The sequence below is a fragment of the Streptococcus sp. CCUG 71758 genome, assembly GCF_011714815.1.
Lineage (GTDB): Bacteria > Bacillota > Bacilli > Lactobacillales > Streptococcaceae > Streptococcus > Streptococcus halitosis.
The window spans coordinates 115,344-173,014 of sequence record NZ_RXXO01000002.1 but is presented as its reverse complement, the minus strand read 5'-3'; the positions used below and the strand labels follow the sequence as shown (position 1 = coordinate 173,014).

Genomic DNA, 57,671 nt, shown 5'->3' with positions numbered 1-57,671 from the left:
ATCTTGACCAAAAAGAAACAATCAAAGGTAAGATTGATGATCAGGTCTATCTAGTTGAAATTGGCAAGATTCAGCGCTTCTATATCGAGAATCGAAAGGTTCTAGCAGAAACTGCATCTCAGACCTACAGCATTGATTTGCGGCTCTATCAGGTTCTTGAAATTCTGCCGACCACTTTTATCCAAATTTCCCAATCTGAAATCGTCAATATCGACTCCATCTCTCATCTCAGGCTCACGCCCAACGGTCTGGTTGAAATTTTCTTGAAAAACGAAAGTTTCACCTACTCTTCACGCCGCTACCTAAAAACCATCAAGGAGAAATTAGAACTATGAAAAAACAAATCTTTCACGACGCAGCTGCTGGTGTCCTCATCGGCCTCATCCTCTCTATCATCTTTTCACTCATTTATGCACCAAGTACCTACGCCCCACTGAGTTCCGATTCTCTAATCGGCCAAGTGATGGTTCAACATCAGATTCACGGCGGCCTGGTCTTGCTCTACTGTATGGTCATCTGGTCAGCTATCGGAGTTCTCTTTAGCTTTGGCGGTCGCTTATTCAGCCGTGACTGGAGCTTGCTCCGTGCCACACTTTCCCATTTCTTCCTCATGCTGGCAGGCTTTGTCCCACTGGCAACTCTGGCTGGTTGGTTCCCTTTCCACTGGACCTTCTATCTCCAGCTCATTCCAGAGTTTGCGATCGTCTACCTCATCATCTGGACTATCCTCTATAAAAGAGAAGCTAAAAAAGTAGACCGCATCAATCAACTCTTGGCCCATAAAAAGTAATAGAGAGAAATCCCACTCACAAATGCATGAGTGGGATTCTTTTTATAATTTCTGTTTGAACTCGACTAAAACATTCATAGCCTGCATAGGTGTCATGTTGTAAACATCCAGTTCTGCTAATTCTGCTAGGATAGGATGCTCTTCAGGCGCGTCAAAGAGTGACACCTGCTCTATGACAGCACTTGTTTCTCTCATCGGAGCAGGACTTTCCGTCCCTTGATTCTCCAGTTGAGTCAATATCTTATCCGCCCTTGCTAAAAGTTCTGCTGGTAAACCAGCAATCTTAGCAACGTGGATACCATAGGATTTGTCAGCTGGGCCTGGTTCGATCTTGTGAAGGAAGGTAACTTGTCCATCCTGTTCTAAGGTTGCCACGTGGACATTGACCAAGTGTTCCAAACTGGACTCCAGACTAGTCAACTCATGGTAGTGGGTCGCAAAGAGGGTCTTGGCTCCGATATGTTCATGAATGTATTCGATGATGGACTGGGCCAGAGCCATTCCGTCATACGTTGCAGTTCCGCGTCCCAATTCATCAAAGAGAATCAAGGAGTCCTTGGTCGCATGCGAAATGGCATTGTTGGCCTCCATCATCTCCACCATAAAGGTTGATTGACCTGAAACCAAGTCATCTGCTGCTCCGATACGGGTAAAGATAGCATCGAAGATAGGCAAATGGGCGCTTTCTGCCGGCACATACGAGCCTAGTTGGGCCATAACCGCTGTTATGGCTAGCTGACGCATGTAGGTAGACTTCCCACTCATGTTTGGCCCTGTGATTAGCTGAATACTCGTATCTTCTGCCATCTGAATAGTGTTAGGAATATAGGTCTGAGCTCCCATGACCTTTTCAACGACAGCATGGCGTCCCTTTTGGATATCGATTTGTGAATCGTCTCTAAACTCAGGTCGAATCAAATGCTGGGTTTCAGCTACAACCGCCAGACTTTGCAAGACATCAACTGTCGCAATTCCTTGAGCTAGAGCCTGCAAGCGCTGGATATACTTACTGACTTCCTCACGGATACGCATAAAGATTTCATACTCTAGGTTGGCTGACTTCTCACGCGCCTCCAACATATCCCCCTCGATACGGGCCAATTCCTCAGTCCCAAAGCGTTCCGAGTTTTTCAGCGTTGCCTTGCGGAAAAAGTGGGCTGGTACATTTCCCAGTTGTGAATTGGTCACATGGAAATAGTAGCCATCCTTTTTATTGTAGTCAATCTTGAGCGTGCTGATACCAGAGTTTTCTCTCTCCTTAGCCTCAATCTCTGCAATCCAGCTGGTCCCTTCTCTGAGCACTCGACGGTATTTATCCAAGGTCTCATCAAATCCCGTACGGATAATGCCACCTTCCGTAATCACATGAGGAGCTTCAGGAGCAATGGCTGCGCTAATCAAGCTCTCCAACTCAGGGATTCCATCCAACTGTGTGATGAGATAGGCGAGAGCAGGCTGCTCCATTCCCTCTAAAATCGCTCGAATCCGTGGCACACTAGATAAAGTAGTCGCCAGTTGCAAGAGATCCTTGGGATTGGTCTTACCAAAAGAAACCCGACTAGCCAAGCGTTCGATATCATAAACACCCTTGAGACTGTCTGTCAAATCACTACGCTCAAAGAAGTGGTCAAGAAAGACCTGCACCACCTCTTGACGCTGGACGATTCGCTCCTTATCAATCAAGGGACGATGAATCCAAGACCGCAAGAGCCGCATACCCATAGCCGTTTTGGTTTCGTCCAAAAGCCAGAAAAGACTCCCTTGCTTCTTGCCTGAACGGGCATTTTCAACCAAATCCAGACTGGCCTTGGTCGCATAATCCATCTGCAAGAAATCTTTGATTTCATAGCGGATAACTGGTTTGAGATGGTTCAATTCCCGCATCTGGGTCCTGTGAACATACTGGAGGAGCTTACTAGCTGCCGCTTGCTCCACAGCTGCCAGTCGTGTATCCAGTAAATGGACATCCTCAAAGCCTTCCTTCTCATAGGAAAGTACCAGATTCATCTGACGGCTGAGGATTTGCTCCTCTTCTTCAGATAAGTCATAACCCAGCACCACTTCTCGCGCCTTGAGGTTACGGATTTCCCCACAAACCAACGTGAAATCCAATAGACCTGTCACATAGAAATCACCCGTCACCAAATCCATATAAGCCAGACCAAACTGATTGCCATCACGATCTAAGGCAACCAAGAAATTATTCTGACTATCAGGCTTACTGCTATCGACGACCGTTCCAGGTGTGATGACCTGGACCACCTCTCGCTTGACAACTCCGACCGCTTGTTTGGGATCTTCCATCTGCTCGGCTATGGCTACCTTATAGCCCTGCTCAATCAGAACATCGATATACTGTTGGGCAGAATGATAGGGGACACCCGCCATGGGTATCGGATTTTCTGCATTTTTATTCCGACTCGTTAAGGAAATTTCTAAAATTTGCGCTGCATTAATTGCATCTTCATAGAACAACTCGTAAAAATCACCCATTCGAAAAAGCAAAAAAGCATCTGGGTATTGTTTCTTAATATCCACATACTGTTGCATGCCGGGTGATAGCTTTTCTGTTGCCATTTTCCGTCTCTCCTTGCTAAAAATAAGTCTTGAGAGCAACTCCCAAGACCTTATTTATCTTTCATCAAATCTAGCAAACGATCTTCCATCAGCTTGGCAACGTGCTGGTCTCGACAAATAACCAATAAGGTATTAGCACCAGCAACCGTTCCTAAAATCCATTCATCCTTGTTTGCATCTACAATGTTTGCTAAGACTGCAGCTTCTCCAAGTTTGGTATGAAGTACCAAGGTGAACTCTGCTCTTGCAACTCCTTCTAAATGATGAGACAAAAACTCAACTAAATCAATCTTATCTGTCTCATTTGCTAGTACATAATACACCATATCATTTTTCTTAACCTTGGTCAAGCCGATTTCACGCAAATCACGTGACAAAGTCGTTTGTGTCACATAAACATTACGAGATTCTAAACGATCTTGAATCTCTTTTTGTGTCCCAAGTTTTTCTTCGGTGATCATCTTTTTAATCAATTGATGCCGTTCTCTTTTTCTCATATTATCCTCTTAAGTGAATATTTATAACAAGTTTTACATTTATTTTATAACTACATTATACCAAAAAAACTAGATAATTCAAAAAAATTCTTTTCTTTCTCAAAAAATGTAGTAAATTGTGTTAAAATAGTAAAAAAGCCCAAAAGGAGCCCTTATGAATACAAAAGAATTGATTGCTAGCGAGTTGGCTAGCGTCATTGATAGCCTGGACCAAGAGGCTATTTTAAATTTACTGGAAACACCTAAAAACTCAGAAATGGGAGACATCGCCTTCCCTGCCTTTTCTCTAGCAAAGGTCGAGCGTAAAGCTCCGCAAATGATTGCAGCAGATATTGCTGAAAAAATCAATAGTCAAGCCTTTGAAAAGGTTGTTGCTACAGGACCTTACGTCAACTTTTTCCTTGATAAAAGTGCTATTTCGGCTCAAGTATTACAGGATGTTATCACTGAAAAAGAGCACTATGCTGACCAAACCATTGGCAAGCAAGAAAATGTCGTTATCGATATGTCTAGTCCCAACATCGCTAAACCATTTTCTATTGGTCACCTGCGCTCAACGGTTATCGGAGATAGCTTATCACATATTTTCCAAAAAATCGGCTATCAAACGGTCAAGGTCAACCACCTAGGAGACTGGGGAAAACAGTTTGGAATGTTGATTGTTGCCTACAAGAAATGGGGAAATGAGGAAGCCGTTAAAGCGCATCCAATCGATGAACTTCTTAAACTCTACGTTCGCATCAATGCTGAGGCTGAAAAAGACCCTAGCTTGGATGAAGAAGCACGTGAATGGTTCCGTAAACTGGAAAATGGAGATGAGGAAGCCCTCGCTCTCTGGCAATGGTTCCGTGATGAAAGTTTAGTGGAATTCAACCGTCTCTACAATGAATTGCAAGTCGAATTTGACAGCTACAACGGAGAAGCCTTCTACAATGATAAGATGGATGCCGTTGTAGACATTCTCGCTGAAAAAGGGCTTCTTGTTGAGTCAGAAGGAGCTCAAGTTGTCAATCTTGAGAAATATGGAATTGAACATCCAGCCCTTATCAAAAAATCTGATGGTGCAACTCTCTATATCACACGTGACTTGGCTGCAGCTCTTTACCGTAAAAACGAATACCAATTTGCCAAATCCATCTATGTTGTTGGTCAAGAGCAATCTGCCCACTTCAAGCAACTCAAGGCAGTACTACAAGAGATGGGCTATGATTGGAGCCAAGACATTGTCCATGTTCCGTTTGGATTGGTAACAAAAGAAGGGAAAAAACTCTCTACTCGTAAAGGAAATGTCATCTTGCTAGAACCGACCATCGCTGAGGCTGTTAGTCGTGCCAAGGCCCAAATCGAAGCGAAAAATCCTGAGTTAGAAAATAAAGACCAAGTTGCCCACGCTGTTGGAGTTGGGGCTATCAAGTTCTATGATCTTAAGACCGACCGTACAAATGGATACGACTTCGACCTTGAAGCTATGGTATCCTTTGAAGGAGAAACTGGACCTTACGTTCAATACGCCTACGCTCGTATCCAATCTATCTTGCGCAAAGCCGATTTCAAACCAGATACAGCCGGCAACTACAGCCTGAATGATGCTGAAAGCTGGGAAATCATTAAACTACTCCAAGACTTCCCACGTATTATCAATCGTGCAGCAGATAATTTTGAACCTTCTATCATTGCGAAATTTGCGATTAGTTTGGCTCAAGCATTTAACAAATATTATGCACATACACGTATCCTAGATGAAAGTCCTGAGCGCGACAGTCGTCTGGCCCTCAGCTACGCAACCGCAGTCGTCCTCAAAGAAGCTCTTCGTTTGCTCGGGGTAGAAGCGCCAGAGAAGATGTAAATCGCCAAAGTTACTTGATTGCAAAGCAATCTAAGTAACTAACACCAAATCCTATCAGGGATTTGGCTTGGCGCTTCGCTAGTAAAGAAACATAAATATTCTCGATTTATGTTTCTTTACGTCGTAACCAGAGACACTTGCCTAAACACCTCACTAAATTGGTCAATCAAATCTATTAATTAGTTTAAGGGCTGGTCGTAATCTTCAAGTCACTTGAATGCAAGTCAATCTAAGCAACGAATGTCAAAGCCTATCATAGATTTGGTTAGGCGCTTCACTAATTCGATCTATTCACTACTATTTCTTTATCATACATGGAGATTTCCTATGAGCCAATATGCTTATATCCTCGTTATAATTAGCTTGGTTTTCCTTTTTCTGCTCAATAAGTACGAGAAAGAAAGACTGCAAAAGCTCTACCAAGAGCAACTCTTGAAGGATGAAATATTTAAGGCTGACATCAAAGAGAAAATTCACACGACTGATAACATCAATGATGTCATTGCACATATCAATAAAACTTACCATCTGGGAATGTTGCTATCAAAAGACATCACAGATCAATTAAAATGACCAAAGTCCGAGAAGAAAACTTCTCGGACTTTTATTCGCTCTGGTAAACATCATCCCCTTGAAACAGTCACAGTTATTCTTATATGATTTTTGTGAATTTTTTCAGGATTTTCCAACTTTTTTCAAAATATCCTTGCATTTCTTTTAAGTTTTTTGTAAAATAGAAGCTATCTATTCAGATTATTCTGAAAATTCAAAAATAGGAGCGTTTATTATGTCACAAGTTACGTTATCAAACCAGTCAACCTGGGCAAGCAAACTAAAGGCAATGGGACCAGGAATCCTAATGGCTTCTGCCGCCGTTGGAGGTTCTCACATTGTATCCTCTACTCAAGCTGGTGGTTCTTATGGTTGGTCACTACTCCTCTTAGTTATCTTGGCCAATGTCTTTAAATATCCATTTTTCCGTTTTGGTGCCGAATATACTGCTGACACTGGTAAAACCTTGGTCGAAGGCTACGCCGAAAAAGGGAAACTCTATCTCTGGATTTTCTTTGTCCTCAATGTTTTCTCTGCCATGGTCAACACAGCTGGAGTCGCTATCCTTTGCTCAGCCATCATCGCTAGCGCCTTCCCAATGATTGGCCTTAGCATCACTCAGTGGTCCCTTATCCTTGTTGCAGTCATTTGGGCCATGCTACTCTTTGGTGGCTACAAACTATTGGATGGTATGGCAAAATGGATCATGTCTGCTTTGACCATTGCAACTGTTCTTGCAGTTATCATTGCGGCAATTAAGCATCCAGAATACAGCTCTGATTTTGTCGAAAAGACACCCTGGCAAATGGCGGCCCTCCCTTTTATCGTTTCCCTCCTAGGATGGATGCCTGCCCCTATTGAAATTTCAGCCATCAACTCACTCTGGTCTGCTGAAAAGAAAAAGACTGTCAACTTTAATACAGAGGACGCCCTTTTCGACTTTAACGTTGGTTACATTGGAACTGCTATCCTCGCTGTATTCTTTGTAGCACTCGGAGCACTCATTCAGTATCCTACAGGACAAGCAGTTGAAGCCGCTTCAGCCAAATACATCTCTCAATTCGTGGGTATGTATGCCTCTGTTCTTGGAGAATGGTCCCGTTACTTGATCACCTTCATCGCCTTTCTCTGTATCTTTGGAACAGTCATTACTGTTATCGATGGCTATTCCCGCGTTAATCAGGTTTCCCTACGACTCTTGTTAAGTCAAAAAGAGGATGATAGCAAATCTTTGAACATCTGGATGACCCTCACAGCTGTTATCGGTATCATCATCATCAAGTTCTTTGCTGGTCAGGTATCAACCATGCTTCGCTTCGCCATGATTGGTTCTTTCCTGACAACACCATTCTTCGCTCTTTTGAACTATGTATTGGTGACACGTGAAAATAAAAATCTTCCTTCTTGGCTAAAACTCCTCGCTATCGCAGGATTGATTTTCCTCTTTGGCTTCGCTATCTTCTTTATCTATGCACTTGCTATCGGAAAAGCAGGATAGTTTATAAATGGCACCCTTACGGGGTGCTTTTTGTATACACAAAAAGCAGTGGAAAATCTCAACTGCCCCTCAGTACTACTTTATTTTTCTGTTTCTAACTCATACAAATCTGCAATGATTGCTGCGACTTTTTTAATATCTCCCAGCATACCACGCATTTCAAAGTCTGCTAGGACTGGGAAGCCAAAGCGCTGGCTATACTGCTTGGCTGTCAGGCAGTATTGATTGTTAAAATTACGATTACCAGAACCGACTACCCCAAAACACTTACTAGCATTGTCCCCATAGGCGATAAAGTCGCCCAGTGGAGTTGTTAAAATCTCGACATCGCCGTTATCGACACCATTTCCACCTTCCAGATAGGTCGGCAAGAAAGCGATATAGGGATGTTCCATTTCAAAGAATTCTTGACCTTCCTTGACTAGGTCCTTGATATGGATTTTTTGGACCTCAATCCCTTCGTACTGGGACAAGAGATAGTCCTTGAGTCGGGTTACAAAACTTTCTGTATTCCCACTCAGACTGATATACACTAAGGATATTTTTTTCATGTTGACCTCTATTTTTTGTTTACGATTTAAAAAGAACTACCAAGATTGTAACTTGATAGTTCTTTTTTGTCAATACTTAGGCAACTTCTTCTGCTTCGACTTCTTCGGCCAAATCTTTTTGTTGGCGCCACATCTTGTAAAAGACTAAGGCTAAAAAGAGAACATTTATAATGATGAACAAAATATTCGTTCCTTTTGCTAATGCTCCCATTCCTAAGCCAAGGGCACTATCTTTGATTAATTGAACCGCATCTTGAACGTTCATATAGCTATAAACCAAACCAACAATAGCTAGTAAAACATAGCCAACATAAGTATAGTTTGCGAATTGTACGTTTTTACGTACGAGAAATACAAAGGCTACTACAACTAAAATTGCAGATAAAATAATCAACGACATATTAAAAATAGAGTGAGAGGATTCTGACACTTTGTAAGTATAGTTGACCGTGTCTTCTAATTGCTGGGTAGTGAGCGTCCCACTATTCGCCAGGCTAGCACGAAGAGCATCTTTACTTGGCAATGGACTCAAGATTCCAAATAATGACATAGCCGAAATGAGGGCTGATAGGACTAACAAAACCCAAAGATAAATAGGATTCTTTTTCATGTTTTCCTCCATAAGATATTTTGAACATTATAGCATTTTTTGTACAGGAATACAACTTTTACAAGCTGGTTTCAACTTGTTTTCGATAAGCTTTCGGTGATTTTCCGCACAATTTACGGAAAACCTTGTAGAAATATCCAACATTACTGTAGCCAACTGCATAGCAAATATCTTCGATGCTATCACTGGTCGAAAGTAAGAGTTGCTGCGCTGCCTTAATTCGCTGTTTATTGAGCAATTCCGCAAAGGTTGAGTTGGTTTCTCTTTTGATCAGCTGCCCGAGATAGACAGGATTGATAAAGAGATCCTTGCTAATATCCTTAAGTGAGAGCTCTTTCTGATAATCACGCCCAATCACCTCCAGAACGCTCACCACATTTTCATTCATGCGGTACTGGCCAAAAAACTTGGTCAAAGTTTCTTTGATATAGGCAACCAATTCTTCAAAGGTGTTAATGGCATGGATGGCTTTGACAATCTCGGTCATATCATCTGCTTTTAGGTGTTCAAACAAATGAAAGACGTCCATGACAAACTGAGTGAAAAGTTGCTTCGTGATGGCCACTCGCGGAGTATTCTCCAAAACAACCTTCTCTAGCAGGGTTAATTCTTCGATGATTTGATTGATATTCCCTTGGATAATCACCCGATAAATCGGCTCGTAATAAGCAAACAAACTCTCGGATTTTTCTAGATTGACTGAACCGTAGAAAAGGGCTTTTTCAGCGTTGATCTTCCAATTCTCAAAGGACTGCTGGTAGGGTGCTTCAAATGGTGTCACGACGATGCCATCGAGCGGTTGATCAGAGATGAAAATCTGCCAGTCTTGTCCCAAAACATAGTAAGGAATGGTAAAAGAACCTTGCTTTCCCTTGGATAGACCAATCCACCAGCTGTCTTTACCTGACAGGTAATTCGTAAATCCTGTCTCATCCAATTCTTGACTGAGGGTCTGACTTTGCTCCACCTTTTCCTGAAGCTGTTGCGCAATTTTTTCTAATAAATGGCCCAACTCCACCTTGTCTACTGGCTTAACCAGATAATCCACGACACTAAGGTTCATGGCTTTTTTGACGTACTCAAACTCCTGATAACCAGACAGCAAGATATAATAGGTATCTGGAAGTAGCTCTTTCATTTCCCTAATCATCTCAAGTCCGGTCTTATCTGGCATGTTGACATCGGAAATGACCACATCTACTGGATTTCCCTTGACGTAGTCCAAAGCATCATCTGCGTGATTAGCAGTTGCGACGACTTGCATATCCCATTTTTCAAAGGGGATTAATCGCTTGAGCCCCTCTGTCACCATGTACTCATCGTCTACTAATAAAACTTTATACATTTCTACCCTTTCTATTCATCCTGGATAGTGATATGGTAACGAACACCTTCTTGTTCAGCTGACTCTACACTGATTTGGTAGCGATCCCCAAAGTAGAGAACAAAGCGTTCGTGTACATTTACTATTCCAATTGATTGCCGCTCCCCACTATAGCTTGCCTCGTGTTCAAAACTTCGTTGAGCTAATTTTTCTTGCAAGCTAGCTAGTTTCTCAGCGGGCATTCCTCGACCATTGTCTTCCACTAGGATTTCAACGAAGCCTGGGCCCTTCAAGGCTTTGATACTGATGACATTATCCGTTCTGCGATGGTCAACACCATGGGCAAAGTAGTTTTCTACTAATGGTTGGAGTGTAAATTTTGGAATCCTCATTTCTTCCAATTCTGGTGCAATCTTGAAACCATAGGCAATGGATTTAGGATAACGCACCATACAGAGATAGCTATATTTTCGGCAAAATTCCAACTCTTGCTTTAACGTCGTTTCCCGCTCGTCGGAGATATTGTTGCGTAACAAGCTACTAAATTCATAGATAATATCTGCCAGTTCATCCTGACTTTGCATGACGGCATACATCCGTAAAAACTCCAGAGTATTGTACATAAAGTGAGGATTGATTTGAGCCTGCAGGGCTCGCATATTGGCATCTTTTTGGCTGAGCTCTAGCTGATAGATATCATGGATATTTTTTTCCAGGCGATCCAACATATCATTGGTTGTTTCTGCAATGAGAAGCAACTCTTGGTCTTTTTCAGAGGTATCGATTCGAAGGCCTTCTTCTCCTTGAGCAATCACCTCGATCGAATCTACTAGGTCTACGACCTGCTTTTGGTAATTTGAAAAAGTCTGTCTAAGGGTCACGTACAAAATGATGATAAAGAGAATACTTAGCCCAATAATGACAGCTGAACTCGTCAAAGTTCCTGTAAGAACAAAATTTTTAGGAACAGCAACTCGAACCTGATAACCATGAGAGGTGACACCTACAAACCAGTTTTCTCGCTCGGCTGAGACCTTCTCCCCAATATGGAACATCTCGGTCTCAAAAGGCGAAGTTACTGTTACAGCCATTGGGATATGACCCCTTGTATTGTCAATAGCGCCATGTAAAACATCCGGGGATAGTGAGATATAGATTACTCCTAAATCCTTGTCAGACACAGGATCGGAAACAGGAATGGCAAAACTATTGGCTGTTGGCTTAAAATCCTCCGCAGGAATTTTCTCTCCACTGCGTTTTTCTCTAGTCGAAACATAGACTTCCTTGTAGTCCTGAAGAACAATAGCCACTCCAGTCACAAAATCATTCCGAACATAGAGATCATCAATATTTTCATACAGAGAAACAGAGATATAAGGCGAAGTTTTACGCTCTAATTGCCAATAGAAATAGTCTGGTGTGCTGAGACTAAAATACTTGTAAATTCCTTCGATGCGGGCCTGATTTTCAACCAAAGACTGAGCAAGTCGGGTTGACTCTCTGTGATAATATTCCACTTCACTCACTGTCCGAGTGGTCACACGTTCTGCAACCCGTTGGGCTTCTTTCTCACGTGAATCCCAGTCAGCATACGATAGCATAATCGCAAAACTGGCAATGACCACGATCATAACCAAACTATAAATCCGTAAAAGAGAGTGAAGCCAAAACTGCTTCATTCTATTTTGTCGCCAATTTTTCATGGATACTTTCATAAATAGGTTCCAACATATCACTGATAAAGAAATGCCACATTCCAATTCCTACAAAAAAGAGCAAGGCAGGCATATAATAACCAACTCCTACAAGGAGAGCGGATCCGAGTAAAACCTTGGCAATCGCAGGTAGGCTCATAAAAATCCCGATAAGGGACAGTTTCAAAGTAATTTGGTAGGATAAATCAAAGTACACCTGAAGTTTCAAGGACACAGTATAGGCTAGAAAGACAAGAGCAACTACAAGGACATTGAGAAAGGTTGCCAAGAGATGGAAAATCGTCTGGTGGGGCAATTGAACTAGAAGATACAAACCATAAACTAGGACAAAATCCACAAACACAAAACTATAGAAAGCCAGATTACTCTTGACAAAATTGCTCTTATACAATTCCCAAGCTTCCTTCAAATGGTAGGCTCGATAGGTATACCCATGCTCCGCATACAAACTCATAAGAGTTGCACTAGCTGGTGCCAAACCAAATACCACTCCTCCTGCTAGTGTTAATAGCCAGAAATAGGCCGTCGCTATCATTCCCAAAAAGATTCGATTAAAGACGAATTCTAGAAATTTTCCCATGCCACTCTCCTTAAACTAACGATGTAACTATTATATCATATTTCAAACGTTTTCAAAAATATAGAACTCCCATTTACAATCCTCAAAAAGCGTGATACAATTGATTTTGTTAGTTTATATCAAGGAGAAACTCATGAAGAAAAATATCTTAACCACCCTCTTAGCTGTCGTCCTTTATTTCCTCTGTCTAGGGATTGGAGTAGTACTTGGTCACTTGGTTGACTCAACGGGCAATATGTTCTATGCTCCGGCTTTTTCAGCCCTTGTTGGGGGTAGCGTCTACATGTTTCTTCTGGTAAAAGTTCCTCGTTTTGGTGCCATTAGCACTCTCGGGCTCTTTATGGCTCTCTTTTTCCTAGCTAGCAAACACGGCGCTGGAGCCTTTCTCCCAGGACTCGCCTGTGGTCTTGCAGCAGATGCCATTGCTCGTCTCGGAAACTACAGAGATCGAATCAAAAACACCCTCTCCTTCCTCGTCTTTGCTTTCAGCACAAGTGGGCCTATCTTCCTCATGTGGATCCGTCCCAAAGCTTACATGGCCACCTTACTTGCGCGTGGGAAGTCACAAGAATACATCGACCGTATCATGGTCGCTCCCGAGTTGGACAAAATCCTTCTCTTTGTTTCAAGCATCCTCCTAGGTGCCTTGATGGGGGCTGTGATGGGGCAGTTTCTAAGTCAAAAAATAGCCGATAAAATGTAACGTAAAAGCCCTGAAGACTAGTAACACCTAGCTCCAGGGCCTTTTTGTATACAATCTTAAAATTCACTATAGATAAATTCTTGGATGTTGGAAAAATCGGTCACAAAACAATAAATCACGATACTTAAGATAACTGTATAGAAAAATAGTGTCCACAAGATTAAACGATGTGTGTTAGTTAGCTTGGTTTGCAAATTTGTAAAGTTCTTTTTCAACTTCCATCCATCCTTTCACTCCAACGTGCATCACGTCAAATAAAAAGTAATCATCATACTCTCTATTTCCATAGTTTAGTACCGTTGCACCATTGCTTTTTGCGATATCTTCTATTTTTTTATAAGTTTTTTCTCGCATCTCTCTTGAGACACCTGTGTAGTCATTCCATTTCCCGTTTACTGGGAAAATAATAACCTCAACTTCAATGCCCAATTCCTTAGCAACTGTCAAGAAAAGTTCCATATCTGAATACTCCGGTGACTCCAGATAACTCAAATCTTTATTAGAATCTTTCAGTGATGCATAGCGATCTTTTAAGTAAGTATTGTAGTAGTTATTATCAACAGCATAGTCATTATTATCTGTTTTCTTTTTGACCTCTTCCACAAACTGATCCGTCATCTTCTGCCAATCATAGTCTGGGGTTTTGTCTCCTAGTGAAGGATATTCTGATTTGGCATGTTTTTGATAAAAAGTCTGTTTGAGCTTAAAGGAATACATCGCGTTATCTAACTCTAATAGTTTTTTATCAACAATAGTTCCTTTTCCATCTATGAAATAACTTTTGTATTTTTTGTAGATGTCATTTTGTTGCTTGTTCCCCTTGGTAATCTCGATAATGCGATTGATCAGTTTTTCTTTCGTTTCCTTACTAATCTTGTCATTATCTAGCATGTGGAAAATATGTTCCTGAGAAGCCTTGTTCAAAAAGGCATCTTGATGAGTCCCATCTTTTTCAAACCACTGAACAGACTCTACTATAGCTACTTTTCGCTTACTCATAGATCCTTCAATAGAGCCCAAGGTCGTAGCCTGAATGATGTTTTGAGAATAACTTGTCCCAATCTGCATGATATTAAAATCGTTGTAGTTAAAAATTTTATTTGGATGATAGTCTTCATTTATCGTCGCAACCAACTCGGATGACCCCAATAAAACCAGTGTATTGGGAGTAATATTGCTTGTTAAAATATCTCTACTTTTATACTTTTCATACGAGGTGCTATAACGAATACTGTTATCCTTGACTTTATAATAATCATCAATCTTCTTGACATACGTCACATTTAAAAGGGCAAGCGTCGCAATTACGAGCACAAGCGATAGTAAAAATGCTTTTAATTTAATCATCTCGTTTTATCCTATCCCTTCGGTCTGGAAGACTTCTTTTCAATCTCTTATCTCTTTAAAATCGTCAGTAAGATTTTATAGGGTTCACCTGAAAAGATAAAGAAACCAATCATAACCAAATGCATGGTCACAAACCAACTTAGTAGCTTATACCAGTTTTTGTTTTTATTTTTCTTATAAAAATTGCTTTTCTTTTGATACACTTCAAATCCAGCCATCAAGACACCATGGTAAAAACCATAAACAATGTAGCTAACACTAAGACCATGCCAAAAACCCATGACCAACATATTGACCATATAGGCATAGGTTGCATTGTGTAGTCTATTTTTAAACCATTTTTTCCTGATAACCTGCATCAATACTCTTGAAAATACAAAATCTCTCAGCCAGGTCGACAAGGTGATATGCCATCTGGTCCAGAAATCCTTGATATCAACACTCAAGAAAGGTTTGTTAAAGTTCATCGGTGTCTGAATACCTAGAATGTTGCTACTTCCAACGGCCATTAGACTATAGCCTGCAAAGTCAAAGAACAGATACAAGGTATAGAGATACATATACTTGATTGAATAAACGACTGTGCCAGTATTATTTAGAGCGAGTAACATCTGGTAAACATAGGTTGATAAAACAACCTTGTAAAGAAGGCCTAGAACGATACGATACACACCGTCCCCTGCTAACTCTAGATACTCTTTTCGGGGCATGACCTCGTTTATCTCTTTTAAAAATCTCCTACTCCGGTCAATCGGACCAGCACTAACTGTTGGAAAAAAGAGCAAAAACTGTAGGTAATCTTTTACACTGATTTTTTCTTTGATCAAGCCATCCGATATTTCTAGCATGATCTGAATGGTCTTAAAGGACATGTAAGAAATTCCAATAAAGGCCAACAAATGCAGAGAAGTCAGAGCAAAGACTTTATTGATTATCAAAGGAAGAATGGAAAGGAAAACCAGTGGTTTCAGCCGCTTTGCCTCTATCCTCTGTGCTAGAAAAACCAGAAAATACTGGTAAACGACAAAGGCGAGCAAATAGACCATCATCGCTCGACTCTTACCATAGATAGCTCCTGCAAATAAGAGGGAGAGCGTCAAAATATAGTAGTCCTTACGTTTTTCAAAAAAATTTACCACAAAACCAATCAGTAAAACTACAAACAAGAGAAGGAAGAAATCATTCCCCTCGAAATAATTCATACCAGCCAAACTCCTTTACATTATCATCCCTTCGACAGCAAACTTTCTGATTTGCTAATTGAGGGACCTTTCTTTATTATAGCATATTTCTAAAAAGAAGCTTTACTCTTCTTGCATTTCAGTGAGAAAACAAAAAGGAGTCCTGTTGAACTCCTCCCATTATTTATGACTTAATTTCTTGGTCAAGAAATCTCCCAAGAACTGGATTGTAAAGATAATCAAGATGATAATGATGGTTGCCAAGATGGTCACATCGTGATTGTAACGGTTAAATCCATAAGCAATGGCTACGTTACCGATACCACCAGCACCAACTGCTCCCGCCATAGCCGTTTCCCCAACAAGGGAAATCAAGGTCACTGTCGTCACACGAATCAAATCTGGAAGACCTTCTGATAGATAAACACCCACGATGTCCCAGAAGGTCGCTCCACTAGCCTGCGCCGCCTCAATGACACCACCATCTAGCTCAGCCAAGACCACCTGCACCTGACGGGCAAAGAAGGCAAAGACCGCAAAAGAAAGTGGGACAAGGGCTGCATTTGGCCCGATACTCGTCTTCACAATCAAGTGAGAAAGTGGCGACATGATTGCCAAGAGGATGATGAAAGGAACCGCACGGAAAATGGAGGTGATCTTGTCTAAAATCCAAAAGATAACCTTATTTTCCAAGACACCGCCTGGCGCTGTCAAGACAAGGAAGAGACCTGCCACCAGCCCCAAGAACCCTCCGATGATGAAGGAAAGAACTGTCATATAAAGAGTTAGGTAGATAGCCGTTCCCCAGCCTGCCTGACCAGCCCAGCCCATCTTATAGACATTTGGTAGATAAGTTTGAATCAACTCTGTCATCTTACTGTCCTCCCTTCAATACTTTTAACTGGACACCCGCTTGACGAATGGCTTCTTGAGCACCTGCTAGCGCTGCTTTTTCACCTGACAAGACCACCACCAATTCTCCAACGGGAGTGCCATCGAGAATTTCGATATTTCCATAGAGGATATTAGCCGTTACTTGGTAACGCTTGTACAATTCATTCAAAAGTGGTTCGTCTGTCGAAGCACCTGCATACTTGAGCTGCACTAAGATACTGTTCTCAGATAAATGCTCTACGATTTCTTGCTTCTCAATCTTGACCATGGCTTCATCAATACCTGTCGCAGTTGAGATAAAGTCCTGGGTCAAAGGCTGTTTAGGATCTGAGAAGATTTCAAGGACACTGCCCTCTTCAATCAAACGACCATCCTGCATAACTGCCACACGGTTGGCAATGTCTTTGACAATCTGCATTTCGTGCGTAATCAAAACAACCGTCAAGCCTAATTTTTGGTTCAAATCTTGCAACAAGGCCAAAATCTGCTTGGTTGTCTTAGGATCAAGGGCAGACGTTGACTCGTCTGAAATCAAGATTTTTGGATCATTGGCCAAGGCACGCGCAATGGCCACACGCTGTTTTTGCCCTCCGGATAGTTGTGAAGGGTAGTTTTCAGCACGATCCGCCAAGCCAACCAAGTCCAACAACTTAGCTACTTTGGCTTTCTTTTCTTCCTTGCTGAGTCCAGAGTGTTTGAGGGCAAAGGCCACATTCTCCTCTGCTGTCTTCTGACTCATGAGGTTAAAATGCTGGAAAATCATCCCAATGTCTTGACGCTTACGACGCAACTGCTCTGCTGTCAAGGTCACTCTGCCATCAAAGATTACATCGTCGTCAATGGTAATTTCCCCAGCAGATGGCTTTTGCAAGAGGTTAATCACCCGTACAAGGGTTGATTTCCCTGCTCCAGAATATCCAACGATTCCGTAGATATCCCCTTCTTGGATGTGAATGGTCACATCCTTAACCGCTGTGATGGTTCTCTTCTTTTGGTGAAAAGTCACATCGATCTGATCTAACTTGATAATATCTCTACTCATAGCTTCTAATCAGCTCCTCTACTAATTCAATATGGGTGTAGTAATCGGCGATTCGCACATTTTCATCTCCACCGTGGTCTCGGCTATTGGCATTTCCTAAACCAAAGGCCACCATTGGTACCTCTAGGGCATCAAAGACCGTATGCATAGGCCCTGTTCCTGCTGTGGTCGGCAAGACTGATACGCCCTGTGGATAGAATTTCTTGGCCAACTCGATCACATTGAGAATGGCTGGTGCGCTCATATCGCTTCGATAGCTCATCTCTCCCAAGGTATAGTATAATTCTACCTTATCAAAGCCATTTTTGTCTAGCTGTTTCCGAATTTTTTCCAGAACATCATGCGGTTCTAGGCCAGGAACCAAACGAACCTCTAGCTTGGCACTAACCTCTGCTGGCAAAATCGTTTTAACCCCTTGTCCTTGATAACCTGACTGAATCCCTTCGATATTAAGGGCCGGCTCGAAAAAGAACCGTTTTAGAAAGGCTGCACGATCCTCTTGTAAGAGAGGCAATTCCAAACCATAAATGCGACTAATTTCCTCAGGATTGCGTTGGGCGTAGGTATCTACCAAGGCTAGTTCTCGTTCATTTGGCTCTTGAACATCCTCGTACAAGCCTTCTACCAAGATACGTCCATCTGCTGCGCGTAGACTACTTAGAGCCTGGACAAGATACCATGGAGCTGATTCCACAACCCCACCATAACTAGAGTGAATATCCACATCGGCACTTTTTACCTTGGCATCAAAGGTCACAATTCCCTTGTTTCCACCAGAAATTTCTAACTGCTCCAAGGCATTCTTAGTCCCTTGTTCCCAGACCAACAAATCAGCCCCACGGAGTTTGTCCGCATGTTTTTCCAGATACTTATCTAGGTCTGTTGAAGCCGATTCCTCCGCTCCTTCCATGATAAAACTGATATTGACAGGTAGGTCATCGTGGTGCTGCATATACTTTCTCAGAGCACTCAAACGAGCCGTGATATGGCCCTTGTCGTCGTCAACCCCACGCCCATACATAAAGCCATTGCGGACCGAAAGCGTAAAAGGATCCTCTGTCCAAACCTGGTCACCATCCGCCGGCACAGTGTCATAGTGGTTATAGAAGATCAAGGTCTTGGCATCCGGACGCGAACTCTTGAAGTGCGCCATGACAAAGGGCGCCGTATAAGTCTCATCAATCTCCACTTCAGCCCCTACACGCTTGCAAATCTCACCCAGATAGTTTGCAACCTCCTTGAGTCCAACCTGTTGGGCAAAGACTGATTTCTTGGAAATCAAGGTACGCAAAACCTCAAAATAATGCTGGGCTATATGATCCCTTTCAAATTTTTCAATCTGTTCTTGTTCGCTAGGAAAAACCATATTCTCTCTACCTTTCTATGAACCTATAGTCTTCTTTACAATCCATGCTCTATACAAAAGCAAGAGGTGGAAACTCTCTCCCACCTCCCTGTGTCTTATTACCAAACTGGTTGGTCCAAACCGTCTGATGTTTCTTCGATAACTTTTTTCACTTCATCAGTGTGGTAAGCTGCGATCACTTTCTTGATGGCATCAGCCTTAGGTGATGATTCCCAATCTTTTTTCGCAACGATGATGTTGTACCATTGTTTTGAGTTTTCATCAGCTTGTTCTTTGAAGAGCGCTTTCTTGTAGTCCAATTTTGCTTCTGTAACGAAGGTATTGTTTACAACAGCAGCATCAACTGATGACAATGAACGTGCTGTTTGGCTAGCATCCAATTCAGTAATCTTCAAGTTCTTTGGATTTTCTGTAATGTTCGCAACTGTTGCAAGTGCAGTTCCAGAAACATCCAATTTGATCAAACCAGCTGATTGAAGCAAGTAAAGCGCACGGCTTTCGTTTGTTGCATCGTTTGGTACGGCGATTTCACCGTTATCTGGGATTTCTTCCACTTTGGTATACTTGTTTTCTTCCCCATTTTTACCTGAGTAAAGGCGGATTGGTGAGATATATGTATCTGCAATCGCTACAAGGTCTTTCCCGTTTTCTTTGTTCCAGTTGTTCAAGAAGTTGTAGTGTTGGAAAGCATTCAAGTCTACTTCGCCATCAGCAGTTGCCTTGTTTGGTTGTGAATAGTCTGTGAACTCTGTGAATTCCAATTTAATTCCATCTTTTTCAACCAATTCTTGGATTTTATCCCAACGCGCTTCTTCAGAACCGCTACGGTTAACTGTTGCAATTTTGACAACTGTTTCGTTGTCTGCTTTCTTTTCTGAATTTCCGCAAGCTGCAAGAGCCAAACCTGCGACTGTAGCAAGAGCCGCTACACCGAGCCATTTTTTAATTTTCATGATTCTATCTCCTTTAAAAATAATACCGTAATAGTATCTCATACTTTATTTGATTTAGCAAATTGTTATTAGATAGGCAGACATATAGTTTGAAACTATATACCTAAAAATTGAGAAATCATCCGCCTTTCTCAGACTGGATGATTTCATACCACTATTTAATATCAGCTTCTGCTGGGAGATAAGTGTCTCCGAAGAACTGTTTAGACAACTTTTCAAGAGTTCCGTCTTTGTAGAGTTCTTGGATACGTTTGTCTACAAATGTTTTCAACTCATCTTGACCTTTAGCAAGAAGTGGGTAAACGTAAGGTTGTTGGTCGCTTGGAAGTTCAATGACTTTCAAGTTGTCCAAACCTTGGTCCTTGATGACTGTTTCAACACCGATTTTATCAAAAATCTTGTAGTCAAACTGGCCATCGCTCAAGCGTCCCATGATTTGTTGGAAGTCCGCTTTAGTATACTTTAGGACAGTTGGATTATCTGAATGTTGTTTGTTGTAGTCTTCTAACTGTTTAGCAGAAGTTGTCCCTTGAACAACTTCTGTTGATTTTCCACCGATATCATCAAGCGATTTGATGCTAGGGTCATCTTTTTTCACTACAAGAACGTTAGGGTTTTTAGCAGTTGGAGCTGCATAAAGGTATTTTTCAGCACGTTCTTTAGTGTAGCTGATGTTGCTAACAGCCATATTGTAACGGTCAGCATCAAGTCCTGCAAAGACTCCTGACCACTCTGTCTTCTCAAACTTGACATCATACTTGTCAGAGTCTTTAAAGATAGCGCGAACCACTTCAATTTCGTAACCAGTCAATTCGCCATTTTCTTCATAGTTGAATGGTTTTGGTGTAGCATTAGTTGCAACGATAATTTCTTTCTTGCTAGCTGCTTCTCCCTCTTTTTTCGCACCACCTGAGCAAGCTGCTAACACACCTACAGCCACAAGTCCTAGAGCAGCAAGAGATGAGTATTTAACGATTTTTTTCATGTCATTTCCTCCAAAATAGAATACTTTACTATCTTAACAGAAAATATTTTTTTTTGCCATTATATGATATCTATCTCGGTGATAGGTTTTTTTTATGGCTGATTTAAAAGACCAGACGCAAGACTGCAATCAAGACTACCCCAAAAAGAACCGTACCTACTAGATTGCGGTAGCGAAAGGCTACCCAAGCCGTTGGAAAGACTGCTAAAAAGTCCAGCCATTTGATTTGAGGGAGACTGCCAACTTTGCCAGTCACTACGCTTGAAAGGATCAAGGCAAAGATAATGGAAACAGGCAAAAACTTCAAAAACCGCTCGACGATAGCTGGCAAGCCCTTGTACTTAACCAAGATGAAGGGAATCATACGGGGAATCCAAGTCACTAGGCCTGAAAAGATAACGGCTAACAAAAGATATTTACTGACCATCTAAGACCACCCCCATGGTACAACCTAGCAAGGTCGCAAACAAAACAGCTAGCGACTGAGACACTACTGTCAAGAGCAAAAAGAAGGACACCGCAACAACGGCTAGGATTAGTAGCAGATTCCGTACAGGAACCCGTCTTTGCATAATCTGAAATTGTGAAGTAAAAATCCCGATAAACATCCCAACAAGGGCAAAGTCCAAGCCAAAGACTTCAGGATTTGGAAGAAGGCCACCTAAAGCCGTCCCCGCCACTGTCCCAATAAACCAGGCTACATAACTATTGAGATTGTTCCCGTGCATCCACATAGGATGGACTTTATCTGTATGGGCTAATTCTCCCATCAAAACGCCATAGGTCTCATCTGTCAGGAGACTAGACATGCCGATATTTTGCCAGAGACTAGTATGACGGAAATAGGTCGATGCATGCAAGCTCAGCAAAAAGAGTCGCAAGTTGATCAAAAAGACCGTCATAGCAATAGCTGCCACAGGCGCTTGTACCGCAATCAGTGCCAACATGGCAAACTGGGCGCTCCCGGCATAAACAAAGAGGCTCATCAAGCCCATCTCAACAGGTGTCACATAGGGCGCACCGATAATCCCACAAGCCAGACCGATACTAACATAGCCGAGGGCAGTCGGCATGGCCGCATGTACACCTTCCCAAAATCCTTTTTCTTTCATCCTTCTCCTCATATTTTCTCCAGTTGAGGCTGTTCATCATCACAGCCACAGCACGGACTATTATAACATATTCAAAGAAGAGAAAAAAGTCTGCTGATTTTGGCCGTCATAAAAAGACTGGCGATCCAGTCTCAAACACCTATTATACAAATTCTCCTCTAAATGCTCTCACGAATATTCAAGAGCATGACAAATGCGGTTAGGAGTAATAGCAATAGAATAAAGCTGACCGCTAGGGTCCCAAAACTTGTAGCAATTGTTACGAAAACAATTGTGAATAGACTTGGTAAAACAACAGTAATAGCACCAATAGAGGATTGAACTGCTCCCATTGACTCCTCAGGTATTTGTTTAAAGACGAGTTCTTGCAATCTAGGAGAGAGTAACCCTGCGATGAAGGCATCCAAGGAGCTGAAAAGCAGAATCAAGCCAAAATGAACCGTGGCAAATCCTACTAGAAGGAGTAACTGGATAACGACCGAAGCGTATAGAGCTGTTTTTATAGAAATCATATTTTTCAGATAGCCACTTACAAGGCTTCCGACAATAAGTGCTAACAATTCTAGTGTTGATAACAAAGCGAGTGATTGACCAGTTTGTAAATTCAAAAACGGTTGGTTTCTTAAAAAAAGAGTCGAAATAGGAACAGTGACATTGATCACAGCTTGGCTGATAGAGACGATAAATAAAATGAAGATTACTCTATCCATATTCCAGATCAATTTCGATGATTGGAACAAATGCTGGCAAAACGATTTTATAGAAAGACCTTCTTGATAGCTAATTGTTTTTTCAACCTTCAAAAGATCATTTTTTATGAGAAGAATACCTACAAATGCTATCAGAAACGTCAGAGCGTTTAGCAAGGAAATGAACTGAATGGAAAGAATTCCTAGTAAAACCCCTCCTAGAATATTACTGATTGTCCGAACTAAACTAACTGTTGATTGTTTAAAGCCAATAGCTTCTGTCAGATGTTCTTTCCCAATGATTCTTATAAAAATAGGAGTTAGCATGGCTCCTGAAAAGTAACTCAATGTATCCGATAAGAGGTTCATTAAACAAATAAAGAATACGAGCGACAAGGAAAAGGACTGCCCTGAAAGCAAAAGTGCCACTATAGCATAGAGTACAAATTTGACAAAACTAATAACCGTATACTTTAGAACACGATGATGTTGAAAGTCAGCCAAAACTCCCATAAAGATTTGCAGAACTTGAGGAACAGTCTCTGAAATCGTAATGAGTAAAATCGCCAAGGGGGCAAACGAAGCATCTGCCACATAATTCAAAAAAGCAAGATAAAAAATCGTATCCCCAACCGTTGAAATCCACTGGTTGATGGTTAATTGCCTAAAATCTCTATTTTGAATAAATACTTTCATCGCAACTCCTTTTTGAATTCAAATGGGAACTTCTCCCCAAGGATAGACCGATATTGCTGAGCACCTAAAATTACAGCAACGGTAAAATTTGACCAATGCCATTGTAGACTATGTGCAGTCCAATAGGCCAATAAATGGACTTTGTCACTCTAAATAAGACTGCAAATATGAGACCGCCACCCATATATACGAAAAAGTCTGTCAAGACCCAACCATGATTACTAATATGCAAGACCCCGAATAAAACAGCAGAACCGATCACATCCAGTCCCCATTTCTTTCCTTTTTCCAGAGCGGTCATCACCAATCCACGATAAATTATCTCTTCAAAAGTGGGACCTGCAATCACAGGATAGAAAAAATACATCAAAAATGCTGTAGCTCCTGTAAAAGTAGGGACATCCCGTTGATAAGCAATTTCATTTTTGGTAGATGGGAAAAGATAAAATGTGACGAAATTCCAAATAACAAAAGCAAGAAGAGCTAAAAAGGAATAAAAAAGATAGGAACCTCTAAATTTTCGACTGTTAATTTTCTGCCATTTACCTGACCAAACCATAACAATAAAAGCAAGCAGAACCACAATAAAATTCAACATCATATCCGACAAATAATAGGCAAAGTCAGATAGACCAGCAGCAAGGTCGCTATGTAAAAGCAAACGAATGAAGAACTGGTCAGCAACAACAAGTAAAATAGCTACAAACAAGTAGTAGCGTGAGATTATCTTTTTCATTCTATTTTCTCCTATACTATGAAATAAAGACAGTATAACACGAAAACTGCCCTATCTTAGAAAATCGCATATTTGATATTTTTTCTCATGAAAATTTCACATTTGCGATTTCTAACTAATCGATAAGTTCTTTATATTGCTGTAATCGTAGTTCAAAAAGGGCTGTTAATTGTGGATTTTCTAATATTTGCAGAGATTGGATAAAGTGTTCAATCTCTTTTTGATTGCTCCTCTTAGTTTGAAGGAAAATGCTCATCTTCTTTAAAAACTGCCACAATAATTTCTCAAAAACATCGTATGGCCGGAGCATACTCTCCAACTCGGCTTCAAAGATTGGGATATAAGAAAAAAGTTTGCGCTCCATGAGCTCTGATATGATATTCAGAAAGCCACTTTTCATATACAGTCTATTGTGTGCCAATTCTTTAAATTCCTTGGATTTTTCAAGTAAAGAGGTTGATAAAAAAATCAGGTCTTGGTTGCTCAAGAAGGGCATGGTATTGCAAAAAAGATAGAGTTCAGACCAGGTCCAAGACTCGATAGCATAGAGATAGCTAGTCAAAAACTCGCTATCCTCCTCTTCTAGCGGATAGTTTTTATCTAAGGAATGGATGGCATCTTTGATCACTATAGCATTCAAACGACGATAAGTCTGCGCCATCTGTTCTTGTTCGACTTCCTTCAACAGTTGCTCTAAGCCATCTATATCTTGATGGGCAAAGCGAGCCACAATCTTTCGACCAATTCGCATGTGTGGGGATTCTTGATAGTTGTTGAGCTTGTGCCCAAATTCATCAAAGGTCACATTTATACCTTGGATTGCTAGAATCAACTTATCCGCAGACAGCATAGACTGTCCTAGTTCAAACTTGGATAGCTGGGATGATGTCAGTCCAGTACAAGCTACATCTGACTGCTTGAGTTTTCGCGCCAGACGCAATTCCTTGTAAAATTCTCCCAATTCTTGTTTTTCAATCATCTCCTTACTCCTTTATCAACTCACTTTACTTTTCTATTCGTAAAAATTTTTACTTTTTTAACATATTATAAAATATTTTACCAAAAAAGCCAGCCTTAAGCTGACTCTTTATTCTATGGTATCAAAGGCAAGGCTTGGTTTGGCATTTAACTCCAAACCTGCAAAGTTTTCTTTGTTCCACTCGCTAACACTAGCATAGGCAATCATACCTGCATTGTCTCCGCAAAGTCGTAGAGGTGGGATGATGACCTTGACATCTGTTATTTCGGCTGCTAGGCGTTCTCTGAGGCCTTTATTAGCTGCTACACCACCTGCCACGACCAGAGTTTTAACAGGATATTTCTCCAAGGCTTTCTTGGTTTTAGCCATGAGAATGTCCATAACAGCTGCTTGGAAGGAAGCACACAAATCCTCTGTAGACAGGCTTTCTCCCTTTTGCTCAGCATTGTGGTGAAGATTGATAAAGGCAGATTTCAAACCTGAGAATGAAAACTCCAGATTGTCCTCCTTAATCATGGCACGAGGGAAGTCATAAATATCCTGACCTTGATGGGCCAACTCGTCAATCTCACGACCTGCTGGATAGGTCAAGCCCATGACACGACCGACCTTGTCATAAGCCTCACCAACCGCATCATCTCGCGTTTCCCCAACAATCTTGTAATCGCCAGCCTCTGACACATAGACCAACTCTGTGTGTCCTCCGCTGACCAAAAGAGCTAGCAATGGGAAGTCCAAAGGCTCCACACTCTGAGCTGCCATGAGGTGGCCAGCCATGTGGTTGACAGGGATAAGCGGAAGGCCGTGAGCCCAAGCAAAGGCCTTGGCAGCTGACAAACCAACTAGTAAGGCTCCAACTAATCCTGGTCCGTAGGTAACGGCAACGGCTGTCACATCTTCTTCTGTAATTCCTGCTTCTGCCAGTGCCTCCTCGATACAGGCTGTAATGACCTCGACATGGTGACGGCTAGCCACTTCTGGCACTACGCCCCCAAAACGTTTGTGACTCTCAATTTGACTCGCAATGACATTGGACAAGAGCTGGTCGTCGTTTTTTAAGACAGCGACACTAGTTTCATCACAGGATGTCTCAAATGCTAAAATATATCTATCCTTCATCTATTTCTCTCTTCATGATAATGGCGTCCTCGACTGGGTCATGGTAGTAGGCCTTTCGCTCAGCGATGACCGCCATCTTTTCTTTCTTGTAAAATGCCTGCGCTCGTTGGTTTGACTTTCTAACTTCGAGGAAAATTTCCTTATCTGTCGGCAATTGAGCAAACAAGGCTGACGCAATTCCCTGACCCCGATAGGCTCCTTTGACAGCGATTTGCAGGACTTCTGCTTCAAAGAGATTCTCCTGAACGGCTAGAAATCCAATCACTTCTACCCCATCATAAGCCAGAGCATACCAAGTCTGATCTTGGGACAGGTCTGCTTGGATTTGTTCCAGCGTCCAAGGGCTGACTGGGTAAACAGCTGCCATGACAGCGTAGATAGATTGAGCCAGGTCAGGCTGTCTTTGGATTCGTTTGATTTCTATCATAAGCGTTTAATGTAAGACTCGCCAGACTCGGTGTGGTTCTTGAGCCAGTTTTCCTCGGCTTCAACACGTTTGAGGTAATTTGGCACAAAGTCGTGCAAGGAGTCTGCTTCCTTATCCCAGGCCCAAAGAGCTAGATTGGCTGCATTTGGCAAGGTTTCTTGGTAGCTAGCTTGTGGTAGTTGTTCTTGAATTTGTTCCACAAAGGCTCCAACTTCTCCGACAAAGGTTACCTGTTCAGCATCCTTGACCTGCTCTAGCACTTCCGCAAAGGACAGGTGCGCTTCTGGAAAGACTGGTTTGGCATTTTCATAAAATCCTGCATAGACATTGTTACGACGCGCATCCATGATAGGAACCACCAAGCCTTCTTGTTGGCGCGGTACCAGAGCCAAGAGGCTGGACATCCCCACTAACTCGATGTTCAGGGTATGGGCTAGAGTCTTGGCAGTTGCTACCGCGATTCGCAAACCTGTGTAGCTACCTGGTCCTTCAGCTACCACGATTCGATCCAAATCCTTGGGTGTCCAATCCAGACTCGACATCAAAAAATCGATGGCAGGCATGAGGGTAATACTGTGATTTTTCTTGATATTAATCGTCGTCTCGGCAAGAACCTGCTTGTCCTCTAAAATGGCTAGAGAAAGAGCCTTGCTGGACGTATCAAAAGCTAATACTTTCATAACACATTCCTATCTTTTTGTCTGTTTACTATTATACTACAAAAGCTGACGCATGGGAATTTTCTTTGCCCCAAACAAAAAAACCTGCCACTTAGACAAAGAGGATGGCAAAAAAATCAAAAAAGTTCTAGCTTTTTTCTATCTTTTCCGAATATATAAGTGAACAAGAAAAAAGGAGGAAAGTTCAATGACAAATTTTGACGTTCTTGACAATCAATTTTTATCGTTATCTGAAAATGAATTATCAGATATTGATGGTGGTCTCGCTCCCTTAGTTATCTTTGGAGTAGCAGTATCTTGGAAAGCTATTGCAGGCGGGACAGCACTTGTTGGGTCTGGTTTGGCAGCTGGTTATTTTTTAGGAGGTTAGTATGATGAAAGGTTTGGATCAGTATTGTTCAATTTCTAATAAAGAATTGCAAGGAATCAAGGGTGGTTTTGGTGTAGGTGTTGGTATAGCTTTATTTATGGCTGCTTACACTATCGGGAAAGATCTTCGTAAGAAATTTGGATAAGTCATGTTAGATAAAAGACACATTTTTAGAAGGGTAAATTTTATTCTCTTCATCTCTTACAGTTTTCTCAGCATTTTCAATGATTTAAACATAACCAGAATCCCCTTACCAATTGATTTATCTGTTTGCATTATTTTCTTTTTATGTTTCAACTCGATTTTCGATGCGAGAAATCATGATCGTAAGAATTAAGATATCATCTGAAAATAGAAAAGTCCGCCCCCTCTATCAAGACGGGGTGGATTTTCTGTATGCTTAGATGAATAACTGGAGCTTAAGCATTTAAACCAAAGTAAAAAACAAACCAGACAACATAGGTTACAAGGAGGAGAAAAATTGAATAGAGCGTCACAAAAGCAAGCTTCCAAAGGAATTTTGTTTTGCGGTGTTCCAGATGCACAAACAGGGCATTCCCCCCATAGACACAGGCTACAAAGACTACAAACATCAAGAGGCGAACCCCTACTGCAAATTCAAACAAACTAAACATTCTTAATCCTCCTTGTTTTAAAAGCTATAGGGAATATTCCCATCCATAAACTTCCCTTTCTCTTTCCATTATAACACCTAAGCGCTCTCCGACCAAATCCTACCTGTCTTTTTGCTCCTTCTTCCCCTCCAGACTTTCTCCATTTCCGTCTTTTACTAATTTTTCATTTTGTGGTATAATTGAAATAATTGTAACGAATCAAGGTCAATCTAGACACAAAATGGAATGAAATCAAGCAAATCTATGCTAAAAGTTTGGAATAAGCTGACCTGTAAATAGAAAGGAACTATATGATTTACAAAGTTTTTTATCAGGAAACAAAAGAGCGCAGTCCGCGCCGTGAAACAACACGCTCACTCTACCTAGACATCGATGCTAGCTCAGAACTTGAGGGCCGTATCGCTGCTCGCCAACTTGTCGAAGAAAACCGCCCAGAGTACAACATCGAGTATATCGAACTCTTGTCTGACAAATTGCTAGATTACGAAAAAGAAACTGGCGTCTTCGAAATCACGGAGTTCTAATATGGCCTATACTCTTAAACCTGAAGAAGTCGGCGTTTTTGCCATCGGTGGTCTGGGAGAAATCGGGAAAAACACTTACGGAATTGAATACCAAGACGAGATTATCATCGTCGATGCTGGGATTAAATTCCCAGAAGATGACTTGCTGGGTATCGACTATGTCATTCCTGATTATTCTTACATCGTAGACAATATTGACCGCGTCAAGGCTGTTTTGATCACACACGGACACGAGGACCACATTGGTGGGATTCCTTTCCTGCTCAAACAAGCAAATGTCCCTATCTACGCTGGACCGCTTGCCCTGGCTTTGATCCGTGGAAAACTCGAAGAACACGGCCTCTTGCGCAACGCCAAACTTTACGAAATCAACCACAACACTGAGTTGACCTTTAAAAATCTCAAGGCAACTTTCTTTAGAACCACTCACTCCATTCCAGAGCCTTTAGGGATTGTCATTCATACCCCTCAAGGAAAAATCGTCTGTACGGGTGACTTCAAGTTCGACTTCACTCCAGTTGGTGAACCTGCAGACTTGCACCGTATGGCTGCCCTTGGTGAAGAGGGTGTTCTCTGTCTCCTCTCTGACTCGACAAATGCAGAAGTGCCAACCTTTACCAACTCTGAAAAAGTCGTTGGCCAGTCCATCATGAAGATCATTCAAGGCATTGAAGGACGTATCATCTTTGCATCCTTTGCCTCAAATATCTTCCGTCTCCAGCAAGCAACAGATGCTGCTGTTAAGACTGGACGCAAGATTGCGGTCTTTGGTCGTTCTATGGAAAAGGCCATTGTCAACGGGATCGAGCTTGGCTACATCAAAGCTCCTAAGGGAACCTTTATCGAGCCAAATGAAATCAAAGACTACCCTGCTGGCGAGGTTCTTATCCTCTGTACAGGTAGTCAGGGTGAGCCGATGGCAGCCCTCTCTCGTATCGCTAACGGAACCCACCGTCAGGTGCAACTCCAACCCGGCGATACTGTTATCTTCTCTTCTAGCCCAATCCCTGGAAATACCACTAGCGTCAACAAATTGATTAACACTATTTCTGAAGCTGGTGTCGAAGTTATCCACGGTAAAGTGAACAATATCCATACATCTGGACACGGTGGTCAGCAAGAGCAAAAACTCATGCTCCGCTTGATTAAGCCAAAATACTTCATGCCTGTCCATGGTGAATATCGTATGCAGAAAGTCCACGCTGGACTAGCGGTGGATACGGGTATCGAGAAGGACAACATCTTTATCATGAGTAATGGTGATGTGCTTGCTCTTACTGCTAACTCAGCTCGTATCGCAGGCCATTTCAATGCCCAAGACATCTATGTCGATGGAAATCGTATCGGTGAAATCGGCGCTGCTGTCCTCAAAGACCGTCGTGATCTATCTGAAGACGGTGTCGTTCTAGCAGTCGCAACTGTTGACTTCAAATCGCAGATGATTCTGTCTGGCCCAGACATCCTCAGCCGAGGCTTTGTCTACATGAGAGAGTCTGGTGACTTGATTCGCCAAAGCCAGCGCATCCTCTTCAATGCTATTCGTATCGCACTAAAAAATAAGGATGCTAGCGTACAATCTGTCAATGGTGCCATTGTCAACGCCATTCGCCCCTTCCTCTATGAAAATACAGAACGTGAACCGATCATCATCCCGATGATCCTCACACCAGATGAAGAATAAATTATAAAACAGCCCCGTCTTCGGAGCTGTTTTTCTCTATGCTTTCTTTTGAGATTGAAACTCAATAAAAATCGAAATCAGACTAGAAGGCTAGGCGAAAGAATAACTTAAGTTAGGTGAGCCGAAGCCGACGACGTATCATTTTGATTTTTGAAGAGTTTTAGAAATACTACGATTTTTACCTTCCAGATACACCATCAAAATAGAAATATCTGCTGGATTTACTCCCGAAATACGGCTGGCTTGGCCGATAGTTTCTGGATTGATGAGTTTGAACTTCTGACGAGCTTCTGTCGCGATAGAATCAATATCATCCCAATCAATATTGGCTGGAATGCGTTTTTCTTCCATGCGCTTCATCTTGGCAACCTGATCCATGGCCTTGGAAATATAGCCTTCATACTTGATTTCTGTTTCAATCAATTCGATAGTCTTGTCATCCAAGTCCTCAGCAGCTGGCCCGATGAAAGCCACCACATCTTGGTAAGAAACTTCTGGACGGCGAAGGAATTCCTTGGCTGTCACGGCATCAGTCAACGGCTTGAAGCCCATCTTCTCAACCCTGGCATTGGTTTCCTTGACTGGCTTGAGTTTGATGCTGTCTAGTCGCTTCATCTCATTGTCAAATTGATTTTTCTTGATTTCAAAGCGAGCCCAGCGTTCATCATCCACAAGTCCAATCTCGCGTCCCATCTCTGTCAAACGCATATCGGCATTGTCATGGCGAAGAATGAGACGGTATTCAGCACGGCTGGTCAAAAGACGGTAGGGTTCAATGGTTCCCTTGGTCACCAAGTCATCAATCATCACTCCGATATAACCGTCACTGCGCTTCAAAATCAACTCAGGCTTGCCTTGGATTTTCAGAGCCGCATTGATACCAGCGATAATCCCTTGGCCAGCCGCTTCTTCGTAACCTGACGTTCCATTTGTCTGACCAGCAGTGAAAAGACCTGAGATTTTCTTAGTTTCCAGAGTCGCACGCAACTGATGAGGCAAGACCATGTCGTACTCGATGGCATAACCTGTTCGCATCATCTCTGCATTTTCCAACCCTTTGATGGAATGCACCAAGTCACGTTGGACATCCTCAGGAAGGCTAGTTGAAAGTCCTTGGACATAGACTTCCTCTGTATTACGCCCTTCTGGCTCAAGAAAGAGTTGATGACGTTCCTTGTCCGCAAAGCGTACAATCTTATCCTCAATCGATGGACAGTAACGAGGTCCCACTCCCTTGACCACACCTGTAAACATAGGTGCACGATGGAGATTGTTTTGGATAATCTCATGACTGGTACCATTGGTGTAGGTCAACCAGCATGGAACTTGGTCTTTGACATAGTCCTCATCACGTGAAGTATAAGAGAAGTGATTTGGTGCCTCGTCTCCTGGCTGAATCTCTGTCACGTCGTAGTTGATAGAGGAAGCCTTGACACGTGGAGGCGTTCCTGTCTTGAACCGACCGATTTCGAGTCCCAGTTCCTTGAGATTGTCAGCAAGGTTAATAGAAGCTAGGCTGTGGTTTGGTCCTGATGAGTACTTGAGATCTCCGATGATGATTTCCCCACGAAGGGCAGTCCCTGTGGTTACAATAACCGCTTTTGCTCCATACTCTTGATGAGTTGCTGTACGAACACCGACGACCTTACCATCTTCCACCAAAATCTCATCAATCATGGTTTGACGAAGGGTCAGATTCTCTTGATTTTCAACTGTCTTGCGCATTTCCTTAGAGTAAAGTTCCTTGTCAGCCTGCGCACGAAGGGCACGGACAGCTGGCCCCTTCCCTGTGTTGAGCATCTTCATCTGGATGTAAGTCTTGTCAATATTCTTGGCCATTTCACCACCAAGGGCATCGACTTCACGCACGACAATCCCCTTGGCAGAACCACCGATCGAAGGGTTACAAGGCATGAAAGCCAGCATTTCGATGTTGATGGTTGCAAGCAAGACCTTACAGCCCATACGGCTGGCAGCCAAGGAAGCCTCAACCCCCGCGTGTCCCGCACCGATTACAATAATATCGTATTCTTCCGTAAAATTATAAGTCATTTTCTCTCCTATTCCTCAAGATGAATGTGTCTTAGTTGGCCGTCCCAATCCGGCAGGGCTGTTTTTAAAAAAGCTGGAACGAGCTGGATATTCTGGAGCTGATCCAAATCAATCCACTCACAAGGCTGCCTTTTTTCATCTTCCTGCATGGTCAATGGGGCATCCTCAAGCAAGTTCACCAGATAATGAAACTCGATGTTGTGATAGGAAACACCGTCCTGTTCAAAACGATTTTCAACCACGAAAGCTAGCTGACCAGCTTGAGCTTTGACACCCAGTTCTTCCCTCACTTCGCGGACTACCGCGTCTTCCGTGCTTTCATTGACTTGAATCGCACCGCCAATAGTGTAATACTTGCCCTTGTCTTTGGTAACTAGGAGCTTGCGATTTTGGACAATCAAAGCTGTCGCCCGAACACCAAAAACAGTATTTCCCACTTTTGTCCGAAAGTCTTGTTGAGTCATTTTTATCCTTTCCCTTAAACGACACAAAAACAGTCAAAACTCGTAAGAAGTGCAGGACAAAAAAGCCTGCAACATCCATGAGCTTTGACCATCATTTCTATTGCTTTTATTATTGTAGCAAATTGAGAAAATTTGTCAATCTAAATGTACTGACAAACTTGTCCATTACGGTAGGCATTGTCAATCAAGCCACCACCGAGACACTCTTCGCCATCGTAAAAGACAACGGCCTGTCCTGGTGTGATGGCGCGTTGCGGTTCCGCAAAGATGACCTCTGCCTTGTCTCCTTTGACATGAACAGTCACCTTTGAATCCGGCTGACGGTAGCGGAATTTAGCCGTGCATTCGAGCGTGAATTCCTCTGGCATGTCACGAGTAAAGTGAACTTGACTCGCCTCTAGGCTTGTTGACATGAGCGAATCATGATAGAAGCCTTGGCCGACATAGAGGATATTCTTGCTCAGGTCTTTTCCGACAACGAACCAAGGGGCATTGTCACCACCGTGTTGCCCACCGATACCCAGTCCGCCACGCTGACCGATTGTATAGTACATCAGACCTGCATGCTCGCCCATATCACGGCCATCCACAGTCATCATGCGACCAGGCTGGGCTGGCAGGTAGTTGCTGAGAAAGTTTTTAAAGTTCTTTTCTCCGATAAAACAAATCCCTGTCGAGTCTTTCTTCTTAGCAGTCGCAAGTCCTGCTTCTTCTGCGAGTCTGCGAACTTCAGGCTTTTCCAAATGTCCCAAGGGGAACATGGTTTTTTGGAGTTGTTCTTGCGAAAGTTGGCTGAGGAAATAGGTCTGATCCTTGCCATTGTCCACGCCACGAAGCATATGAACGATGCCATCCTCATCACGCGCCACTCGGGCATAATGCCCAGTCGCTACATAGTCTGCTCCCAAGGTCATGGCATAGTCCAGAAAGGCCTTGAACTTGATTTCCTTGTTGCACATAACATCTGGATTTGGCGTGCGCCCTGCACGGTATTCCGCTAGGAAATACTCAAAGACACGATCCCAGTACTCTTTTTCAAAATTAACAGAGTAGTAGGGAATGCCGATCTGGTCTGCCACCGCAGCCACATCCTTGTAATCTTCGGTCGCCGTACAGACGCCGTTTTCATCTGTGTCATCCCAGTTCTTCATGAAGATGCCGATCACATCGTAGCCCTGCTCCTTGAGCAAGAGAGCCGTCACCGACGAATCAACACCACCACTCATCCCCACAACAACACGTGTTTTAGAGTTATCACTCATGGTAAGTCTCCCATCTATTCGTTTTTTCACGATTGAAGGTCGTGTGTGCTTCACGATTGAAGGTCGCTTGAGCAGTATTCATTATAACATGCTTGGTTGGAGAAGACAAGAAAGAGGCTGATAAATCATCTCAGCCTCTCTTTCATACTTTGCAAACGAATCAATTTTCCCCTTTAAGTTCTTTTTTCGCTTGTTCTATCTGGTATTTCACTTGCTCAAAGCCGGTTCCTCCTAAGGAATTCCGTCTCTGAACAGCAGTTTCTGGACGCAAGTAGATATAGATATCCGCTTCAATCAAGGGATGGTAGACTTGCAACTCCTCCAAATCCCAATCTTGAATATTTTTACCATGCTTGATAGAGTCTAGAACCAATTTCCCTACTATTTCATGCGCTTCTCTAAAGGGGAGGCCTTTTTCTGCCAAATAATCTGCCAGTTCAGTCGCATTCGAAAAGTCATTCTCTGTGGATTGCTGCATTTTGGCCTTATTAACCTGCATGCTCGATAGCATACCTGCCAGCACATCCAGAGAATTTAAAATCGTTTCTACTGTATCAAACATGCCTTCCTTGTCCTCTTGCAAATCCTTATTGTAAGCCAGAGGCAAAGACTTCATGACGGTCAATAGTCCAAGCAAGTGCCCATAAACCCGTCCTGTCTTCCCTCGAATCAATTCCGCCATATCAGGATTTTTCTTCTGAGGCATGATAGACGAACCCGTTGAAAAGCTATCAGACAAGCTAACGTACTGATACTCAAAGCTACACCAATTAATGATTTCTTCGCAAAAACGACTCATATGCATCATCAAAATGCTGGCGTTTGACAGAAATTCCAAGATAAAATCACGGTCACTCACTGCATCCAAGGAATTGGTATAGGGTTGTTGGAAGCCCAATAAATCACTCGATAATTGACGATCGATTGGAAAAGTTGTCCCCGCCAATGCAGCCGCACCCAGGGGAGATAGGTCCGTATGTTTCAAGTTAAATGCAAAGCGCTCGCTATCCCTTTGAAACATATTGTAATAAGCCATGAGATGGTGGGCAAAACTAATCGGTTGGGCGTGCTGCAAATGAGTATAGCCTGGCATGATGGTTTCCACATGTTTTTCAGCCAAATTCAGCAAAACACTGTTCAAATTCGCCAACTTATCCAAGACATGGCCAAGCTGCTCCTTTAGATATAAGTGCATATCTGTTGCGACTTGGTCATTCCGAGAACGAGCCGTGTGCAGTTTCCCAGCCAGAGGACCGATTTTCTCTGTCAGCAACACTTCCATATTCATATGAATATCTTCATTTGCAATATCAAAATGAAGCTCCCCTGCCTCTAAATCTCGCAACAAAGCTTTCAGACCATCTTGGATCTGCTCTCCCTCTTCCAAGCTTAAAATGCCAGTCTGTCCTAGCATTTGAACATGAGCTAGGGAACCCATCAAATCAAATTTTGCCAGCTGGTGGTCAAAGGAAATACTCGCACCGAACTGTTCTACCCAATCTTCCACAGCACCTTCAAATCGACCACCCCATAATTTTGTATTTTTCGACATATCCTGTCGTCCCTTTCTATCGCGTCACTACTCAACATTTTTCTGAACTTCTGAATAAACCTTAGTCGGAAGCCCCCAAAGCTTGATAAATCCCACAGCAGCATCTTGGTCAAAGGTATCCGCACTAGTATAAGTCGCCAAATTTTCATCGTAAAGAGAATTTGGAGATTTCCGAGCCACTACCTGGGCGTTCCCCTTATAGAGTTTAACTTTTGCAGTTCCATTGACAACTTTCTGTGTCTCCTTGATATAGGCAATCAAAGCCTGAGTTGCTGGGCTAAACCACAAGGCATTATAGATGAGATTGGACAACTCATTTTCGATAATGGGTTTGAAATGCGCTACCTCTCTCACAAGAGTCAAGTCTTCAATTTCCTTATGAGCTGCCAATAAAGTCATAGCACCTGGGCACTCATAAATCTCTCTTGACTTAATACCGACTAGGCGATTTTCCACATGGTCAATACGACCGACACCGTGTTTACCAGCTATTTCATTGAGCTTTTGAATCAAATCCGCCACTTTCATCTTCTCACCATTGAGAGAGATGGGCACCCCGCAGCTAAACTCAATGTCAATAAATTCTGGACTGTCTGGCGCCTCTTCTGGTGAAGATGTGATTCCAAATGCTTCTTCTGGTGCTTGGTTCCAAGGATTTTCCAAAACACCACATTCATTTGCACGTCCCCAAAGATTTTGGTCGACAGAGTAAGGATTGTCAAGGTCAGCTGGAACTGGAACGCCGTTTTCTTTGGCATATTGGATTTCTTCTTCACGAGACCATTTCCACTCACGAACAGGCGCAACTACTTTTAAATTGGGGTCCAAAGCCGCAATAGAGACTTCAAACCGAACTTGGTCGTTTCCCTTACCTGTACAACCATGGGCAATTGTGGTTGCCCCCGTCTGATGAGCTATTTCAACGAGTTTTTTTGAAATAAGAGGGCGACTCAGAGCAGATACCAAGGGATACTTCTGTTCATAGTAGGCATGAGCCTGAAGGGCCACTAAAACATAGTCATTAGCAAATTCTTCCTTAACATCAATGACATAAGACTCAACAGCCCCAACCTTGAGAGCTTTATCGTGGACGAACTCCAAATCTTTTCCTTCACCCACATCCATACAAACAGCAATCACATCATAGTCTTTTTTTAACCATGTAATAGCAACTGATGTATCCAATCCACCTGAATAGGCTAAAATGACTTTTTCCTTACTCATTTCTCTTCCTTCTTTCTATTTTTCGATAGAGGCTTTAAAAGCATCGTCAATCAATTTGTCCAACTCCCCAGAATCCTTCAATTTCTGGATGGTTTTGTCAACCGCCTCTTTTAATTCTTTACTGTCTTTTTTCATCGCAACAGCGTAGGAATCTTCTTTATCATTGTCAAAATCAAACTCAGCGATGGCTAGGTCTGGATTATTCTCTACAAATCCTTTCGCCACTGGTTCCTCAAAGATAACCGCATCTAGTTGCCCTGATTTCAAATCTGTTATCAAATTTCCATTTTTAGGAAGTGAAACGAGAGAAGAATCCTGCAAGGTTTCTTTAGCCAGAGTTTCCTGGATAGAACCTTTCTGCGCTCCAACCTTTTTCTGAGCCAAATCCTTGACTGATTGGTAATTCGTTAATTCAGATTTTCTTACGATAACCTTATTTTTCGAAGTGTAGTAGGGAATTGAAAAATTGTAAACTTGACTTCTCTCCTCCGTTTTAGAAACACCTGATATGGCAAGATCGGCCTTTCCTGAATCAAGACTAGCTAGTACATTGTCAAAACTCATTGGAGAGAACTCCACTTCTACACCTAGTTCCTTTGCGATGGCTTTGGCTAGTTCAACATCTGAACCTACAATCTGATTTTTCCCATCAACCAATTTCTGGTATTCAAATGGAGCAAACTCTGGATTTAGGGCCACCACCAATTTTCCTTTAGCCTTAATGGCTTCAACACCTTGGGATTGAGTGTTACTACAAGCAAATAATAAGGGAAACATAAGCAAACCAAACATCGTCATCAACACCTTCTTCACTTTATTCATAGAAGAGCCTCCTTTTATTTTTATACTTTATTATTGTATAAATAATACTCTTCTCGTTCTCGTTTGTCAAGGAAAAACTGTATTTTATTTCATTTTAATCAAGAAAAACTCATTATATGATATATTTTTACATATAATAAGCTTATTTATACCATTTGAGTTTTAAAATAATTTGAAGAATTTAGTCGAAATTATACAAATAGAGCATTGCTGAGAAGATCGTTACGCTTTTTGTTATAGAGAAACAAAAAAGAGCCCTAAAGGACTCTTGTATTCTTAATACCAACCGTTGTTAAGCCAGAAGTTCTTGGCAGCTGTCCATGAACCGTAACGTCCTGCAACGTAGGCATCTGCTACACGTTCTTGGTTTTCAGCTGAGTAGTCACCGTTCAAGTATGAATCTGTCAATTGGTAACGTCCGATGTATTGGCCGTTTGTAGCTGTGTAGCTACCACCTGATTCTTTTTGAGCGATCCATTCTTTGGCTTCTGCTTCAGAACCACTTACAGTAGATGTTGCGACAGTGTTGCTTTCTGCTGCTGGTGCTTCATAAGTTGTAGTTGCAGCTGGAGCTTCTTCAACTGTTTCTGTAGCTACTGGAGCTGTTTCTTCCGTTGTTGCTGCTGGAGCTGCAGTAGAAGCTGTCCCTTCGATGACCAAAACTTGGTCAACATAGATAAGGTGGATATCTTTGATGTTGTTTTTTGCTGCCAATTTTTCAGCAGTTGTGTTGTACTTCTCAGCGATTTCTGAAAGAGTATCACCTGATTTAACAGTGTAAGTTACAGTTTCTTGTGCAGAGGCAAGAGCTGGGGCAAAGAAAGCAAGCAAAGCTGCTACTCCTGCGATAGTTGTTTTGATTTTTTTAGTTGTTAATGACATATCTAAAAATTCTCCTTCCATTGAATATATCTATGATACCTTTTAAATGTTACCGTTGTTTAACGGTTATATGTAGAAATATTACAAAAATGTTTTATATTTACCGTTTTAAGGAGCGTTTTGTCACAAAAGACCTTATTTTATACCATCTTTAATCATTTTGAGCTTTTGATAAGGGAAACAAGCGCAAAGGTCCATTCTTTGATATAATAGTTATAAGAATCTTTATAAGGGGAAACAGATGCAATCACTTCGTTTTCAATCTGTCTTTGATATTATCGGACCAGTCATGATTGGCCCATCAAGTAGCCACACAGCTGGAGCTGTTCGTATTGGAAAAATCGTCTCCTCCATCTTTGACGATACGCCGACAGAAGTCGAATTCCAATTATTTAATTCATTTGCCAAGACCTACCGTGGTCATGGAACTGACCTTGCTCTCGTCGCTGGTATTTTAGGTATGGATACGGACAATCCCGATATTCCAAATAGCCTTGAGATTGCCCATAAACGCGGTATCAAGATTGTCTGGACCATTCAGAAGGACAGCAATGCCCCTCATCCTAATACCACTAAAATTACTGTGAAGAATGAACACAAATCCATCAGTGTGACAGGAATTTCCATCGGTGGGGGAAATATCCAAGTTACGGAGCTTAACGGCTTTGCTGTCTCTCTCAACATGAACACACCGACCATCATCATCGTGCATCAGGATGTTCCAGGTATGATTGCCCATGTTACTGAAGCCCTCTCTCGTTTCGATATCAACATCGCTCAGATGAATGTGACTCGGGAAAAAGCTGGAGAAAAAGCCATTATGATTATCGAAGTCGATAGTCGAAGTTGCGAAGAGGCGATTGAAGAAATCCGAAAAATCCCTCATCTCCACAATGTCAATTTCTTTAAGTAGGAGGAAACATGTTTTATTCCATCAAAGAATTGGTTGAGCAAGCAGATCTAAACTTCCAAGGAAATGTCGCAGAACTCATGATTGCGACAGAATATCAATTAACCGGTCGAGAACGTGCAGAAGTTCTCCTCCTCATGGAACGCAATCTAGAAGTCATGAAAGCCTCTGTCGAGCTCGGTCTCAGTGAAAACAAATCCCGTAGTGGCCTAACGGGTGGAGATGCGGCCAAACTAGATCGCCATCTCAAAAGTGGCAAGGCCTTGTCTGACTTTACCATCCTATCAGCAGCCCGTAATGCCATCGCGGTCAATGAACACAATGCGAAAATGGGTTTGGTCTGTGCCACTCCAACCGCAGGAAGTGCTGGCTGTCTGCCAGCCGTTCTAACTGCTGCTATACAAAAATTAGATCTTAGCCACGAAGAACAGCTGGATTTCCTCTTTGCTGCTGGTGCCTTTGGACTAGTCATCGCAAACAATGCCTCTATCTCAGGTGCTGAAGGTGGCTGTCAGGCCGAAGTTGGCTCTGCCTCTGCCATGAGTGCCGCAGCCTTGACCTTGGCTGCAGGTGGAAGCCCCTATCAGGCTAGTCAAGCTATCGCCTTTGTCATTAAAAATATGCTGGGCCTCATCTGCGATCCCGTTGCTGGTTTGGTCGAAGTTCCCTGTGTCAAACGCAATGCCATGGGGGCTAGCTTTGCCTTTATCGCGGCTGATATGGCCTTGGCAGGTATCGAGTCTAAAATTCCTGTTGACGAAGTCATCGATGCCATGTATCAGGTCGGATCAAGCCTCCCAACTGCCTTTCGTGAAACAGCTGAGGGCGGACTCGCCGCCACACCTACTGGTCGTCGCCTACAAAAAGAAATCTTCGGAGAATAAGCTTATCTATATCTATTAGGAGAAACTATGCCCTCTATCTCAGCAATCTTTTTTGATCTAGACGGAACCCTGGTTGACAGTTCCATCGGAATCCACAATGCCTTTACCTATACCTTTGAACAACTAGGAGTTCTAAGCCCCGATGCCAAAACCATCCGTGGTTTCATGGGACCACCACTTGAAAGTAGTTTTGCAACATGTCTTCCCAAGGAACAAATCTCGGAAGCCGTTCAAATCTATCGTTCTTACTACAAGAAAAAAGGGATCCACGAAGCCCAACTCTTCCCCCGAATAACGGAATTACTCCAAGAACTTTCACAAAACTACCCTCTCTACATCACTACAACAAAGAATACTCCTACTGCTCATGATATGACTAAAAATCTGGGAATCCATCATTTCTTTGATGGCATTTATGGTTCCAGTCCTGAAACACCTCACAAGGCTGATGTCATCCGTTATGCCTTGCAAACGCATCGACTCCCTGCAGACCAAGTCCTTATCATCGGGGATACCAAGTTTGATATGATTGGAGCCCAAGAAACTGGCATTAAAAAGTTTGCTGTTACTTGGGGATTTGGAGAAGAGGCTGATCTAATCAGCTATCAGCCTGACTGGATTGCCCGTACCATTGACGATATCATTAAGCAACTATAAATAATACAACGATTTGAAATTACAGAGTAAAAAGGCCAAGGTCCTGTACAAACAGAACCTTGGCCTTTTATTTATAATTAGTTGGGCGATCTTACTCAACGTGGGTTGTCTCATTTGCAAAGGAAATAATCGCTTCTTTGAGCTCATCTCCACTGAGTGAACGGAATTCTTCAATCTTTTGATCGATGGCTTCTAGAGGCATGACGTTAACCTTACCAACGAAAATCTTATCCATGACTTGGTTATCAACCAATTCGGTCGAAACCAAGAGTTCTTCGTAAAGTTTTTCGCCTGGACGAATACCGACTTCAACGATTGGAATTTCACTTTCTGTGTGCCCGCTTAGAAGGACCATTTTCTTAGCCAAGTCGTAGATCTTGACCGGTTTGCCCATATCAAGGATAAAGACTTCTCCGTCCTTGGCATAAGCGCCAGCATGGATGACCAGACGGCTAGCCTCTGGAATGGTCATGAAGTAACGTGTCATACGGAAGTCTGTCACCGTTACAGGACCACCTTCAGCAATCTGGCGTTCAAAAACAGGAATCACGCTACCACGGCTACCAAGAACATTCCCAAAACGAACTGCACAGTAGGTTGATTTGCTACGTTGGTTAAAGCCAGTGACAATCAACTCTGCCACGCGCTTAGTCGCCCCCATAACATTCGGCGGATTAACCGCCTTGTCAGTCGAAATCATGACCATCTTAGGTACTTTGGCCTCATCAACAGCCTTGGCAACATTGTAGGTCCCGAGGATATTGTTCTTGAAGGCTTCTTTTGGATTGCGCTCCATCATTGGAACATGTTTGTGGGCTGCAGCATGGTAGATGATAGCTGGTTTGTACTGTTCAAACACTTGTAAAAGACGATCATAATCCTGAATATCTGCAATGACAGGAACATAATCAATCCCTTGGAATTTACGAATCAACTCATGATAAATAAGGTAGATTGAATTTTCACCATGTCCAAGCAAGACGATACGCTCTGGGTTGAAGCGGCTAATCTGGCGACAAATTTCCGAACCAATCGAACCACCAGCTCCTGTCACCAAGATGGTCTTGCCTGTAATCTCAGTACCCAGACGTGATTCGTCAAGGCGAATTTCCTGACGGCCCAAAAGGTCCGTGATATCAATTTTTTGGAAACCACTACCCGATTGATGTAAACCTTGAACAACCGTCTCAACTTTAGGCATCTTGTAACATTTGACACCTAGTTTATTACACATCTGCAAGATACGTTCATACTCTGATGGATCAAGCGAAGGGATTGCTACGATAACACGCTCGATTTGGTGACGTTTGGCCAATTCAGGTAGATTGTCATAAGAGCCTAGGACTGGGATTCCACCTAGTTTTTGCCCTTTTTTCTTTTCATCATTGTCCAAAATCCCCACTATCTCAAGCTCGCTGGTTGGATGTTGATAGCTATTCATAAAGAGGGCACCACCATCTCCCGCACCAATCAAGAAGGTACGGCGATGCTCTCCATCTCCACTACCCTTTTTACGTTTAGAATAAATCAACTGCCAGGTGATGCGAGGAAGCAAGATGAGGAAGGTACTCAACAAAATGAAGAGCACGATGAAACGAATAGAAAATAATGGAAGAAAGGCATAGCAGATTCCATAAGAAAGAACACTGCTGAGAGTCACTCCAAAAAAGATTTTCATAAAATCCGTAATCTTACTGTAGCGACTAATACTAGCATTCAGCCCCCAAAATGCAATTATGATTTGATAGAGAAGGAAGGCTAAAAGAGTGTAGATCACATAGTCCACAGGCGCAGGATTTATAAGGCCATAAAACAAGATATAAGATACGATGATGGAAACCACCATACTCAGAATATCAAATATCCCCCAAAATACTTGTTTTTGCTGTTTATTTAAAATTTCAACCAGATCAATCACGTAATCTGTTAGTTTTTTATTCATAGGAATTTACTCCCCCTTAAAAGAGTCAGATGATACTATTGTTATGATAACCCGAATCGTTCAATCTATCAGGTCTTACTTGCTCTTTCTTAAAAGTTTGACAAAGATAAACTGACGAACAAAACCTGGACAAAGTGCAACAATTGCCTGAATGAACATACTTTTAGCATATTCCCTGTAAGAAATTTGCCCTCGCTCCAGCATCCGTTGGCGAGCTTGACGATAGAATTTAAGGTAACGCAAGCCACCTCGACGCTCAAACATCCCTGCACCTACACGAACCTTACACAAGATTTGATCTAGGTTGCCAGTCTTGGCACCTGCCGTAATCATATTGAGCCAAAGGAGATCATCCTCCATATAAAGCCCGTCTTCGTAGTTGCCCGCCTTGAGGACCATGTCCTTTTTGAACATGACTGTCATATGGTTAAAGGCGCTTCTCATTCTCTGATAAGCCACAATGTCTGCGTGCTGAGTTGGAACACGACGATAAGACACGATCTCATCTGGATTATCAATAAACTCTGCAATCTGCCCGCCTAAGAGATCGAGATTTTCTTTCTCCATTAGTTGAAGCTGTTTCTCAAAACGATCCGGAACGGCTAAATCATCCGTATCCATGCGGGCAATAATGTCATGCTGGCACTGCAAAACACCGTAACGAAGAGCCAAGCCTAAACCTTGATTTTGCTCTACGGGGCACCGTTTCACTGGAATGTCTGACTGAGCTTCCACTTCATCTAGCACCTGATAGAGCTCAGGCGTGAGGGGCCCATCCTCAACAAGAACAAGTTCACTCGGTTTCAAGGTTTGATTTTGAACACTTTTGATAGCATCTCTCAAAAACGTCGGGTTTTCCTTTACATAGACCGACATCAAGACGCTGATTTTTTGCTTTTCAGGCACCGTTTTTCTCCAATATATAGATTTCCTTCCACTATTTTATCACAAATTTTCTCACTTTCCTATTTTTATATCAAATCAAGGAAAATTCTAGTAAAGAAATGTATCTCCTTTCACTCTATTCTCGCTTAAATTAATCGAACTTTCTTAGCTGTCATTACTTGACATTATATAGAAAAAAACTTAAAATAAGCTGTTATTAAAATCATCCTATCGAGGTTTTTATGAAAAAACAATCACTCTTTTTTATCCTAGGAATTGTCTTAATCGGGACTGTTTTACGCTCTCCTTTCACTGCTCTTCCAACCATTTTAGGAGATATCGCTCAGGGATTAGGAGTGGAGGTTAGTTCTCTTGGGATTTTAACCAGTCTCCCTCTCTTGATGTTTGCTCTTTTCTCGGCTTTTGCGAGCCGCTTGGCACAAAAGATCGGGTTAGAACATCTCTTTACTTACTGTCTTCTCCTCTTAACTGTTGGCTCTGCCATTCGTATCTTCAATCTTCCCCTTCTCTATCTGGGAACTCTGATCATCGGAGCGAGCATCGCCATTTTCAATGTACTCCTCCCAAGTATGATCCAGGCAAATCAGCCTCAAAAGATTAGTTTCCTAACAACTCTCTATGTCACTGCCATGGGAATTTCGACAGCCATCGCTTCATATCTTTCGGTCCCTATCACCCAAGCTAGTTCTTGGAAGGGCCTCATCCTCGTTCTCAGCTTTCTCTGTCTGGTCACTCTGCTAGTCTGGTTGCCAAATCATCGCCACAACCACTATCTAGAAGGCCAAAAAGAAAAGCAAGTCAAAGAAAATATTCTAAAAAGTAAAGATGTCTGGGCCATCATTATCTTTGGTGGTCTTCAGTCCTTGCTCTTTTATACGAGCATGACCTGGCTTCCAACGATTGCTATTAGTGCTGGTCTTTCTAATAGTGATGCGGCTCTTCTAGCTTCTATCTTCTCGCTGATCAGCATTCCTTTTTCAATGACTGTTCCAAGTCTGACGACTCATCTGTCAGACGGCCACCGTCGAATCATGCTAACAATTATCTCTATCGCTGGGATGACAGGAATTGCCATGCTCTTGTATCCAAGTAGCAGTTTCCTCTACTGGTTAGTCGTCCACCTCTTGATTGGAACGGCCTGCAGCGCCCTCTTCCCCTACCTCATGGTTTGTTTTTCTCTTAAAACCAGTTCGCCTGAAAAGACGGCTCAGCTATCAGGACTAGCGCAAACAGGGGGCTACATCTTAGCAGCTTTTGGTCCTACCTTGTTTGGTTACAGTTTTGAACTTTTCCAATCTTGGATCCCAGCTGTCCTTGCCCTTCTAGTCATCGATATCATCATGACCGTCTCACTCTTTATGGTGGATCGGGCGGATAAGATTCTTTAATTCTTCTAAAATCCATCACAGCTATAAACAATGCAAAGCCAGACTCTGTCTGGTTTTTTAGGTCCATACAAAAATCTAGTTTAATACACCTTAAAACTAGATTAATATCTTGTTTTGTGATAGAATATGTTTGCGTATGATTAGATTTTTGACTTGTGTGTTCGCAAGTATTAACAGCAATGTTATAGGAATGTTTGGCTTCACCTAGTTTTATTAGCTAGGGATTTTCTTGGATTTCTTCTGGAAATCTTGTTCGCGTAAGAGTTATCATACGCTTTTTTTTATGAGGAAAAAATTATGACTAAATTCAATCAACTACAAACAAAAGATGACTTTGCTAAACTCCTCGGCTTTAAAAATGCTAAATACATTAACTATTTATTGTACAACTTACAAACTGATAATTTATATACCACCTTCACTATTCCTAAAAAGAATGGTGGAGAAAGAGTTATACACGCTCCTACAAAAGAGTTAAAATTTCTTCAGAAAAAATTAGCTAATATTTTATGGGAGTGCTACCTTGAAAGCTTGGAATCTAAATCGAAGGACAAGAACTTTAAAACACCTGTTCTGTCTCATGCATTTGAAAAGGGGAAAAGCATTATTACCAACTCTCAGATGCATCGAAACAAAAAATACATTCTGAACATTGACTTGAAAAATTTTTTCGATTCTTTTAATTTTGGAAGAGTAAGAGGCTTCTTTATAAAAGACAGGGATTTTGCTGTTTCACCAGAAATTGCTACAGTAATTGCTCAAATTGCATGTTACCAAGGTAAGTTACCACAAGGAGCCCCTTCTTCTCCCATCATCACAAATTTAATTACTAGAATTTTAGATTATCGGATTGTCAAAATTGCTAAAAAATATCGTTTTACATATTCTAGATATGCCGATGATATGACTTTTTCAACAAATCGTGAATTAAACTCTAATAAATTGAGGGCAAGCAAAGAGTTGGATAACTTTTTAACTGAATTAGAGAAGGTAATCATCTCATCTGGTTTTGAAATCAATCCTAAAAAAACACGATTGAGTAATAATATGCAGCGCCAAGAAGTTACTGGACTAGTTGTAAACAAGAAGATAAATGTAAAAAGAGAGTACATAAAAAATACTCGTGCAATGGCTTTTCAATTATACAAAGATGGTGCTTTTGAAATAGATAAAAAACCAGGAACGCTGAATCAATTAACGGGACGATTTGCTTTTATTTTTCAAATAGAACAATACAACAACTACTTACTTTATAAAAAATCCCTGATACAAAATAATCTAGATTCACAAAAATATTTATTAGGAAGAAATTTATTAAAAAAATCTGAATCGAAATATTATTGGAAGTATATCTTTTATAATAAAGACTTACAAAAGGAATTGTTGCATAACACCAAACATCATACATATAATTTACCTACAGAATTTTACAGTATCGGTAAAGAAGAAAAGAAAATATACATGTCTTTATTTAATTCTAGAGAAAAAGAGTACAAGAAATTTCTATTTTATAAATATTTTTTCGGAAATGACAAACCGATAATTGTAACAGAGGGAAAGACCGATCCACGATATATTAAAGCAGCTTTAAAAAACCTTTATCAAAAGTATCCAGAACTTGTTGAAAAAGATGGAAATGATTTTATATTTAAAATTGAATTTCTGAATCATACTAATACGATAGAATATCTTTTTAATGTTCCAGAAGGGGGAGAAGGTTTTAAATTTTGGTATAATTATTTTTCTGATAAATTTTACTATAATGAGAAAAAAGAGAAAAAATTTTTTGCACTAAATTCAGAAGAAAGAATTTTATACACAAACTATATTACTTATTTCCAACAATTAACCGATAATATTCCAAATTATCCAACAATATTTTTATTTGATAATGAACCGAATAATAGAAATGGTAAGGATAAATCTCCCTTATTTTTGTTTGCGAATCATGCAAAAGACTTGATGAACCCTCAGAATGAAGAATCGGAGGGTTCAAAGAATAAAAAATTAGAAGATAAGATTTCAGACAATTTAGAAAAAGTTAGAAGAGAAAAACCTTGGCGAATTAATAAAAAGGATAACCTATATATAATGGCAACTCCTCTAATATCTAATAAGAATGACGGTAACTCGTCTGATATTGAAGATTTATTATTTTCGTCGTCTCGAAATTCGCCACCTATTTTAAAAGGAAAGGAATTTCATAAAGATGGTGGAGCAAATTATTATGGAAAAGAAATTCTTTCAAAGCATGTTCTGAAAAATTATAAAGAATTCGATTTTACTGAGTTTATCCCTTTGCTAGACGGCATAAGAGATAATATCCTAGATTATAAATCATTATTCTAGCTTATCTTTAAAATATAGAATTCTGCCGAATAACTGATGTATAATCCTCTAAACTTCTAGTTTTTACTAGGAGTTTTTTTATATATAAAATTTTTACACATATTTCTTGACAGGGCTTTCAACTTGAGATACAATATATTTGAAAAGAGTATATATAAAATTTTTATATAATATAAAGGAGGTTTCCCATGTACTTCCCAACATCCTCTGCCTTGATCGAATTTCTCATCTTGGCTGTACTGGAGCAGGGGGATTCTTATGGTTATGAGATTAGTCAAACTATTAAGCTCATCGCCAATATCAAAGAATCTACGCTCTATCCCATTCTCAAAAAATTGGAAGCCAGTGGCTTTCTGACCACCTACTCTAGAGAGTTTCAGGGGCGTATGCGCAAATACTACTCCTTGACCAATCGGGGCGTAGAGCAGCTCGTTACTCTAAAGGAAGAGTGGACGCTCTATACCGACACCGTCAACGGCATCATAGAAGGGAGTATCCGCCATGACAAGAACTGACTATCTGACTCAGTTAGAAACCTATCTCAATAAACTGCCTGAAGCTGACCGCATCGAAGCTATGGACTACTTTAAGGAACTATTTGACGATGCAGGCCCAGAGGGCGAAGAGAAACTCATTGCCAGTCTAGGAACACCAAAAGAAGCGGCTCATGATATCCTCTCTGATCTTCTCGATAAAAAAGTCAATGAGGCACCTGCTCAAAAGAATGACCGCCAACTGCTGCACATTGCACTCTTGGCCTTACTAGCAGCCCCTATCGGAATCCCTGTTGGAATTGCAATTATCTTAACCATTATCGGGCTTTTTATCGCGGCTGTCTCTGTCATTCTAGCCTTTTTCACCATCTCTGTGACGGGTATCCTGCTGGGCGGAGTCTTTATCGTAGAGAGCTTTAGTGTTCTGGTCGAAGCCAAATCTGCCTTTATCTTAATTTTTGGGGCTGGTTTGCTTTCTATCGGTGCTTCTTCTCTTGTTCTACTGGGCATCTCCTATGTAGCTCGTTTCTTTGGCCTCCTGGTCGTCCGCTTGGCACAATGGATTCTTAAAAAAGGAAAGAGAGGTGACAGACATGCGTAAATTGACAAAAGGATTTCTCATCTTTGGTGTGGTTTCTACAATCCTCGGTTTTATCATGATCATTGTAGGCGCGCAGTCCAATGGTATTCAAAGTTTACTTGCCATGTCAAAAGACCCCGTCTATGACAATCGTATCGAAGAAGTGACCTTTGGAAATGAAGTGGAAAAACTTGATCTAGCCCTTGAGGAACATAGCCTAACCATCACAGAGTCTGTAGATGACAAGATTCACATCACCTATCATCCTTCCGTGTCTGGTCGTCACGATCTAACTACTGGCATGAGTGACAAAACACTGAGCGTCACTGACAAACAAGCCTCCCAACATCGTTTTCTCGGTTCAGGAATCGAAGGCCTACTTCGTATCGCTAGCAGCTATTCTAATCGTTTTGACGAAGTCATTCTCTCTCTCCCTAAAGGAAGAAAACTGCAAGCGATCACCGTCTCAGCCAATCGTGGACAGACCACTATCCGGCAAGCCAACCTTGAAAATGCGACAATTAAAACAAAAGGCTATCTCTTAAGAATAACAGAAAGCTCTATCAAAAACAGTACACTAACGACACCTCGTATTATCAATATCTTTGATACCGAATTGACAGATAGCCAGGTCAAGACCGAAGAGGAACACATCTATGCTGAGAATATTAAGGTCCGCGGTAAGGTTGAGCTAGACTCTCATAACGACTTAAGACTCTTTCTTTCTAAGACAGAATTCGATCGTATCAATCTAGATATTTCTTCTCAGCATGGCGGTATTTATCGTAATGCACAAAGAGAACACCCTAGACAAAAAGAGAATGAACTTGCCAACCCCTACAAGACAGACAAAGCAGATGCTAAGGATATGCTCATTATAAAAGCCAATCAGGATATCTACCTACCCAAGGAAGAAGAATACTCTGCTCCACCTAGAAACCATTGACAAAAACGCTTTCATCTGCTAGTCTAAAGATAGAAAATGACCATAAAAAGGAGGTTCCACCATGACACAAGAATGGTTTGAAAGTGCCGATCTTGAGAAGAAATCACCTCAGACGAAATCGGAAAACCAGCCCAACGAGCCTGAGACTTCAGAAACTGTGGAAACTGAACCACAAGCAAGCGAAGAAACACCTGTCTCACCTAAAGAGTTGGAAACGCATGAGGAGGAAGCTCCCGAAATGATTGAGGAAACCCAAACCGAGGAAGAGGGAGAAGGGAAAGCTGAAGAGGAACACAAGCAAGAAAACTCTGCAAAAGAAAAAAGCATCCTCAGCAAGGCTTTAGAAAGTCCTTATATCCCAGATATTGATCCTCGTAAAACTGCCCGATTCAAAGAAGAAATCGCACTGTTTTGGACTTGGCTGCTGGATGCTATCCAAGAACCAACTGCTAGCAAGACTACGGACCAAAAGCATCGTTACAGTGTCTTTGGCCTGCTCACCCTGCTGTCCTCGTTCAACCTTTTCTTTAGTATCTATCATATCAAGCGCCTCTACTATGGCTATATGATTTCTATGGCTAATAGCTCTCCTAACCAGCTCCCACCTTTAGATCTCTTTGCTGGACTTTCTATCTTGGTCACTAGCGCTCTATTTTACTTTTCCATCATTTTGGGAGGCTTTACTGTCCGACGTGTACTGGACCAGGAGAGCGACTTCACTTTTCAAGAAGCTTTCGATCGTTACAGCAGACTCTTTGCTATCCCGCTTGTCCTAACAGCTCTAGCAAGTTTCTTTGCACTCTTTGGTGGCTTACGATTTGCTGGGATCCTCACTCTTCTAAGCATGGCCATCTTTGCCCTTGGCAATCTCTTTGTGATTAGTAAACCAAGTAAGACTAGTGGCCTTGACCCATTCTATCGTTTCTTACTAGCTGTCTTACTTGATGGTGCTATTCTCTTACCCTTCTTCATTGCAGAGCTCGCGCTGACAGTAGACTACCTTCGCATCCTGACCTTCTTTTAACTAAAATCCCTGCCATTTGTTAATGACAGGGATTTTTATGCTTACTCTTTTTTGGACAAGGTCTACTCGATGCTTGCCAATTCCTCAAAATCTTGTCCTAGGATGGGTTTTATTCCTAAAGTTCAGTCGTATGATAACATTGCTATGAAACTCGTTATTCCAAATATTTTGCAAATTAGTTATAGGTAAAATGAAGATTAGAAACCACCAATCTCCATTTTTTAACTTTTAATGAAATTCATCCATATTAATAACTTTGCTTGCTCTAGCAATAACATCCTTATCATGAGTCACGACAATAACAATCTTTTCCTCGTTCACTAATTTCTCAACCTCATTTAGAAATAATTCAGTTGAGTTTCTGTCCAAATTTCCTGTAGGCTCATCAAATAGATAGATGTCCTTTTCTTGCGACAAACTCCTCATGAGTAGAATTTTTTGTTTCTGACCTTGCGAAATATTGGTGGCTTTCCCATCAATCTGATGACTCAGAGATACATTGAGATTCAGACTATCAAGATTATTTAATTCATAGTTTTCCTTATTAAATAGGGTGAAATTAATATTTTTTGAAACACTTCCAGGGAATACATGAAATTCAGATGAATACACGCTTAAATAATCCAAAATATTAGTCTCCTCTAAAGTAGAAAAACTTTCCATTCCATTCAGTACAATATCACCCTCTGTTGGAGAAGATAATCCCTGAATAATATTCAAAAGAGATGATTTCCCAGTTCCATTACCGCCTGTAATAACGGTTAATTCACCACTATTAAACTCGAAATTTAATTTATTAAACACCAATCTTTCATCCCATTTTTTACATAAATTCCGACATGACAACTGTTTAATTTTAGCTACTGAAACAGGAATAACATCCCTTTTCGCTTCTACCTCCTCTGTTCCAATAAACTCAAAGGAATATTGACTTTTTTTCAATGCTACCCAAGATGTAATTAAAGAACTTAAAATGCTGGATAAAAGTAATAGAATCAAAATACTATTTGCATACTCTGCTATATGTTCATAATCTCTCATAGAAATTATAGTAGCAATCAAAAATGAACCAGTTAAACCTATAAATATCTGAGTAGAAGCTAATAATCTATTGGTAATATGCGTACTATCTAGTTTCGTTCCCAACAGTTCATTGAGTCTTTCATTAAATTCTTTGATAAAGTCGCTAGATTTTTGGAAACTTATAATATCTTGCAAACCATAAATTGTATTTTCTACAAGAGAACTAAAGTTAGAACTCTTAGCAATAAATTCTCGCTGATTTTTTACAACTTTTCGTATCTCAAAATTTACATATAAACCAAGAATAACTATAGATAAGCTTGTAACTGCGAAAATAATGATATTCAATTTTAATAGCAATAATAGTAGCAAGCAAAACACTAAAAGTTGTACCTTTAAGTAAAATTTTTGCATAATACCTGTTGCTGATAACAACAAATTCCAAAAATAACTACTAACATACTCATAATTCTTAGTTAAAGAAAAATCATTTAATTGGTTCTGATAAAAAGAGGACAGAATATCATTTAAAAAATCATTTTCAATCTTTCCTTTTAATCTTGTTTCCAATATAGAAAACTGCCAATACAAATATGAACCTAATATTATTGAAGCGAGACTAAATAACTGAAAGCTAAACTGAATATTAAGCAGATTAGACATTGTTATTTGTAGAAAAAAAGCAATAGTAACTGGTAAGGTAATTTTGGCTATTCCCAAGAAAAAGATTGCAAACTTTCTCTTCCAACCAAGTGAAGCTAAAAATCTATGATATAACTTATCTGCATAGCTCAAAGTAACAACACCTTTTTTATCTTCTAAATTAACACTCTCACTCTTTTGGGGAATTAAAACAACTCCTACACTCTGACTAAAAAGTTCTAATCTTGAAATTTTCTCAATTTCTTCATTCGCAGGATCGGAGACCGTCAATGAATTACTATCTCCATCTAATACAACAATATAATGAGGCAAACCAGCTCTTTCTACTACCATCAAATAAGGAAATGATACGTTATTTAATAAACTCGGAGTGTCAATTTGATAAGAATCCGCATCAATACCATAGCTTTTTAATACATCTTCTATTTCAAACAAAGACAGTCCTTGGTGATTATTATTATCAAATTGTAGACTATCTAAATGTTCTAATTTGGGGAAATAATAAGAAATGATTGTCTTTACACAAGCCATTCCACAGTCCAGCAAAGTTGCTTGTTTATAGTGACTAACCATTTTTTTCTCCTTTTTCAACACTTATCTTACTATAGCCATCAACTTCAATGACGCTATTAGAAGTTTGATTTGTGGTAGGAACCCTTAAAATTTCTCCTGTATTGTTTGTATGTAAAGTATAAATCCCATCAAAATCTTTAGGAACTGTAATAGATACATCGCCAACAAGAGTATCTATAAATATTTTTTCGAAAGTAGCATTTTTCCCTAAGGAAATAGTTACATATAACTTGTCTTTTCCTTCTGAACTCAGAGCCAAATTAAAACCATGTTGTGAAAATGGTAGATATAGACTATCTGAACTCATTTTAACGTTTTTAGATATATTATTCGCTGATTCTTCGGAAACTTTTCCTTCTATTTGAACACTTGTTTCATCTGATTCACTCTTGACAACTTTAACATCAATTGCTTGCTTTGAGCCATAAAACTCTAACGTTTTAATACTTTTAGAAGAGAGAGTCCATGATTGTTTCAAACTGATTGTTGTCTCTCCTCGTTTTAAGGTTAATAAAATTCCAGCTACTACAAACAGTAACAACAGCCCAATTACAATTCCTATTTTTTTCATCATTAGTCCTCCTATTTAAATTCTTTTTTACTGAATACAACAAACGTAAGCATGATTACTGCTAGACCTGCCACTATAGGATAGCATACGTTTGTAAGGGTAAATTGACTTATATCTGGTGATGCTTTCAAATTTAAAGTCATTAGTAAATAGTCTCTCACACTCTCACCAGAGTTTGGAAGAACGTAAACTAATAGATTATCAAATAGTAAAATGTAGAGTGTATAAATCATACATGATTCATAAACCTTATCAAATATTTGAAAAATCAATAAGGAGATACTGATAATAACCAAATAGTATGGTAGCTGGTGTAAAAATGTCGAAATAATCAACACCATGTCCCCTTCCAAATAAACAAGAGCTGTTAAACTATAAAAAATAGTTACATATAGGAAAGACAAACAAAAGGTTCCCAAAGTTTTATATAAAAATAACTTCCATCGTTGTTTTTCTTTTGTGAGCAGAATATTGATCGTACGGAAACTATAATCTTCCCCCCAGAAAAATAAATTAGCAGAGATGAAAAGCAAAGGAATAAAACCACTCACATTTGAAATCAACACTCGAAATGCTGGCTCATTTTCATTTGATGACTTAAAAAACAAGGAGAATAACAAAACTAATAACCCTATCAACAAACTAGGAAGCACTCCTCTTTTTTCCCAGTAAAATTTATATATATCTGCTTTAAGAGAATTCATGACTCTCCTCCTTTCTTAAATCATCAGATAATATTACGCAAATAGTAGTCCTCAAAGCGTTCCTTCTTAATATAAATATCCTGTATCACTAGATTTGAACCAATACTATATTCCAAGATAGCCATTAATCTCTCCTTTTCTGTCACAACCAGATAGTCACCTTGCTCAAAGTGATCAATGCCCTCTTCTTCTAAAAACATTTTCAGAATCTGATTACAACTCGTCTTAAGGAAAATCTTTTCCGACAAATCATTCGCTAGCTCTTTTGAACTCATCACATTTAGAATTTTTCCCTTTTTCATGATGATATACTTATCTGTTATAAACTCCAACTCTGATAGGATATGGCTTGAGATTAAAAAAGTAACTCCTAACTGATCCCTTAAATTCAAAATCATTTTTCTTAAATCTGAAATCCCTTGAGGATCTAAACCATTCACGGGTTCATCTAAGATAATAAGCTCTGGATTATCCAACAGCGCAATCGCAATCGATAACCTCTGCTTCATTCCAAGGGAATAGTTTTTTACTTTTCGATCCCATGACGGTTCAGGCAAGTGAACCAATTCCAACATTTTTGTGATATCTGTCTTTAAACCAAATCTTGTCTTGTAATATTGCAAGTGTTGACGTCCAGTCAAGTTTGGATAGAGGGCAGGTGATTCGATAATACTGCCAATCTTATGCTGCGAAACACTCTCTATTTCTCCCTTATCAGCTCGAATTAGTCCTAGGAGAATTCTCATTAATGTTGTCTTTCCAGCACCATTTTCACCGATAAGACCACATATTTCTCCTCGTTCAATATCAAAGGAAATATTATGGAGAACCTGTTCTTTCCCATATGTTTTATTGATATTTTTAAGACTTAAAATCACACGATTCATAGTTTCTCTCCGTTCATTATATTAAAAAAGTCTCTGACAAGGAATGAACCCTGCCAGAGATTTTTAGCTTACATTAACTCCAACAGAAGAACCCAATACCTGTGAGCATTCCATAAATACCGAGTGGTGAAACAGCACAAAATTGACCTGCTACAATGTATCTTTTATGTTTATTACTTAGTTTTTTCATTATTTAACCCTCCTTTTAATCCCAACAAAAGATACCTACTCCATATCGAAGACCTATAATACAAAAGCGACCTGCTACAATGTGCTTTTTATTTTTGTTACTTAGTTTTTTCACTACTTCATCCTCCTATTTAATCCCAACAAAATATGCCTACTCCATATCGAAGACCTATAATACAAAAGCGACCTGCTACAATGTGTCTTTTGACACGTCCAGTTAGTTTTCTCATCAGAAAACCCTCCTTTTAAAAAATTTTTTATAATAACCAAATGAGATTCTCATTTCAGTTATTTATTAACTGTTTTAAATCTTTAGATAACATTTCTTCGCTTCCTTGTTCAACATAAATTTCTTTCACTATCCCATCTTTATCCACTATAAAGATAGTTGGAATAGCTTTTACATCCAAGAACTTAAAAGCTTGTAAATCTTGATCTATATAAACTGGAAAGGTAAAACCCTGATCCCTTAAAAATTGATGAGAGGTTTCAAGTGTTTCACGTTCCCCATCAACTATATCCACCATAAAGAAATCAACTTTATCTTGATATTTATCATAAAGGCGCTGAATGATTGGGAGCTCTTTTTGACAATCAGGACACCAACTAGCCCAGAATACCACAACCTTTGGTCTAAACTTATACTCTGACAGTTGAACCTGCGCTCCCTCATTGGAGGTCAACAATGCATTCTTGAATGTTGTATTTTTAGTTTTTGAAATATATTGTTTTATTTCCTCTTCTTTTTTTAAGAGAAGCTCTTGTTTTGTTTCTTCTTGATGATGAGATTCTTGGTTTTTATAGTAAAATCCTGCTAAAAATAAAGAAGCTATCACAAGAATAAACATTGCCTCTACAACATGTTTTTTTGACATCATGGATTGTCCTCCACCTCTGAAATTTTAAAACTTTCGATAATAGATAATTCTTCTGGTAAGATTAAAACTCGCTCTTCGCCAGCATCTAAAATTGCTAAACGGAATGGTTCCTTGTTCAACTCTATTTGTACCAACCTTTGCTCAGTCGTGTTATTTCGAACTATCAAACTGTGGCGAGTTTGTGTAAAAGTCTCTAGCGAGATACTAAAATCTTCCATTTCCATCTCCTACCCAGAAAACCAAAAACTAAGACTTAAGAATACTGCAAATCCAAACATTTTTCTTTCCTCCTTATCTCTTGTTCTTTATGATTAAAGTATAACGCTTTCAAAAAGAAAAAAACATGACAAAAATGTCATGTCAGCTCTTCATTTCCTCAAAAGTTTTTAAATCTTTTTCTTTTTCTCCTAATATACGCGCTTCTAATACTGAGTCCCCAAATGCTTGAGCACAAACAATAGCTCTGTCATATAATTGGATAGCTTTTTCCTTATCCTGTTTATGAAATAAGGTACACATAGCATCTAGCATATCAACAATTGGCTTGTTTTGAAAATCCTGCGATATAGTCATCAATGTGTTCATTGCCTTAACATAAGGCTCAAAAGTGGAGTAAGATTTTTCCATCCATTGAACAGCTAAAGAATCAAGCACAGTTCTTTTTAACATATAGGCTGTCTCTAAATCTGATGAATTTGTTTCTCTTATAAGTTTTTTAGAAAGCATCCAAAATAGTTCAGGATTATACTCAGTCGGTCTTGCTAAACATGAAACAAAGTACAGCTTTATCAAAAGCAAATCATTCACCGAGTAGTTTTTCCTTATCTTTACTTGCTCAAAATACTCATCAAGCAAAGCATCGCCAAACCCTGCATCTTCACTTACAAAGACATCAAAACTAGCTTGTAAGGCACTAACAGCAATCTGCTCATCCTCAGGTAGACTGTCATAATAGTGTTCGTAAACTCTTTCAAACAACTCTTCCTTAACCTGGATTCTATCATCATCTCCATAAGTTTGAAACTTAATAAGTTTATCCTTTACTATCAAGTACTCTGAAGGTAAAATCATATGATCCATATCTACTATATGTGAAATTGGACAACCTAGTTTGTAAGCTATATACTCTACCTTAGATAAACTTGGGGAAGACTGCCCTGATTCAATCCGTGCTAATTGGCGCACC

The 57,671-nt window shown here is 40.7% G+C and carries 58 protein-coding genes (2 of these 58 cut by a window edge); 19 read left to right on the top strand and 39 right to left on the bottom strand.

The genetic code is table 11. The features are described 5' to 3' along the window. Together EKB01_RS04330 and EKB01_RS04325 are read left to right on the top strand one after the other, a co-directional pair. Nucleotides 1-335, top strand: partial view of a LytTR family DNA-binding domain-containing protein gene (locus tag EKB01_RS04330; protein ID WP_167265795.1) — the 3' portion only. Its footprint begins 106 nt before the window's first position; only the last 335 of its 441 coding nucleotides appear in the window; its start codon lies off the left edge, out of view; the stop codon is at nt 333-335. Further along, complete coding sequence (locus tag EKB01_RS04325) at nt 332-790, top strand: DUF3021 domain-containing protein (RefSeq protein WP_167265793.1); 459 nt, start codon at nt 332-334, stop codon at nt 788-790. The genes EKB01_RS04330 and EKB01_RS04325 overlap by 4 nt, the downstream gene beginning before the upstream one ends. A gap of 42 nt (nt 791-832) precedes the next feature. Here the strand turns inward: EKB01_RS04325 and mutS are convergent, their stop codons facing one another. Together mutS and argR are read right to left on the bottom strand one after the other, a co-directional pair. Beyond that, a complete protein-coding gene (mutS, locus tag EKB01_RS04320) occupies nt 833-3,367 on the bottom strand; it encodes a DNA mismatch repair protein MutS (RefSeq protein ID WP_167265791.1) in 2,535 nt (844 codons plus the stop codon). A gap of 50 nt (nt 3,368-3,417) precedes the next feature. Next, entirely contained in the window at nt 3,418-3,864 is a 447-nt protein-coding gene (gene argR, locus EKB01_RS04315) for an arginine repressor (protein WP_001231484.1), read from the bottom strand. Nucleotides 3,865-4,018: 154 nt separating this feature from the next. Between argR and argS the strand changes: the two genes are divergently transcribed. The 3 genes from argS to EKB01_RS04300 all read left to right on the top strand — a co-directional run bounded on the left by argS (nt 4,019) and on the right by EKB01_RS04300 (nt 7,760). Then, nucleotides 4,019-5,710, top strand: a complete 1,692-nt coding sequence (gene argS / locus EKB01_RS04310) for an arginine--tRNA ligase (RefSeq protein WP_167265789.1) — start codon at nt 4,019-4,021, stop codon at nt 5,708-5,710. A 327-nt stretch (nt 5,711-6,037) separates the two neighbouring features. Continuing rightward, on the top strand, nt 6,038-6,283 hold the full coding sequence (locus EKB01_RS04305) for a hypothetical protein (RefSeq protein WP_000084848.1): 246 nt from the start codon (nt 6,038-6,040) through the stop codon (nt 6,281-6,283). Between the two features lie 214 nt (nt 6,284-6,497). Beyond that, nucleotides 6,498-7,760, top strand: a complete 1,263-nt coding sequence (locus EKB01_RS04300; RefSeq protein ID WP_167265787.1) for an NRAMP family divalent metal transporter — start codon at nt 6,498-6,500, stop codon at nt 7,758-7,760. Nucleotides 7,761-7,840: 80 nt separating this feature from the next. Here the strand turns inward: EKB01_RS04300 and nrdI are convergent, their stop codons facing one another. The 5 genes from nrdI to EKB01_RS04275 all read right to left on the bottom strand — a co-directional run bounded on the left by nrdI (nt 7,841) and on the right by EKB01_RS04275 (nt 12,540). Further along, nucleotides 7,841-8,311 (bottom strand): class Ib ribonucleoside-diphosphate reductase assembly flavoprotein NrdI, encoded by a 471-nt coding sequence (nrdI, locus tag EKB01_RS04295; RefSeq protein WP_007520838.1) that lies wholly within the window; start codon nt 8,309-8,311, stop codon nt 7,841-7,843. A gap of 76 nt (nt 8,312-8,387) precedes the next feature. After that, nucleotides 8,388-8,921 (bottom strand): ABC transporter permease, encoded by a 534-nt coding sequence (locus EKB01_RS04290; RefSeq protein WP_167265785.1) that lies wholly within the window; start codon nt 8,919-8,921, stop codon nt 8,388-8,390. A 58-nt stretch (nt 8,922-8,979) separates the two neighbouring features. Next, the gene (locus EKB01_RS04285; RefSeq protein WP_084918070.1) at nt 8,980-10,266 is read right to left on the bottom strand and encodes a response regulator transcription factor; all 1,287 of its coding nucleotides are present in this window, start codon (nt 10,264-10,266) and stop codon (nt 8,980-8,982) included. A gap of 11 nt (nt 10,267-10,277) precedes the next feature. After that, complete coding sequence (locus EKB01_RS04280; protein ID WP_167265783.1) at nt 10,278-11,948, bottom strand: sensor histidine kinase; 1,671 nt, start codon at nt 11,946-11,948, stop codon at nt 10,278-10,280. Next, nucleotides 11,926-12,540 carry a DUF624 domain-containing protein gene (locus tag EKB01_RS04275; protein WP_167265781.1) on the bottom strand — a complete coding sequence of 205 codons (615 nt, stop codon included), beginning with the start codon at nt 12,538-12,540 and terminating at the stop codon, nt 11,926-11,928. The genes EKB01_RS04280 and EKB01_RS04275 overlap by 23 nt, the downstream gene beginning before the upstream one ends. A 133-nt stretch (nt 12,541-12,673) precedes the next feature. Between EKB01_RS04275 and EKB01_RS04270 the strand changes: the two genes are divergently transcribed. Continuing rightward, nucleotides 12,674-13,243, top strand: a complete 570-nt coding sequence (locus tag EKB01_RS04270; RefSeq protein WP_167265779.1) for an MptD family putative ECF transporter S component — start codon at nt 12,674-12,676, stop codon at nt 13,241-13,243. 174 nt (nt 13,244-13,417) lie between these two features. Here EKB01_RS04270 and dltD read toward each other — a convergent pair whose 3' ends face one another. The 15 genes from dltD to tsaB form a co-directional block, all read right to left on the bottom strand. After that, nucleotides 13,418-14,590 (bottom strand): D-alanyl-lipoteichoic acid biosynthesis protein DltD, encoded by a 1,173-nt coding sequence (dltD, locus tag EKB01_RS04265; protein WP_167265777.1) that lies wholly within the window; start codon nt 14,588-14,590, stop codon nt 13,418-13,420. Nucleotides 14,591-14,637: 47 nt separating this feature from the next. Then, complete coding sequence (gene dltB, locus EKB01_RS04260; RefSeq protein WP_033584782.1) at nt 14,638-15,792, bottom strand: D-alanyl-lipoteichoic acid biosynthesis protein DltB; 1,155 nt, start codon at nt 15,790-15,792, stop codon at nt 14,638-14,640. A gap of 159 nt (nt 15,793-15,951) precedes the next feature. Beyond that, the gene (locus EKB01_RS04255) at nt 15,952-16,644 is read right to left on the bottom strand and encodes a methionine ABC transporter permease (RefSeq protein ID WP_000137507.1); all 693 of its coding nucleotides are present in this window, start codon (nt 16,642-16,644) and stop codon (nt 15,952-15,954) included. Between the two features lies 1 nt (nt 16,645). Continuing rightward, on the bottom strand, nt 16,646-17,707 hold the full coding sequence (locus EKB01_RS04250) for a methionine ABC transporter ATP-binding protein (RefSeq protein ID WP_033584780.1): 1,062 nt from the start codon (nt 17,705-17,707) through the stop codon (nt 16,646-16,648). Next, nucleotides 17,700-19,073 carry a M20/M25/M40 family metallo-hydrolase gene (locus tag EKB01_RS04245; RefSeq protein ID WP_033584778.1) on the bottom strand — a complete coding sequence of 458 codons (1,374 nt, stop codon included), beginning with the start codon at nt 19,071-19,073 and terminating at the stop codon, nt 17,700-17,702. The genes EKB01_RS04250 and EKB01_RS04245 overlap by 8 nt, the downstream gene beginning before the upstream one ends. A 98-nt stretch (nt 19,074-19,171) precedes the next feature. After that, a complete protein-coding gene (locus EKB01_RS04240) occupies nt 19,172-20,026 on the bottom strand; it encodes a MetQ/NlpA family ABC transporter substrate-binding protein (RefSeq protein ID WP_096421549.1) in 855 nt (284 codons plus the stop codon). 154 nt (nt 20,027-20,180) lie between these two features. Then, nucleotides 20,181-21,011, bottom strand: coding sequence for an amino acid ABC transporter substrate-binding protein (locus tag EKB01_RS04235; protein WP_000724973.1), 831 nt, complete (start codon nt 21,009-21,011; stop codon nt 20,181-20,183). 103 nt (nt 21,012-21,114) lie between these two features. Then, the gene (locus tag EKB01_RS04230) at nt 21,115-21,438 is read right to left on the bottom strand and encodes an AzlD domain-containing protein (protein WP_000253936.1); all 324 of its coding nucleotides are present in this window, start codon (nt 21,436-21,438) and stop codon (nt 21,115-21,117) included. Beyond that, a complete protein-coding gene (locus tag EKB01_RS04225; RefSeq protein WP_081730819.1) occupies nt 21,428-22,123 on the bottom strand; it encodes an AzlC family ABC transporter permease in 696 nt (231 codons plus the stop codon). Before EKB01_RS04225 ends, EKB01_RS04230 begins: the two co-directional genes overlap by 11 nt. A 158-nt stretch (nt 22,124-22,281) precedes the next feature. Next, nucleotides 22,282-23,508, bottom strand: a complete 1,227-nt coding sequence (locus tag EKB01_RS04220) for an MFS transporter (protein ID WP_167265775.1) — start codon at nt 23,506-23,508, stop codon at nt 22,282-22,284. 70 nt (nt 23,509-23,578) lie between these two features. Continuing rightward, nucleotides 23,579-24,244, bottom strand: a complete 666-nt coding sequence (locus EKB01_RS04215) for a CPBP family intramembrane glutamic endopeptidase (protein WP_167265773.1) — start codon at nt 24,242-24,244, stop codon at nt 23,579-23,581. Nucleotides 24,245-24,359: 115 nt separating this feature from the next. Then, on the bottom strand, nt 24,360-25,223 hold the full coding sequence (locus EKB01_RS04210) for an XRE/MutR family transcriptional regulator (protein ID WP_167265771.1): 864 nt from the start codon (nt 25,221-25,223) through the stop codon (nt 24,360-24,362). A gap of 108 nt (nt 25,224-25,331) precedes the next feature. Then, nucleotides 25,332-26,342: a tRNA (adenosine(37)-N6)-threonylcarbamoyltransferase complex transferase subunit TsaD gene (gene tsaD / locus EKB01_RS04205; RefSeq protein WP_084939432.1), complete on the bottom strand. Its 1,011-nt coding sequence runs from the start codon at nt 26,340-26,342 to the stop codon at nt 25,332-25,334. Continuing rightward, nucleotides 26,332-26,769, bottom strand: a complete 438-nt coding sequence (rimI, locus tag EKB01_RS04200) for a ribosomal protein S18-alanine N-acetyltransferase (protein ID WP_084939433.1) — start codon at nt 26,767-26,769, stop codon at nt 26,332-26,334. Before rimI ends, tsaD begins: the two co-directional genes overlap by 11 nt. Beyond that, a complete protein-coding gene (gene tsaB, locus EKB01_RS04195; protein ID WP_167265769.1) occupies nt 26,766-27,449 on the bottom strand; it encodes a tRNA (adenosine(37)-N6)-threonylcarbamoyltransferase complex dimerization subunit type 1 TsaB in 684 nt (227 codons plus the stop codon). The genes rimI and tsaB overlap by 4 nt, the downstream gene beginning before the upstream one ends. 187 nt (nt 27,450-27,636) lie before the next feature. On the opposite strand from tsaB, the gene cibA reads away from it, so the two are divergent. Next, nucleotides 27,637-27,819: a fratricide two-peptide bacteriocin subunit CibA gene (cibA, locus tag EKB01_RS04190; RefSeq protein WP_000180842.1), complete on the top strand. Its 183-nt coding sequence runs from the start codon at nt 27,637-27,639 to the stop codon at nt 27,817-27,819. Nucleotide 27,820: 1 nt separating this feature from the next. Next, nucleotides 27,821-27,964, top strand: a complete 144-nt coding sequence (locus EKB01_RS04185) for a hypothetical protein (RefSeq protein ID WP_049538066.1) — start codon at nt 27,821-27,823, stop codon at nt 27,962-27,964. Nucleotides 27,965-28,238: 274 nt separating this feature from the next. On the opposite strand, the gene EKB01_RS04180 is transcribed toward EKB01_RS04185, so the two are convergent. Then, nucleotides 28,239-28,454 (bottom strand): hypothetical protein, encoded by a 216-nt coding sequence (locus tag EKB01_RS04180; protein ID WP_000492028.1) that lies wholly within the window; start codon nt 28,452-28,454, stop codon nt 28,239-28,241. Nucleotides 28,455-28,744: 290 nt separating this feature from the next. Here EKB01_RS04180 and EKB01_RS04175 point away from each other — a divergent pair, with 290 nt between their 5' ends. Continuing rightward, a complete protein-coding gene (locus EKB01_RS04175; protein ID WP_000639588.1) occupies nt 28,745-28,978 on the top strand; it encodes a DNA-dependent RNA polymerase subunit epsilon in 234 nt (77 codons plus the stop codon). A gap of 1 nt (nt 28,979) precedes the next feature. After that, the gene (locus EKB01_RS04170) at nt 28,980-30,659 is read left to right on the top strand and encodes a ribonuclease J (protein WP_167265768.1); all 1,680 of its coding nucleotides are present in this window, start codon (nt 28,980-28,982) and stop codon (nt 30,657-30,659) included. 138 nt (nt 30,660-30,797) lie between these two features. Here EKB01_RS04170 and mnmG read toward each other — a convergent pair whose 3' ends face one another. The 7 genes from mnmG to EKB01_RS04135 form a co-directional block, all read right to left on the bottom strand. Then, nucleotides 30,798-32,711 (bottom strand): tRNA uridine-5-carboxymethylaminomethyl(34) synthesis enzyme MnmG, encoded by a 1,914-nt coding sequence (gene mnmG, locus EKB01_RS04165; protein WP_167265767.1) that lies wholly within the window; start codon nt 32,709-32,711, stop codon nt 30,798-30,800. 8 nt (nt 32,712-32,719) lie between these two features. After that, nucleotides 32,720-33,175 carry an NUDIX hydrolase gene (locus EKB01_RS04160; protein WP_167265766.1) on the bottom strand — a complete coding sequence of 152 codons (456 nt, stop codon included), beginning with the start codon at nt 33,173-33,175 and terminating at the stop codon, nt 32,720-32,722. A gap of 140 nt (nt 33,176-33,315) precedes the next feature. Beyond that, nucleotides 33,316-34,437: a tRNA 2-thiouridine(34) synthase MnmA gene (mnmA, locus tag EKB01_RS04155; protein WP_167265764.1), complete on the bottom strand. Its 1,122-nt coding sequence runs from the start codon at nt 34,435-34,437 to the stop codon at nt 33,316-33,318. Nucleotides 34,438-34,597: 160 nt separating this feature from the next. Continuing rightward, a complete protein-coding gene (gene argH, locus EKB01_RS04150; protein WP_167265762.1) occupies nt 34,598-35,989 on the bottom strand; it encodes an argininosuccinate lyase in 1,392 nt (463 codons plus the stop codon). Nucleotides 35,990-36,016: 27 nt separating this feature from the next. Next, nucleotides 36,017-37,213, bottom strand: coding sequence for an argininosuccinate synthase (locus EKB01_RS04145; RefSeq protein ID WP_167265760.1), 1,197 nt, complete (start codon nt 37,211-37,213; stop codon nt 36,017-36,019). Between the two features lie 15 nt (nt 37,214-37,228). Further along, nucleotides 37,229-38,035: an ABC transporter substrate-binding protein gene (locus EKB01_RS04140; protein ID WP_167265759.1), complete on the bottom strand. Its 807-nt coding sequence runs from the start codon at nt 38,033-38,035 to the stop codon at nt 37,229-37,231. Nucleotides 38,036-38,311: 276 nt separating this feature from the next. Beyond that, the gene (locus EKB01_RS04135) at nt 38,312-38,917 is read right to left on the bottom strand and encodes a LysM peptidoglycan-binding domain-containing protein (RefSeq protein ID WP_000060311.1); all 606 of its coding nucleotides are present in this window, start codon (nt 38,915-38,917) and stop codon (nt 38,312-38,314) included. Between the two features lie 241 nt (nt 38,918-39,158). Between EKB01_RS04135 and sdaAB the strand changes: the two genes are divergently transcribed. Genes sdaAB through EKB01_RS04120 form a run of 3 tightly spaced genes read left to right on the top strand, consistent with a single transcriptional unit; the run spans nt 39,159 to nt 41,368 of the window. Continuing rightward, nucleotides 39,159-39,830 (top strand): L-serine ammonia-lyase, iron-sulfur-dependent subunit beta, encoded by a 672-nt coding sequence (gene sdaAB / locus EKB01_RS04130; protein ID WP_033584754.1) that lies wholly within the window; start codon nt 39,159-39,161, stop codon nt 39,828-39,830. Between the two features lie 8 nt (nt 39,831-39,838). After that, entirely contained in the window at nt 39,839-40,711 is an 873-nt protein-coding gene (gene sdaAA, locus EKB01_RS04125) for an L-serine ammonia-lyase, iron-sulfur-dependent, subunit alpha (RefSeq protein WP_167265757.1), read from the top strand. A gap of 27 nt (nt 40,712-40,738) precedes the next feature. Further along, nucleotides 40,739-41,368, top strand: a complete 630-nt coding sequence (locus EKB01_RS04120) for an HAD hydrolase-like protein (RefSeq protein ID WP_167265755.1) — start codon at nt 40,739-40,741, stop codon at nt 41,366-41,368. Nucleotides 41,369-41,459: 91 nt separating this feature from the next. Here EKB01_RS04120 and EKB01_RS04115 read toward each other — a convergent pair whose 3' ends face one another. Both EKB01_RS04115 and EKB01_RS04110 read right to left on the bottom strand, forming a co-directional pair. Then, nucleotides 41,460-43,310 (bottom strand): nucleoside-diphosphate sugar epimerase/dehydratase, encoded by a 1,851-nt coding sequence (locus EKB01_RS04115; protein WP_167265753.1) that lies wholly within the window; start codon nt 43,308-43,310, stop codon nt 41,460-41,462. Between the two features lie 75 nt (nt 43,311-43,385). Further along, the gene (locus EKB01_RS04110) at nt 43,386-44,216 is read right to left on the bottom strand and encodes a glycosyltransferase (RefSeq protein ID WP_167265751.1); all 831 of its coding nucleotides are present in this window, start codon (nt 44,214-44,216) and stop codon (nt 43,386-43,388) included. 221 nt (nt 44,217-44,437) lie between these two features. Here EKB01_RS04110 and EKB01_RS04105 point away from each other — a divergent pair, with 221 nt between their 5' ends. The 6 genes from EKB01_RS04105 to EKB01_RS04080 all read left to right on the top strand — a co-directional run bounded on the left by EKB01_RS04105 (nt 44,438) and on the right by EKB01_RS04080 (nt 50,997). Continuing rightward, a complete protein-coding gene (locus tag EKB01_RS04105; RefSeq protein ID WP_057488867.1) occupies nt 44,438-45,604 on the top strand; it encodes an MFS transporter in 1,167 nt (388 codons plus the stop codon). A 297-nt stretch (nt 45,605-45,901) separates the two neighbouring features. Further along, nucleotides 45,902-47,953, top strand: coding sequence for a retron Ec67 family RNA-directed DNA polymerase/endonuclease (locus EKB01_RS04100; RefSeq protein WP_167265749.1), 2,052 nt, complete (start codon nt 45,902-45,904; stop codon nt 47,951-47,953). Nucleotides 47,954-48,141: 188 nt separating this feature from the next. Further along, the gene (locus EKB01_RS04095) at nt 48,142-48,468 is read left to right on the top strand and encodes a PadR family transcriptional regulator (RefSeq protein WP_000273860.1); all 327 of its coding nucleotides are present in this window, start codon (nt 48,142-48,144) and stop codon (nt 48,466-48,468) included. Continuing rightward, nucleotides 48,455-49,048: a DUF1700 domain-containing protein gene (locus EKB01_RS04090; protein ID WP_109289567.1), complete on the top strand. Its 594-nt coding sequence runs from the start codon at nt 48,455-48,457 to the stop codon at nt 49,046-49,048. The genes EKB01_RS04095 and EKB01_RS04090 overlap by 14 nt, the downstream gene beginning before the upstream one ends. After that, on the top strand, nt 49,041-49,973 hold the full coding sequence (locus tag EKB01_RS04085; protein WP_109289566.1) for a DUF4097 family beta strand repeat-containing protein: 933 nt from the start codon (nt 49,041-49,043) through the stop codon (nt 49,971-49,973). Before EKB01_RS04090 ends, EKB01_RS04085 begins: the two co-directional genes overlap by 8 nt. 61 nt (nt 49,974-50,034) lie before the next feature. Beyond that, complete coding sequence (locus tag EKB01_RS04080) at nt 50,035-50,997, top strand: DUF6574 domain-containing protein (protein WP_061588563.1); 963 nt, start codon at nt 50,035-50,037, stop codon at nt 50,995-50,997. Nucleotides 50,998-51,225: 228 nt separating this feature from the next. Here the strand turns inward: EKB01_RS04080 and EKB01_RS04075 are convergent, their stop codons facing one another. The 7 genes from EKB01_RS04075 to EKB01_RS04045 all read right to left on the bottom strand — a co-directional run. Further along, nucleotides 51,226-53,256 carry an ATP-binding cassette domain-containing protein gene (locus EKB01_RS04075; RefSeq protein ID WP_167265747.1) on the bottom strand — a complete coding sequence of 677 codons (2,031 nt, stop codon included), beginning with the start codon at nt 53,254-53,256 and terminating at the stop codon, nt 51,226-51,228. Next, nucleotides 53,249-53,830, bottom strand: coding sequence for a hypothetical protein (locus EKB01_RS04070; protein WP_109289564.1), 582 nt, complete (start codon nt 53,828-53,830; stop codon nt 53,249-53,251). The genes EKB01_RS04075 and EKB01_RS04070 overlap by 8 nt, the downstream gene beginning before the upstream one ends. A gap of 8 nt (nt 53,831-53,838) precedes the next feature. Then, entirely contained in the window at nt 53,839-54,531 is a 693-nt protein-coding gene (locus tag EKB01_RS04065; protein WP_109289563.1) for an ABC transporter permease, read from the bottom strand. Between the two features lie 23 nt (nt 54,532-54,554). Further along, on the bottom strand, nt 54,555-55,418 hold the full coding sequence (locus tag EKB01_RS04060) for an ATP-binding cassette domain-containing protein (protein WP_109289562.1): 864 nt from the start codon (nt 55,416-55,418) through the stop codon (nt 54,555-54,557). A gap of 473 nt (nt 55,419-55,891) precedes the next feature. Next, nucleotides 55,892-56,482, bottom strand: a complete 591-nt coding sequence (locus tag EKB01_RS04055; protein WP_243830653.1) for a TlpA disulfide reductase family protein — start codon at nt 56,480-56,482, stop codon at nt 55,892-55,894. Further along, nucleotides 56,482-56,703, bottom strand: a complete 222-nt coding sequence (locus EKB01_RS04050) for a hypothetical protein (RefSeq protein ID WP_109289560.1) — start codon at nt 56,701-56,703, stop codon at nt 56,482-56,484. The genes EKB01_RS04055 and EKB01_RS04050 overlap by 1 nt, the downstream gene beginning before the upstream one ends. Nucleotides 56,704-56,845: 142 nt before the next feature. Further along, on the bottom strand, nt 56,846-57,671 hold the 3' portion of the coding sequence (locus EKB01_RS04045; protein WP_109289559.1) for an XRE family transcriptional regulator. 98 nt of this gene lie beyond the right edge of the window; the window shows 826 of its 924 coding nt (coding positions 99-924); its start codon lies off the right edge, out of view; its stop codon occupies nt 56,846-56,848.

Bases quoted from the DNA above. Each gene is read 5' to 3' on its own strand.
- EKB01_RS04325 (WP_167265793.1), top strand. From the start codon at position 332: ATGAAAAAACAAATCTTTCACGACGCAGCTGCTGGTGTCCTCATCGGC.
- mutS (WP_167265791.1), bottom strand. From the start codon at position 3,367: ATGGCAACAGAAAAGCTATCACCCGGCATGCAACAGTATGTGGATATT.
- argR (WP_001231484.1), bottom strand. From the start codon at position 3,864: ATGAGAAAAAGAGAACGGCATCAATTGATTAAAAAGATGATCACCGAA.
- argS (WP_167265789.1), top strand. From the start codon at position 4,019: ATGAATACAAAAGAATTGATTGCTAGCGAGTTGGCTAGCGTCATTGAT.
- EKB01_RS04305 (WP_000084848.1), top strand. From the start codon at position 6,038: ATGAGCCAATATGCTTATATCCTCGTTATAATTAGCTTGGTTTTCCTT.
- EKB01_RS04300 (WP_167265787.1), top strand. From the start codon at position 6,498: ATGTCACAAGTTACGTTATCAAACCAGTCAACCTGGGCAAGCAAACTA.
- nrdI (WP_007520838.1), bottom strand. From the start codon at position 8,311: ATGAAAAAAATATCCTTAGTGTATATCAGTCTGAGTGGGAATACAGAA.
- EKB01_RS04290 (WP_167265785.1), bottom strand. From the start codon at position 8,921: ATGAAAAAGAATCCTATTTATCTTTGGGTTTTGTTAGTCCTATCAGCC.
- EKB01_RS04285 (WP_084918070.1), bottom strand. From the start codon at position 10,266: ATGTATAAAGTTTTATTAGTAGACGATGAGTACATGGTGACAGAGGGG.
- EKB01_RS04280 (WP_167265783.1), bottom strand. From the start codon at position 11,948: ATGAAAAATTGGCGACAAAATAGAATGAAGCAGTTTTGGCTTCACTCT.
- EKB01_RS04275 (WP_167265781.1), bottom strand. From the start codon at position 12,540: ATGGGAAAATTTCTAGAATTCGTCTTTAATCGAATCTTTTTGGGAATG.
- EKB01_RS04270 (WP_167265779.1), top strand. From the start codon at position 12,674: ATGAAGAAAAATATCTTAACCACCCTCTTAGCTGTCGTCCTTTATTTC.
- dltD (WP_167265777.1), bottom strand. From the start codon at position 14,590: ATGATTAAATTAAAAGCATTTTTACTATCGCTTGTGCTCGTAATTGCG.
- dltB (WP_033584782.1), bottom strand. From the start codon at position 15,792: ATGAATTATTTCGAGGGGAATGATTTCTTCCTTCTCTTGTTTGTAGTT.
- EKB01_RS04255 (WP_000137507.1), bottom strand. From the start codon at position 16,644: ATGACAGAGTTGATTCAAACTTATCTACCAAATGTCTATAAGATGGGC.
- EKB01_RS04250 (WP_033584780.1), bottom strand. From the start codon at position 17,707: ATGAGTAGAGATATTATCAAGTTAGATCAGATCGATGTGACTTTTCAC.
- EKB01_RS04245 (WP_033584778.1), bottom strand. From the start codon at position 19,073: ATGGTTTTTCCTAGCGAACAAGAACAGATTGAAAAATTTGAAAGGGAT.
- EKB01_RS04240 (WP_096421549.1), bottom strand. From the start codon at position 20,026: ATGAAAATTAAAAAATGGCTCGGTGTAGCGGCTCTTGCTACAGTCGCA.
- EKB01_RS04235 (WP_000724973.1), bottom strand. From the start codon at position 21,011: ATGAAAAAAATCGTTAAATACTCATCTCTTGCTGCTCTAGGACTTGTG.
- EKB01_RS04230 (WP_000253936.1), bottom strand. From the start codon at position 21,438: ATGGTCAGTAAATATCTTTTGTTAGCCGTTATCTTTTCAGGCCTAGTG.
- EKB01_RS04225 (WP_081730819.1), bottom strand. From the start codon at position 22,123: ATGAAAGAAAAAGGATTTTGGGAAGGTGTACATGCGGCCATGCCGACT.
- EKB01_RS04220 (WP_167265775.1), bottom strand. From the start codon at position 23,508: ATGAAAGTATTTATTCAAAATAGAGATTTTAGGCAATTAACCATCAAC.
- EKB01_RS04215 (WP_167265773.1), bottom strand. From the start codon at position 24,244: ATGAAAAAGATAATCTCACGCTACTACTTGTTTGTAGCTATTTTACTT.
- EKB01_RS04210 (WP_167265771.1), bottom strand. From the start codon at position 25,223: ATGATTGAAAAACAAGAATTGGGAGAATTTTACAAGGAATTGCGTCTG.
- tsaD (WP_084939432.1), bottom strand. From the start codon at position 26,342: ATGAAGGATAGATATATTTTAGCATTTGAGACATCCTGTGATGAAACT.
- rimI (WP_084939433.1), bottom strand. From the start codon at position 26,769: ATGATAGAAATCAAACGAATCCAAAGACAGCCTGACCTGGCTCAATCT.
- tsaB (WP_167265769.1), bottom strand. From the start codon at position 27,449: ATGAAAGTATTAGCTTTTGATACGTCCAGCAAGGCTCTTTCTCTAGCC.
- cibA (WP_000180842.1), top strand. From the start codon at position 27,637: ATGACAAATTTTGACGTTCTTGACAATCAATTTTTATCGTTATCTGAA.
- EKB01_RS04185 (WP_049538066.1), top strand. From the start codon at position 27,821: ATGATGAAAGGTTTGGATCAGTATTGTTCAATTTCTAATAAAGAATTG.
- EKB01_RS04180 (WP_000492028.1), bottom strand. From the start codon at position 28,454: ATGTTTAGTTTGTTTGAATTTGCAGTAGGGGTTCGCCTCTTGATGTTT.
- EKB01_RS04175 (WP_000639588.1), top strand. From the start codon at position 28,745: ATGATTTACAAAGTTTTTTATCAGGAAACAAAAGAGCGCAGTCCGCGC.
- EKB01_RS04170 (WP_167265768.1), top strand. From the start codon at position 28,980: ATGGCCTATACTCTTAAACCTGAAGAAGTCGGCGTTTTTGCCATCGGT.
- mnmG (WP_167265767.1), bottom strand. From the start codon at position 32,711: ATGACTTATAATTTTACGGAAGAATACGATATTATTGTAATCGGTGCG.
- EKB01_RS04160 (WP_167265766.1), bottom strand. From the start codon at position 33,175: ATGACTCAACAAGACTTTCGGACAAAAGTGGGAAATACTGTTTTTGGT.
- mnmA (WP_167265764.1), bottom strand. From the start codon at position 34,437: ATGAGTGATAACTCTAAAACACGTGTTGTTGTGGGGATGAGTGGTGGT.
- argH (WP_167265762.1), bottom strand. From the start codon at position 35,989: ATGTCGAAAAATACAAAATTATGGGGTGGTCGATTTGAAGGTGCTGTG.
- EKB01_RS04145 (WP_167265760.1), bottom strand. From the start codon at position 37,213: ATGAGTAAGGAAAAAGTCATTTTAGCCTATTCAGGTGGATTGGATACA.
- EKB01_RS04140 (WP_167265759.1), bottom strand. From the start codon at position 38,035: ATGAATAAAGTGAAGAAGGTGTTGATGACGATGTTTGGTTTGCTTATG.
- EKB01_RS04135 (WP_000060311.1), bottom strand. From the start codon at position 38,917: ATGTCATTAACAACTAAAAAAATCAAAACAACTATCGCAGGAGTAGCA.
- sdaAB (WP_033584754.1), top strand. From the start codon at position 39,159: ATGCAATCACTTCGTTTTCAATCTGTCTTTGATATTATCGGACCAGTC.
- sdaAA (WP_167265757.1), top strand. From the start codon at position 39,839: ATGTTTTATTCCATCAAAGAATTGGTTGAGCAAGCAGATCTAAACTTC.
- EKB01_RS04120 (WP_167265755.1), top strand. From the start codon at position 40,739: ATGCCCTCTATCTCAGCAATCTTTTTTGATCTAGACGGAACCCTGGTT.
- EKB01_RS04115 (WP_167265753.1), bottom strand. From the start codon at position 43,310: ATGAATAAAAAACTAACAGATTACGTGATTGATCTGGTTGAAATTTTA.
- EKB01_RS04105 (WP_057488867.1), top strand. From the start codon at position 44,438: ATGAAAAAACAATCACTCTTTTTTATCCTAGGAATTGTCTTAATCGGG.
- EKB01_RS04100 (WP_167265749.1), top strand. From the start codon at position 45,902: ATGACTAAATTCAATCAACTACAAACAAAAGATGACTTTGCTAAACTC.
- EKB01_RS04095 (WP_000273860.1), top strand. From the start codon at position 48,142: ATGTACTTCCCAACATCCTCTGCCTTGATCGAATTTCTCATCTTGGCT.
- EKB01_RS04090 (WP_109289567.1), top strand. From the start codon at position 48,455: ATGACAAGAACTGACTATCTGACTCAGTTAGAAACCTATCTCAATAAA.
- EKB01_RS04085 (WP_109289566.1), top strand. From the start codon at position 49,041: ATGCGTAAATTGACAAAAGGATTTCTCATCTTTGGTGTGGTTTCTACA.
- EKB01_RS04080 (WP_061588563.1), top strand. From the start codon at position 50,035: ATGACACAAGAATGGTTTGAAAGTGCCGATCTTGAGAAGAAATCACCT.
- EKB01_RS04075 (WP_167265747.1), bottom strand. From the start codon at position 53,256: ATGGTTAGTCACTATAAACAAGCAACTTTGCTGGACTGTGGAATGGCT.
- EKB01_RS04070 (WP_109289564.1), bottom strand. From the start codon at position 53,830: ATGATGAAAAAAATAGGAATTGTAATTGGGCTGTTGTTACTGTTTGTA.
- EKB01_RS04065 (WP_109289563.1), bottom strand. From the start codon at position 54,531: ATGAATTCTCTTAAAGCAGATATATATAAATTTTACTGGGAAAAAAGA.
- EKB01_RS04060 (WP_109289562.1), bottom strand. From the start codon at position 55,418: ATGAATCGTGTGATTTTAAGTCTTAAAAATATCAATAAAACATATGGG.
- EKB01_RS04055 (WP_243830653.1), bottom strand. From the start codon at position 56,482: ATGTCAAAAAAACATGTTGTAGAGGCAATGTTTATTCTTGTGATAGCT.
- EKB01_RS04050 (WP_109289560.1), bottom strand. From the start codon at position 56,703: ATGGAAGATTTTAGTATCTCGCTAGAGACTTTTACACAAACTCGCCAC.